The sequence below is a fragment of the Kitasatospora sp. NPDC097691 genome, from assembly GCF_040302665.1.
Lineage (GTDB): Bacteria > Actinomycetota > Actinomycetes > Streptomycetales > Streptomycetaceae > Kitasatospora.
Genome location: NZ_JBEORY010000043.1, coordinates 1 through 57,671, shown reverse-complemented (window position 1 = coordinate 57,671; position 57,671 = coordinate 1). Strand labels below are relative to the sequence as shown.

Annotated in this window: 47 protein-coding genes, 2 tRNA genes and 1 pseudogene (1 of these 50 running past the window's edge); 37 read left to right on the top strand and 13 right to left on the bottom strand. The window is 72.7% G+C overall.

Annotated features, from left to right (window positions below):
- The 6 genes from ABTY56_RS26220 to ABTY56_RS26195 form a co-directional block, all read left to right on the top strand.
- Positions 1–289, top strand: the end of a protein-coding gene (locus tag ABTY56_RS26220) for an ATP-grasp domain-containing protein (protein ID WP_350631628.1). 629 nt of this gene lie to the left of the window's left edge; 289 of the gene's 918 nt are visible here — the last part of the coding sequence; its start codon lies beyond the left edge, outside the window; it ends in the stop codon at positions 287–289.
- A complete protein-coding gene (locus ABTY56_RS26215) occupies positions 286–1,140 on the top strand; it encodes an ATP-grasp domain-containing protein (protein WP_350631627.1) in 855 nt (284 codons plus the stop codon). The genes ABTY56_RS26220 and ABTY56_RS26215 overlap by 4 nt, the downstream gene beginning before the upstream one ends.
- 156 nt (positions 1,141–1,296) lie before the next feature.
- Positions 1,297–2,136, top strand: coding sequence for a putative RNA methyltransferase (locus ABTY56_RS26210; protein ID WP_350631626.1), 840 nt, complete (start codon positions 1,297–1,299; stop codon positions 2,134–2,136).
- A 225-nt stretch (positions 2,137–2,361) separates the two neighbouring features.
- Entirely contained in the window at positions 2,362–3,819 is a 1,458-nt protein-coding gene (locus tag ABTY56_RS26205) for an AAA family ATPase (RefSeq protein WP_350631625.1), read from the top strand.
- Positions 3,816–4,211: a nucleotide pyrophosphohydrolase gene (locus ABTY56_RS26200; protein WP_350631624.1), complete on the top strand. Its 396-nt coding sequence runs from the start codon at positions 3,816–3,818 to the stop codon at positions 4,209–4,211. Before ABTY56_RS26205 ends, ABTY56_RS26200 begins: the two co-directional genes overlap by 4 nt.
- Before the next feature lie 154 nt (positions 4,212–4,365).
- Entirely contained in the window at positions 4,366–5,046 is a 681-nt protein-coding gene (locus tag ABTY56_RS26195) for a DUF6099 family protein (protein WP_350631623.1), read from the top strand.
- Here the strand turns inward: ABTY56_RS26195 and ABTY56_RS26190 are convergent.
- Complete coding sequence (locus ABTY56_RS26190; protein WP_350631622.1) at positions 4,992–5,228, bottom strand: hypothetical protein; 237 nt, start codon at positions 5,226–5,228, stop codon at positions 4,992–4,994. The genes ABTY56_RS26195 and ABTY56_RS26190 overlap by 55 nt on opposite strands.
- A 490-nt stretch (positions 5,229–5,718) precedes the next feature.
- On the opposite strand from ABTY56_RS26190, the gene helR reads away from it, so the two are divergent.
- The gene (helR, locus tag ABTY56_RS26185) at positions 5,719–7,878 is read left to right on the top strand and encodes an RNA polymerase recycling motor ATPase HelR (protein WP_350631621.1); all 2,160 of its coding nucleotides are present in this window, start codon (positions 5,719–5,721) and stop codon (positions 7,876–7,878) included.
- Between the two features lie 142 nt (positions 7,879–8,020).
- Entirely contained in the window at positions 8,021–8,332 is a 312-nt protein-coding gene (locus ABTY56_RS26180) for a DUF6087 family protein (protein ID WP_350631620.1), read from the top strand.
- Between the two features lie 181 nt (positions 8,333–8,513).
- Here ABTY56_RS26180 and dapD read toward each other — a convergent pair whose 3' ends face one another.
- On the bottom strand, positions 8,514–9,518 hold the full coding sequence (gene dapD, locus ABTY56_RS26175) for a 2,3,4,5-tetrahydropyridine-2,6-dicarboxylate N-succinyltransferase (RefSeq protein WP_350631619.1): 1,005 nt from the start codon (positions 9,516–9,518) through the stop codon (positions 8,514–8,516).
- A 140-nt stretch (positions 9,519–9,658) separates the two neighbouring features.
- Here dapD and ABTY56_RS26170 point away from each other — a divergent pair, with 140 nt between their 5' ends.
- From ABTY56_RS26170 to argF, 3 genes are all read left to right on the top strand, one after another.
- Positions 9,659–11,377 carry a 3' terminal RNA ribose 2'-O-methyltransferase Hen1 gene (locus ABTY56_RS26170; RefSeq protein WP_350631618.1) on the top strand — a complete coding sequence of 573 codons (1,719 nt, stop codon included), beginning with the start codon at positions 9,659–9,661 and terminating at the stop codon, positions 11,375–11,377.
- The gene (locus ABTY56_RS26165; RefSeq protein WP_350631617.1) at positions 11,374–13,998 is read left to right on the top strand and encodes a polynucleotide kinase-phosphatase; all 2,625 of its coding nucleotides are present in this window, start codon (positions 11,374–11,376) and stop codon (positions 13,996–13,998) included. The genes ABTY56_RS26170 and ABTY56_RS26165 overlap by 4 nt, the downstream gene beginning before the upstream one ends.
- Positions 13,999–14,146: 148 nt before the next feature.
- Complete coding sequence (gene argF / locus ABTY56_RS26160; RefSeq protein WP_350631616.1) at positions 14,147–15,148, top strand: ornithine carbamoyltransferase; 1,002 nt, start codon at positions 14,147–14,149, stop codon at positions 15,146–15,148.
- A 108-nt stretch (positions 15,149–15,256) separates the two neighbouring features.
- Here the strand turns inward: argF and ABTY56_RS26155 are convergent, their stop codons facing one another.
- The 3 genes from ABTY56_RS26155 to ABTY56_RS26145 all read right to left on the bottom strand — a co-directional run bounded on the left by ABTY56_RS26155 (position 15,257) and on the right by ABTY56_RS26145 (position 16,919).
- Positions 15,257–15,793 carry a superoxide dismutase family protein gene (locus ABTY56_RS26155; RefSeq protein ID WP_350631615.1) on the bottom strand — a complete coding sequence of 179 codons (537 nt, stop codon included), beginning with the start codon at positions 15,791–15,793 and terminating at the stop codon, positions 15,257–15,259.
- A gap of 142 nt (positions 15,794–15,935) precedes the next feature.
- Positions 15,936–16,343 (bottom strand): type II toxin-antitoxin system VapC family toxin, encoded by a 408-nt coding sequence (locus ABTY56_RS26150; RefSeq protein WP_350631614.1) that lies wholly within the window; start codon positions 16,341–16,343, stop codon positions 15,936–15,938.
- Between the two features lie 228 nt (positions 16,344–16,571).
- Complete coding sequence (locus ABTY56_RS26145; RefSeq protein ID WP_350631613.1) at positions 16,572–16,919, bottom strand: hypothetical protein; 348 nt, start codon at positions 16,917–16,919, stop codon at positions 16,572–16,574.
- Between the two features lie 29 nt (positions 16,920–16,948).
- Here ABTY56_RS26145 and ABTY56_RS26140 point away from each other — a divergent pair, with 29 nt between their 5' ends.
- The 4 genes and pseudogenes from ABTY56_RS26140 to ABTY56_RS26125 form a co-directional block, all read left to right on the top strand.
- On the top strand, positions 16,949–18,022 hold the full coding sequence (locus ABTY56_RS26140; RefSeq protein ID WP_350631612.1) for a hypothetical protein: 1,074 nt from the start codon (positions 16,949–16,951) through the stop codon (positions 18,020–18,022).
- Positions 18,019–18,174, top strand: coding sequence for a hypothetical protein (locus ABTY56_RS26135; RefSeq protein WP_350526073.1), 156 nt, complete (start codon positions 18,019–18,021; stop codon positions 18,172–18,174). The genes ABTY56_RS26140 and ABTY56_RS26135 overlap by 4 nt, the downstream gene beginning before the upstream one ends.
- 183 nt (positions 18,175–18,357) lie before the next feature.
- The gene (gene acnA, locus ABTY56_RS26130) at positions 18,358–21,003 is read left to right on the top strand and encodes an aconitate hydratase AcnA (RefSeq protein ID WP_350631611.1); all 2,646 of its coding nucleotides are present in this window, start codon (positions 18,358–18,360) and stop codon (positions 21,001–21,003) included.
- Positions 21,004–21,116: 113 nt separating this feature from the next.
- A pseudogene (locus tag ABTY56_RS26125) lies at positions 21,117–21,485 on the top strand (RNA-guided endonuclease TnpB family protein); the annotation flags it as partial.
- 248 nt (positions 21,486–21,733) lie between these two features.
- Here the strand turns inward: ABTY56_RS26125 and pepN are convergent.
- Positions 21,734–24,298, bottom strand: a complete 2,565-nt coding sequence (gene pepN / locus ABTY56_RS26120; protein ID WP_350631610.1) for an aminopeptidase N — start codon at positions 24,296–24,298, stop codon at positions 21,734–21,736.
- Between the two features lie 223 nt (positions 24,299–24,521).
- Here pepN and ABTY56_RS26115 point away from each other — a divergent pair, with 223 nt between their 5' ends.
- Positions 24,522–25,154, top strand: a complete 633-nt coding sequence (locus ABTY56_RS26115) for a mycothiol-dependent nitroreductase Rv2466c family protein (RefSeq protein WP_350631608.1) — start codon at positions 24,522–24,524, stop codon at positions 25,152–25,154.
- A 76-nt stretch (positions 25,155–25,230) separates the two neighbouring features.
- Here ABTY56_RS26115 and ABTY56_RS26110 read toward each other — a convergent pair whose 3' ends face one another.
- On the bottom strand, positions 25,231–26,643 hold the full coding sequence (locus tag ABTY56_RS26110) for an amino acid permease (protein WP_350631607.1): 1,413 nt from the start codon (positions 26,641–26,643) through the stop codon (positions 25,231–25,233).
- Positions 26,644–26,909: 266 nt separating this feature from the next.
- Between ABTY56_RS26110 and ABTY56_RS26105 the strand changes: the two genes are divergently transcribed.
- The 4 genes from ABTY56_RS26105 to ABTY56_RS26090 all read left to right on the top strand — a co-directional run bounded on the left by ABTY56_RS26105 (position 26,910) and on the right by ABTY56_RS26090 (position 30,310).
- The gene (locus tag ABTY56_RS26105) at positions 26,910–27,509 is read left to right on the top strand and encodes a biotin transporter BioY (protein ID WP_350631605.1); all 600 of its coding nucleotides are present in this window, start codon (positions 26,910–26,912) and stop codon (positions 27,507–27,509) included.
- Positions 27,510–27,556: 47 nt separating this feature from the next.
- Complete coding sequence (locus ABTY56_RS26100; RefSeq protein ID WP_350631604.1) at positions 27,557–28,042, top strand: ribose-5-phosphate isomerase; 486 nt, start codon at positions 27,557–27,559, stop codon at positions 28,040–28,042.
- Positions 28,043–28,349: 307 nt separating this feature from the next.
- Positions 28,350–29,576 carry a PP2C family protein-serine/threonine phosphatase gene (locus ABTY56_RS26095; RefSeq protein WP_350631603.1) on the top strand — a complete coding sequence of 409 codons (1,227 nt, stop codon included), beginning with the start codon at positions 28,350–28,352 and terminating at the stop codon, positions 29,574–29,576.
- A gap of 536 nt (positions 29,577–30,112) precedes the next feature.
- The gene (locus ABTY56_RS26090; protein WP_030058274.1) at positions 30,113–30,310 is read left to right on the top strand and encodes a hypothetical protein; all 198 of its coding nucleotides are present in this window, start codon (positions 30,113–30,115) and stop codon (positions 30,308–30,310) included.
- A gap of 33 nt (positions 30,311–30,343) precedes the next feature.
- Here the strand turns inward: ABTY56_RS26090 and ABTY56_RS26085 are convergent, their stop codons facing one another.
- A complete protein-coding gene (locus tag ABTY56_RS26085) occupies positions 30,344–31,138 on the bottom strand; it encodes a DUF6348 family protein (protein WP_350631602.1) in 795 nt (264 codons plus the stop codon).
- A 190-nt stretch (positions 31,139–31,328) separates the two neighbouring features.
- Between ABTY56_RS26085 and ABTY56_RS26080 the strand changes: the two genes are divergently transcribed.
- On the top strand, positions 31,329–31,898 hold the full coding sequence (locus ABTY56_RS26080; RefSeq protein ID WP_350631600.1) for a DUF6197 family protein: 570 nt from the start codon (positions 31,329–31,331) through the stop codon (positions 31,896–31,898).
- Between the two features lie 94 nt (positions 31,899–31,992).
- Here the strand turns inward: ABTY56_RS26080 and ABTY56_RS26075 are convergent.
- Positions 31,993–32,063: transfer RNA gene (locus tag ABTY56_RS26075), tRNA-Gly, on the bottom strand.
- Between the two features lie 196 nt (positions 32,064–32,259).
- On the opposite strand from ABTY56_RS26075, the gene ABTY56_RS26070 reads away from it, so the two are divergent.
- The 5 genes from ABTY56_RS26070 (at position 32,260) to clpX (ending at position 37,188) form a co-directional block, all read left to right on the top strand.
- Positions 32,260–32,333, top strand: a tRNA-Pro gene (locus tag ABTY56_RS26070).
- 293 nt (positions 32,334–32,626) lie between these two features.
- Positions 32,627–34,015: a trigger factor gene (gene tig / locus ABTY56_RS26065; protein WP_350631599.1), complete on the top strand. Its 1,389-nt coding sequence runs from the start codon at positions 32,627–32,629 to the stop codon at positions 34,013–34,015.
- 268 nt (positions 34,016–34,283) lie between these two features.
- The gene (locus ABTY56_RS26060; protein ID WP_046386806.1) at positions 34,284–34,901 is read left to right on the top strand and encodes an ATP-dependent Clp protease proteolytic subunit; all 618 of its coding nucleotides are present in this window, start codon (positions 34,284–34,286) and stop codon (positions 34,899–34,901) included.
- Between the two features lie 56 nt (positions 34,902–34,957).
- A complete protein-coding gene (locus ABTY56_RS26055; protein ID WP_218204740.1) occupies positions 34,958–35,620 on the top strand; it encodes an ATP-dependent Clp protease proteolytic subunit in 663 nt (220 codons plus the stop codon).
- A gap of 278 nt (positions 35,621–35,898) precedes the next feature.
- Complete coding sequence (gene clpX / locus ABTY56_RS26050) at positions 35,899–37,188, top strand: ATP-dependent Clp protease ATP-binding subunit ClpX (protein WP_045696864.1); 1,290 nt, start codon at positions 35,899–35,901, stop codon at positions 37,186–37,188.
- Between the two features lie 77 nt (positions 37,189–37,265).
- Here clpX and ABTY56_RS26045 read toward each other — a convergent pair whose 3' ends face one another.
- A complete protein-coding gene (locus tag ABTY56_RS26045; protein ID WP_350631598.1) occupies positions 37,266–38,099 on the bottom strand; it encodes a flagellar basal body-associated FliL family protein in 834 nt (277 codons plus the stop codon).
- Positions 38,100–38,317: 218 nt separating this feature from the next.
- On the opposite strand from ABTY56_RS26045, the gene ABTY56_RS26040 reads away from it, so the two are divergent.
- Both ABTY56_RS26040 and ABTY56_RS26035 read left to right on the top strand, forming a co-directional pair.
- Entirely contained in the window at positions 38,318–40,930 is a 2,613-nt protein-coding gene (locus ABTY56_RS26040) for a valine--tRNA ligase (RefSeq protein ID WP_350631635.1), read from the top strand.
- A gap of 331 nt (positions 40,931–41,261) precedes the next feature.
- Positions 41,262–41,786, top strand: a complete 525-nt coding sequence (locus ABTY56_RS26035) for a hypothetical protein (protein ID WP_350631597.1) — start codon at positions 41,262–41,264, stop codon at positions 41,784–41,786.
- 100 nt (positions 41,787–41,886) lie between these two features.
- On the opposite strand, the gene wecB is transcribed toward ABTY56_RS26035, so the two are convergent.
- Together wecB and ABTY56_RS26025 are read right to left on the bottom strand one after the other, a co-directional pair.
- The gene (wecB, locus tag ABTY56_RS26030; RefSeq protein ID WP_350631596.1) at positions 41,887–43,041 is read right to left on the bottom strand and encodes a non-hydrolyzing UDP-N-acetylglucosamine 2-epimerase; all 1,155 of its coding nucleotides are present in this window, start codon (positions 43,039–43,041) and stop codon (positions 41,887–41,889) included.
- A 47-nt stretch (positions 43,042–43,088) separates the two neighbouring features.
- Positions 43,089–44,432, bottom strand: coding sequence for an XrtP-associated glycosyltransferase (locus ABTY56_RS26025; RefSeq protein WP_502893187.1), 1,344 nt, complete (start codon positions 44,430–44,432; stop codon positions 43,089–43,091).
- A 287-nt stretch (positions 44,433–44,719) separates the two neighbouring features.
- Between ABTY56_RS26025 and folC the strand changes: the two genes are divergently transcribed.
- From folC to rodA, 8 genes are all read left to right on the top strand, one after another.
- A complete protein-coding gene (folC, locus tag ABTY56_RS26020) occupies positions 44,720–46,111 on the top strand; it encodes a bifunctional tetrahydrofolate synthase/dihydrofolate synthase (RefSeq protein ID WP_502893185.1) in 1,392 nt (463 codons plus the stop codon).
- 1 nt (position 46,112) lies between these two features.
- Positions 46,113–46,466, top strand: a complete 354-nt coding sequence (locus tag ABTY56_RS26015; RefSeq protein ID WP_350631594.1) for a DUF4233 domain-containing protein — start codon at positions 46,113–46,115, stop codon at positions 46,464–46,466.
- 107 nt (positions 46,467–46,573) lie between these two features.
- Positions 46,574–46,987: a nucleoside-diphosphate kinase gene (gene ndk, locus ABTY56_RS26010; RefSeq protein WP_030058261.1), complete on the top strand. Its 414-nt coding sequence runs from the start codon at positions 46,574–46,576 to the stop codon at positions 46,985–46,987.
- 321 nt (positions 46,988–47,308) lie between these two features.
- On the top strand, positions 47,309–48,334 hold the full coding sequence (locus tag ABTY56_RS26005) for a rod shape-determining protein (protein ID WP_030256393.1): 1,026 nt from the start codon (positions 47,309–47,311) through the stop codon (positions 48,332–48,334).
- 97 nt (positions 48,335–48,431) lie between these two features.
- Entirely contained in the window at positions 48,432–49,385 is a 954-nt protein-coding gene (mreC, locus tag ABTY56_RS26000) for a rod shape-determining protein MreC (RefSeq protein WP_350631593.1), read from the top strand.
- A 3-nt stretch (positions 49,386–49,388) separates the two neighbouring features.
- Positions 49,389–50,033, top strand: coding sequence for a rod shape-determining protein MreD (gene mreD / locus ABTY56_RS25995; RefSeq protein ID WP_350631592.1), 645 nt, complete (start codon positions 49,389–49,391; stop codon positions 50,031–50,033).
- A gap of 52 nt (positions 50,034–50,085) precedes the next feature.
- Entirely contained in the window at positions 50,086–52,503 is a 2,418-nt protein-coding gene (gene mrdA / locus ABTY56_RS25990; RefSeq protein WP_350631591.1) for a penicillin-binding protein 2, read from the top strand.
- Positions 52,500–53,699: a rod shape-determining protein RodA gene (rodA, locus tag ABTY56_RS25985; RefSeq protein WP_350631590.1), complete on the top strand. Its 1,200-nt coding sequence runs from the start codon at positions 52,500–52,502 to the stop codon at positions 53,697–53,699. The genes mrdA and rodA overlap by 4 nt, the downstream gene beginning before the upstream one ends.
- A gap of 144 nt (positions 53,700–53,843) precedes the next feature.
- Here the strand turns inward: rodA and ABTY56_RS25980 are convergent, their stop codons facing one another.
- Positions 53,844–55,145 carry a M14 family zinc carboxypeptidase gene (locus ABTY56_RS25980; protein ID WP_350631589.1) on the bottom strand — a complete coding sequence of 434 codons (1,302 nt, stop codon included), beginning with the start codon at positions 55,143–55,145 and terminating at the stop codon, positions 53,844–53,846.
- Between the two features lie 491 nt (positions 55,146–55,636).
- Here ABTY56_RS25980 and ABTY56_RS25975 point away from each other — a divergent pair, with 491 nt between their 5' ends.
- Entirely contained in the window at positions 55,637–57,565 is a 1,929-nt protein-coding gene (locus tag ABTY56_RS25975) for a TIGR03960 family B12-binding radical SAM protein (protein ID WP_350631588.1), read from the top strand.
- Positions 57,566–57,671 lie beyond the last annotated feature (106 nt).

Below are 57,671 nucleotides of genomic sequence, written 5' to 3'. Positions count from 1 at the left end.
CGTCGCGCGGATCGTGGCGCAGGTCGGGGAGGTCTTCGGGCTGGACCTGTACGGGGTCGACGTGCTGCTCGGGCCGGACGGGCCGGTGGTGGTCGACATCAACGACTTCCCGAGCTTCCGGCAGGTGCCGGACGCCGTGGCACGGGTCGCCCGGGCGGTGCTGCGGCTCGCGCGCAGCGGGACGGCCGTCTCGGTGCCCGGCGGACCCGCGGCCGCGCTGGTGTCGGCGGGCGGGGCACCGTACGGGCAACTGGGACAACTGGGCTTCGGCGAGGGGGACTTGCTGTGAGGATCGGGCTGATCACCGGGGATCCGGGGCACCCGGTGCTGGCGGCGACGGCCGCGCTGCTGGCGGAGCGGGGCCACGAGGTGGTGGCCGTTCCGCCGGCCGGGTCGGCGGGGGAGCTCGCGGTGGCGGGAGGGCGCGTGGTGGCAGGGGGGCTCGCTCCGACGGGGGAGCTCGCCGACGTCTACCTGCTCAAGGCCCGTACGCCCCGAGCGCTCGCGCTGGCAGCCGAGTTGGAGCGGCGGGGCGCGCCGGTGGTCAACTCGGCGGCGGCGACGGAACTCTGCCAGGACCGGGTGCGGATGGCCGACCTCGCGCGGGCCGCCGGACTGCCGTTCGCGGCCACGGCCGCCGCCGGGTTGCTGGGCGAACTCGTCGCGCCCGCCTACCCGTTCGTGCTCAAGAGCCGACACAGCCGGCGGCACGACCTGGTCGCGCGGGTCGACGGCCCGGCCCGGCTCCGCGAACTCGCCGAGCGTTGGGCCGAGGAGCCCGTCGTCACCCAGCCGTTCGTCCCCGGGACGGGGTGGGACCAGAAGCTGTGGGTGATCGACGGGCAGGTGTTCGCCGCCCGGCGGCGGTCCGAGCTCGCCTCCGAGCCGGGAGATCCGGGGCGGGCGGCGGACTGGGAGCCGCCCGCGGAGCGGGCCGCGCTCGCGCTGCGGGTGGGTGAGGTGTTCGGGCTCGACGTGTACGGGGTCGACCTGCTCGACGGGCCCGCCGAGCCCGTCATCGTGGACGTCAACGCCTTCCCGGGGGTCCGGGGCAGGCCCGGCGCGCCCGAGGCGCTCGCCGCGCTCGCGCTGCGGGTCGGGGCCGAGCGGGCGCGGCCACTGGCGGGGCGCGGGCGGTAGGTCGGGCGGTAGGTGAGGCGGGGCGGTGCCGGGCCGGCGCCGGGCCAGGCGTCGAGCCGCTTTGCGCGCAGGCGGGTCGGGGCAGCGGACGGCCCGGGTCGTTAGGCTGGCTGGCGCCCCGACCGGCCGGGGCGTACGGCGAGAGAAGACGGAACGTTGCTGCAGGACATCGAGCGCTACCTGGCCTGCCCCCTCTGCGCGCAGGCCCTCACCCGGCACGACCGCAGCCTGCGCTGCCCCGCCGGGCACAGCTTCGACCTCGCCAAGCAGGGCTACGCCAGCCTCCTCGCCGGTGACGCCCACACCGGCACCGGGGACACCGCCGAGATGGTCGCCGCCCGGGCGGACTTCCTCGCGGCCGGCCACTACCGGCCCATCGCGGACGCCCTCGCCGAGGCCGCCGCCGCGGCGCCCGCCGGTGAGCCCGACGGGCTGGTCGCCGACCTCGGCGCCGGCACCGGCCACTACCTGGCCCACGTCCTCGACGCCCTCCCCGACCGGGTCGGCGCCGCCCTCGACATCTCCAAGTACGCGCTGCGCCGTGCCGCCAAGGCGCACCCGCGGATCGGCGCCGTCGTCTGCGACGCCTGGCGCCCGCTGCCGCTGCGCGACGCCTCCGCCGAGCTGATGCTCAACGTCTTCGCCCCGCGCAACGGGCCGGAGATCCGCCGGGTGCTGCGCCCCGGAGGCACCCTGCTGCTGGTCTCGCCCACCGCCCGCCACCTGCGCGAACTCGTGGACGCGCTGGGGCTGCTGTCGGTGGACGAGGAGAAGCAGCGGCGGATCGACGAGAAGCTCGGCCCGTACCTGACCCCGGCGGGGCAGCGGGAGGTCGAGTTCACGCTGCGGCTCGACGCGCAGGACGTGCGCACCGTCGTCGGCATGGGGCCCAGTGCCTGGCACACCGACCCGGGGCGGCTCGGCGCCGCGCTCGCGGCGCTGCCGGACCCGGTCGAGGTGACCGCCTCGGTGACGGTGGCCGCCTACCGGCGCTGAGGGTGGCGGGGCGCGGTCCGGGGGCTTCCGGGGCTCAGGCCGCCCCGGGACCCGGATGGGCCGTGAGTGGGACCCGGGTGGGCCGCGGGCGGGGCGCGGACGGGCGGCCGTGGGCACGGCGCAGGCGGGACGCGCTGTCATCGCGTCGGGGTGAGGCGCCACGTTGGGATGAATCTGCTGAGCAGGCACGTTTCTGCCGGTCGGCCTGAGGCTAACGTCCGACAGGTGAACCGCGACGCCACCAGGCCCGCCGGGCCGGCCCACCTCCGACCGGACGCCCCGGGGCCCGACCGCTCGCCCGTGCCACGCCCCACCGTCGAGGAGCTCCGGCTCACCTCGTTCAAGTCCTACCGGCGCGCGGTCCTGCCCCTCGCACCCCTCACCGTGCTGCACGGCCCCGCCGGGGTCGGCAAGTCCAACGCCCTCGACGCGCTGGCGGTGCTGTCCCGGCTCGCGCTCGGCGAGGAGATCGCCGACTCGCTGGACGGGCTGCCCGACCGCACCGGTCCGCTCGCCCTGCCCGTCCGGGGCGGCCTGGACGGCTGCGTCCCGCACGGGCGGGACGCGATCATCCTCGGCTGCACCGTCCGCTCCCCGCACGGCCGGATCCGGCTCGACGTGGTGATCCGCACCGACGGTCCGGTCCGGATCGCCCGGGAGTCGCTCACCCTCGACGGCCGGACGCTCGTGGACACCGGCGAGCAGGACGTCCGCCACCGGCGGGTCAACGTCTGCTGGCACAACGACACCCGGCAGGGCGACATCCGGGCGCCCTTCCCCAGCGGCACCATGATCACCGCACAGCTGCCGCTACGGGTCGCCGGCTCTTCGGCCGGCGAGTGCCTGGTCCTGGCGGCCACCGAGGACCTGCTCACCGCGCTGCGCGAGGTGTTCCCGCTGCACCCCGTCCCCGCGCTGATGCGCGGCTGGGCCCGGGCCGACCCGCAGGCCCGGCTGCGCGGCAACGCCGCGAACATCTCCGCCGTCATCGCCCGGCTGGGCAACGAGTGCCCCCGCCGGTACGGGCAGCTGCTGCGCGTGGTGCAGTCCGCCGCACCGCACCCGCTGCTCGGGCTCACCGTGGCCGAGCGCGAGAGCGACGAGGGCGTGCGGCGCGTCCTGGCCGTCTTCGACGAGGGCGTCCTCGGGCGGACCGGAGCCGACCAGGCCTCCGACGGCATGCTGCGCCACCTCGCCTTCGCCGCGGTGCTGCTGACCGGGGCGGGGGTGCTCGACCTCGACGTGGCCGCCGAGGTGCCGTGGGCGCACCGGCAGCTGACCGTGCTGGCCGAGGACCTGGGGGCGGGGCTCGCCACCGAGCAGGCCGCCTCGCTGCTGCGGCTGGCGCGGGACATGGCTGAGCGCAGCCAGTTGCGGGTGGTGGCCGCGCTGCAGGAGCCGGCGGCGGTGCGGGAGGCGCTGGGCGGAGCGGGCGAGGCGCGGCCGGGCGAGGTGCGGCCGGGTGAGGTGCGCTCGGGGGACGCGCGGCCGGGCGCGGTGGCGGTGGTCGAGTGCCGGCGGGACCCGGACTCCGGGTTCACGGTGCTGCGGCCGGAGACGGCCCGGGTGCCCGTCCAAGGCGGACGAGGGGAGGTGGCCGACGGGGCCGCGGAGGGGGAGCGGCCGGGCGTGGAGGGGGCCGGGGCGGCGGCGGGCGGCGATGGGGTAGACCTGGAGGGGTGAGCGAACGAGTGACGGGACCGGGGGAGCCGGAGCCCACCCTGGAGTCCCTGCAGCAGCGGCTGGTGGACTTCGCGGCGGCCCGACGGTGGGAGCCCTTCCACACGTCGAAGAACCTGGCGGCGGCGCTGAGCGTGGAGGCGGGCGAGCTGCTGGAGATCTTCCAGTGGTTGACGCCCGAGCAGGCCGCCGAGGTGATGTCGGAGCCGGAGCGCGCGCACCGGGTGCGTGACGAGGTCGCGGACGTGCTGGCGTACCTGCTGCAGTTCTGCACGGCGGTCGGGGTGGATCCACTGGCGGCCCTCGCGGCCAAGATCGAGCGCAACGAGCACCGCTTCCCGGTGCCGGACGGAGCGGCCGACGTCAACCCGGACGTGGACGACCAACCCTTGTGAGGGACGGAAGTTATCCACAGCCCCGGAGTTGTCCACAGCTTCTGACAAGGCGGATGCGAGCCCGCGTCCTTCCTCGCACGCTGTCGCCATGACCACCCGGCCGCCGCTCGGCGGCCCCGGTCGACGGCGACAGCGAGCGAGAGGAGCGGTGGCCATGGAGGCGCTGCGACTGATCAGGACGGCCCGGCACGCCCTGGCCGAGGCCAGGCACGTACCGGATGTACTGGCCGAGGCGCGGCAGGCCGCGCTGCTCGCCGAGGCGATGGGCGCCCGGCTGGCGGAGTCGGAGGACGGGGAGCTGACCGGGCTGGGGCGGCAGCTCTCCGAGGCCGGGGCGCACGCGGCGGTCTGTCTGGACCGCTCGGTCGTCCGGGCCGCCCTGGTGAGCGGCGGCCGGGCGGCGCGGCTCACCGAACTCGGCGAGCTGGCACCGGCCTTGGGGGCACTGGACGGGCTGCTGCACGAGGTCGGGGAGACGCTCGTGGTGCTGGCCTGCGGGGCCGACACCGAGAGCCTCTACTGGACGTGCATCGACGGCGTCGACGCGATGTCGGAGTGCAAGGACCTGACCGGGCGGCTGCGGGAGGCGGCGGGCCGGGCCGACGGGCCGGCGTGCTCGGCGCTCGGCGGGGCCGTGCCGGAACGGGCCGCCTGCGGTTCGCCGTTACTCGTCCGGCTCGATCCGCCGGGCGGCGGAGGCGCACCGGACGGCGGAGGCGCACCGGACGATGTCGGCCCGCCGGGTGAGGCCGGGCCGACGGGGTCGGCGCGAACGGCCGGCTACCGGGCGCCCGGCGCGGCCGGGGTCCCGGAGGTGTCCGTGCCGGTCGGGTAGGCGGTGGGGTCGGTGCCCCGGGTGCCGGAGGACTGCAACGCGGCGAGATCCGCGGTGACCGCGGCGAGCAGTTCCTGCATCCGGTCCAGCAGGTTCTTGGCCGTGGTGGGCCCGGCCCAGGTGCCGTCGGCCGAGCCCGTCGGGCTGCTCGGGAGCTGCGGCGTGGCGGAGGGTTCGGACATGGCGGGACCTCTTCGGATCGGTGGTGCGGTGTGCAGCGGCCGACGCTGGCCCGGCCCGTACGGCCGGGGCGGCGGCCGCCCGGCCACCGGGGCGCACGTCCCCGCCGCAGCACCCAACGAACCGCTCCGGCGGCCGTCACCGGGCACCACTCGATGCGGTCCGACTCCGGGACGGCGTAAGCCTCCCGGGTGAGCCGGGGTTGCCGCCCCGGCGCGGGCTGGGCTAGGCGCGGCCGAATGTCGAGCTGGGCCTCGAGCGGGGCCTCGATCGGGTGCCGAGCGGGTACCGGGCGCCTGCGGAGCCCGCGCTGCCCGGGGCGGCAGCAGGGTGCCGCCCGCGAGAACGAAAGGAGGACCGGAAGTCGAGCCGGAAGAGACGGAAGGGGGAGTACCCACCCCTTGCCACTCTCAACGTATAGCGCACCGGGGGTCTTGCGGCAAGGCCCCCATGGTGGCGCACAATCGCAGGCCTCAGATCGGAGCTGATGCCATGACCCCCCTCACCACCAGCGCGTTCGACCTCCCAGACCGCCTCGCCGCCAAGGCCGACCCGGCACTGATCGGCGGCGACGAGCGGCACTTCGCGGCCGTCGCGCAGAGCCTGGAGCAGGCGATCGCCGAGCTGTCCGACCGCCTCGACACCCTGCGCCGGGCACCGGGTGGCCTCGGCCGGGAGGCGATGGACCGGGACATCGAGATCCACAAGCTGACCGGTCGGCTGCGCGCGCTGCGCCGCTTCGGTCTGGACCTGTGCCTCGGGCACGTCGTCGGCGCGGACGACCCCGAGCCGGTGTACATCGGGCGGCTCGGCCTCACCGACAGCGAGGGACGCCGGCTGCTGGTCGACTGGCGTTCGCCCGCGGCCGAGCCGTTCTTCGCGGCGACCCACGCCGACCCGATGGGGCTGACGAGCCGCCGCAGGTACCGCTGGACCGGCGGCCGGATCAGCGACTACTGGGACGAGGTGTTCACCGTCGCGGCTCTGGAGGGGCACGCTGCGCTGGACGACCAGTCCGCGTTCATCGCGAGCCTGGGCGGCAACCGTTCGGCCCGGATGCGGGACGTGCTGGCCACCATCCAGGCCGACCAGGACGCCGTCATCCGGGCCGGCTCCCGGGGCGCCCTCGTGGTCGACGGCGGCCCGGGCACCGGAAAGACCGTCGTCGCGCTGCACCGCTCCGCGTACCTGCTCTACTCCGACCCCCGGCTCGGCCACCGGCGCGGCGGCGTGCTGTTCGTCGGCCCGCACCAGCCGTACCTGGCCTACGTCGCGGACGTCCTGCCGAGCCTCGGCGAGGAGGGCGTGCGTACCTGCACCGTGCGGGACCTCGTCGCCGAGGGGGCGACGGCGGGGGCCGAGGCAGATCCGGAGGTGGTCCGGCTGAAGTCCTCGGTCGACATGGTGAAGGCGATCGAGAAGGCCGTCCGGTTCTACGAGGAGCCGCCGGCCGAGGGGATGGCGGTCACCACCCACTGGTCCGAGCTCTGGCTGAGCGCGCAGGACTGGGCGGACGCGTTCGACGCGCCGGACCCGGGCACCCCGCACAACGAGGCGCGCGAGCAGATCTGGGACGAGCTCGCCACGATCCTGCTGGACAAGCTGGACGCGGACGAGGAGGAGGTGTCGCCCGAGCAGTTCCGCCGGTCGCTGCGGCAGGACCGGGAGCTCGTGGAGACCCTCAACCGCGCGTGGCCGCTGCTCGAAGCGGCCGACCTGGTCGGCGACCTCTGGTCGGTGCCCGCCTACCTGCGGATGTGCGCGCCCTGGCTCGACCCGGAGGAGGTCCGCAAGCTGCGGCGCAAGGACGCGCCCCAGGCCTGGACGGTGTCGGACCTCCCGCTCCTGGACGCCGCCCGGCAGCGGCTCGGCGATCCGGAGGCGGCCCGGCGGCAGCGCCGACGCGAGGCCGCGGTCGCTGCCGAGCGCGCCCGCATGGCCGATGTCATCGGTGACCTGCTCCAGGCCGACGACGACGGCGAAGGCGCGGTGACGATGCTGCGCGGACGGGACCTCCAGGACACCCTGGTCGACGAGACCGCCCTGCCCGCCGCCGACCCGGAGCCGCTGGCCGGACCGTTCGCGCACATCGTCGTCGACGAGGCCCAGGAACTGACCGACGCGCAGTGGCAGATGCTGCTCCTGCGCTGCCCGTCCCGGAGCTTCACCATCGTCGGGGACCGCGCGCAGGCCCGGCACGGCTTCACCGAGTCCTGGCAGGAGCGGCTGGAGCGGATCGGGCTCGACCGCACCACCGTCGCCTCGCTGAGCATCAACTACCGCACACCGGAGGAGGTCATGGCCGAGGCCGAGCCCGCCATCCGGGCCGCGCTGCCGGACGCCAACGTGCCGACCTCCGTCCGCAGCAGCGGCATTCCCGTCACGCACGGGTCGGTGGCGGAGCTGGACGCGGTCCTGGACGGCTGGCTCGCGGAGCACGCGGAGGGGGTCGCCTGCGTGATCGGCGCACCGGACTTCCGGGCCCGGCCGCGGATCCGGTCGTTGACCCCGGAGCTGTCGAAGGGGCTGGAGTTCGACCTGGTCGTGCTCGTCGACCCGGAGGCGTTCGGCGGGGGAGTCGAGGGAGCCGTCGACCGCTACGTCGCGATGACCCGGGCCACCCAGCGGCTCGTGATCCTCAGGAGTTCATGAGACCGGAGGGACAGGAACCGGAGGGACAGGAGGGACAGGAGGGAAGCCGGGGGAGTGGGAGGAGACGAGGGGCCGGAACGCCCGTCGCCCGGTCGAGTGACACGGGTGTCGGCCGACGGCGTCCGGAGGCCAGACTGGGGCGATGGACGAGGAGGAGGAACCGCTGGCGTCGTGGGCGGCCAGGCGGGAGCAACGACTGCGGCCGGTCGGTCAGTTGCGGGCCGTACGGCTTGTGGACGAGCGGTCGCGGGGCGCCCATGTGGCGCCGGGCGAGCCGAGACTGATCGTACGCTGGGACGGTTACCAGTGGCTGCCGGAGACGGTGGCCGAGGACTACGCCGCCGCCCAGCGGATCCTGCACGGGATCGAGGGCGACGGCCTGGTGCGCCCCGCCCGCCGGGCCCAGCGGCCCGGGAAGTCGCCGGGGCGGCACCGCAAGCCCCGAGGGGTGTGAGGCGCCACCGCGCGTCCTGACCCCGCCAGCACCGTGGGAATGCGACGGGGACTCCTCGGGAACGGCAACCGGACCCCTCGGGAACGGCAACCGGGCCCCTCGGGAACACGACCGGCCCCCGGGAACGCGAGCGGGGCCCGGCGCCGCCTGGCGCCGGACCCCGACGGTCGCTGCCCGCAGGTCAGTTGTGGGCGTGCAGGTCCGCGTTCAGACCGCCCCAGGAGCCGGAGCGGGCGATGACCTCGACCGCGCCGGTCTGCGAGTTGCGGCGGAACAGCAGGTTGTCCTGGCCGGACAGCTCGACGGCCTTGGCCACCGTGCCGTCGGGCGTGGTGACCCGGGTGCCGGCGGTGACGTACAGGCCGGCCTCGACCACGCAGTCGCTGCCGAGCGAGATGCCGATGCCCGCGTTGGCGCCGAGCAGGCAGCGCTCGCCGACCGAGACGACCTGCTTGCCGCCGCCGGACAGGGTGCCCATGATCGAGGCGCCGCCGCCGATGTCGCTGTGGTCGCCCACGACGACGCCCGCGCTGATCCGGCCCTCGACCATGGAGGTGCCCAGCGTGCCGGCGTTGAAGTTGACGAAGCCCTCGTGCATCACGGTGGTGCCGACGGCCAGGTGCGCGCCGAGCCGGACGCGGTCGGCGTGGGCGATGCGCACACCGGTCGGGGCGACGTAGTCGGTCATCCGCGGGAACTTGTCGATCCCGTACACGGCCAGCTGGCCGCCCTGGGCGCGCACCGCGAGGCGGGTCTGCTCGACCTTGTCCACCGGGACGGGGCCGATGCTGGTCCACGCGACGTTGGCCAGCAGGCCGAAGATGCCGTCCAGGTTCTGGCCGTGCGGCTTGACCAGGCGGTGGCTGAGCAGGTGCAGGCGCAGGTACACGTCGTGCGTGTCGAGCGGCTTCTCGTCCAGGGAGGCGATGGTGGTGCGCACGGCGACCACCTCGACGCCGCGGCGAGCGTCGGCGCGCAGGGCCTCGGCGGCGCCGGCGCCGAGCTCGGCCTCGGCCTGCTCGGCGGTCAGGCGGACGGTGCCGGCCGGGCCGGCCTCGGCGGCCAGCGCGGGGGCGGGGTACCAGGTGTCGAGGACGGTGCCGTCGGCGGCGATGGTGGCCAGACCGGTGGCCACGGCGCCGGTCGCCGGGGAGGTGGATTCGAGCGAGGTGGATTCAGCAGTCACATCGTGCACGTTAGCCAATGCGGGGCCCCGGTGCCGAACACGCCCACCGTGCGGACGTGCCCGACGGACATCCCGGCCGCGGGGTCCCGGACGGGAAAACCCGGTGCTCAGGGCAGTGGTGCTGGGCAATACTTCGGCGGGTGTTCATGTCGATCTCCACCACCGGCAGCACCGAGAGCCCGGCGACGGATCTCGGGTTCCTGCTGCACAAGCATCCCGGCAAGGTCCAGCGGTTCACGACGTCGCACGGCGAGGCCCACGTCTTCTACCCGGAGGCGGGGGACGAGGTCTGCACGGCGGCGCTGCTGCTGGACATCGACCCGGTCGCACTGGTCCGCAAGGGCCGGGGCGACGGCAAGGGGCGCGGCGGGTCGCCCGACTTCGCGCTCGCCCAGTACGTCAACGACCGCCCGTACGCCGCGTCCTCGCTGCTCGCGGTGGCGCTGCGGACGGTGTTCCGGTCCGCGATGAAGGGCGCCTGCCCGGTCCGCCCCGACCTTCCGGGGCAGGCCCGCCCGCTGCGGATCGAGCTGCCCGCCGTGCCCGCGAACGGCGCGGGCGAGGGCGGCGGTCCGGGGATGGTGGCCCGGCTGTTCGAGCCGCTGGGCTGGCGGGTCGAGGCGGCGGCGATCCCGCTGGACGAGGCGTTCCCGGAGTGGGGCGACTCCCGGTACGTGCGGATCGCGCTCTCCTCCGACACCGTGCGGCTCGCCGACGCGCTCCAGCAGCTCTACGTGCTGCTGCCGGTGCTGGACGGCGCCAAGCACTACTGGGTCGCCCCGGACGAGGTGGACAAGCTGCTCGCCGCCGGCGAGGGCTGGCTGGCCGTCCACCCGGAGCGCGCCCTGATCACCCGCCGCTACCTGGCCCGGCGCTGGTCGCTGACCAGGGCCGCGATGGAGCGTCTGGAGCTGGCCCGGCTGGCGGAGGCGGACGACCGTGAGGTCGAGGAGATCGACAACGCGGTCGACGACCGGCCCGCGGAGGAGACCGGCCGGGATCACGGCGACGAGCACGCCGCGGAGCACAGCCGGGAGCACTGTGCGGACCACGCGGAGCCGGTGCAGCCCCGCCCGCCGTCCCTCGCCGAGCAGCGCCGCACCGCGATCCTCGACGCCCTGCGCGAGACGGGCGCCGCCCGCGTCGCCGACCTCGGTTGCGGCCAGGGCGAGCTGATCGGCGAACTGCTGAAGGACGCCCGCTTCACCGAGATCCTCGGCGTGGACGTGTCCGTGCGGGCGCTGCAGGCGGCGAACCGCAAGCTGCGCCTGGAACGGCTGCCGGAGCGGCAGGCGGCCCGGGTGAAGCTGGCGCAGGGTGCGCTGACGTACACCGACGCCCGGCTGAAGGGCTACGACGCGGCGGTGCTGTGCGAGGTGATCGAGCACCTGGACCTGCCGCGGCTGCCCGCCCTGGAGTACACCGTCTTCGGTGCCGCCCGCCCGAGGGCCGTCGTGGTCACCACGCCGAACGCCGAGTACAACGTCCGCTGGGAGACCCTGCCGGCAGGCAGCGTCCGGCACGCCGACCACCGGTTCGAGTGGACCCGCGCGGAGTTCCGCGCCTGGGCCGGGAAGGTCGCGGCCGCCTACGGGTACACCGTGGTGCTGCGCCCGGTCGGCCCCCAGGACGAGGAGGTCGGTGCACCGACCCAGCTCGCCCTGTTCACCACCGCCACGGAAACGTCCGCCGCCACGGAAAGGTCCGCCGCCACGGAAAGGTCCGCCGCCACGGAAAGGTCCGCCGCCACGGAACCGTCCGCGACCACGGAACCGTCCGCGACCACGGAACCGTCCGCGACCACCGACCCGCCCGCGACCACCGACCCGACGACGCCCGAAGGAGGCGAACCCCGATGACCGACGCCGCAGTCGACGGAACCACCGAGAGCACGAACCCCCGCCGCCTCCCCGTCACCGACGTCTCCCTCGTCGTCCTGATCGGCACCAGCGGTGCGGGCAAGTCCACCTTCGCCCGCCGTCACTTCCTGCCCACCCAGGTCGTCTCCTCCGACTTCTGCCGCGGCCTGGTCGCGGACGACGAGAACGACCAGTCCGCCTCCGCCGAGGCCTTCGACCTCCTGCACTACATCGTCGGCAAGCGCCTGGCGGCCGGCCGGCTGACGGTCGTGGACGCCACCAACGTCCAGCCCGAGGCACGCCGCCAGCTGGTGCGGATCGCCCGCGAGCACGACGTGCTGCCGATCGCGATCGTCCTGGACGTGCCGCCGGGGGTGTGCGCCGAGCGCAACCGCTCCCGCCCGGACCGTCAGCTGCCCGCCCACGTGATCCCGCGGCAGAACCGCGAGCTGCGCCGCTCCCTGCGCGGCCTGGAGCGCGAGGGCTTCCGCAAGGTGCACATCCTGCGCGGCGAGGCCGAGGTGGCGTCGGCCGAGATCGAGCTGGAGAAGCGCTACAACGACCTGCGGCACCTCACCGGCCCGTTCGACATCGTGGGTGACATCCACGGCTGCCGCTCGGAGCTGGAGACCCTGCTCACCCGCCTCGGCTACGCCCTCACCCGGGACGCGCAGGGCCGCCCGGTGGACGCCGCGCACCCCGCGGGCCGGACCGCCGTCTTCGTCGGCGACCTGGTCGACCGCGGACCCGACACCCCGGGCGTGCTGCGCCTGGTGATGGGCATGGTGGCGGCCGGCCACGCCGTCTGCGTGCCCGGGAACCACGAGAACAAGCTCGGCCGGGCGATGGACGGCAAGAAGGTCACCGTCTCGCACGGCCTGCAGGAGTCGCTGGACCAGCTGGCGGGCGAGTCCGAGGAGTTCAAGGCCGAGGTGCGCGCCTTCATGCGCGGCCTGGTCAGCCACTACCTGCTGGACGGCGGCGCCCTGGTGGTCTGCCACGCCGGTCTGCCGGAGAAGTACCACGGCCGCAACTCCGGCCGGGTCCGCTCGCACGCGCTGTACGGGGAGACCACCGGCGAGACCGACGAGTACGGCCTGCCGGTGCGCTACCCGTGGGCGGAGGAGTACCGCGGCCGGGCCCTGGTGGTCTACGGCCACACCCCGGTGCCGACCGCGAGCTTCGTCAACAACACCATCTGCCTGGACACCGGCTGCGTCTTCGGCGGCAGCCTGACCGCGCTGCGCTACCCGGAGCGCGAGCTGGTGAGCGTCGAGGCCGAGCGCGAGTGGTACGCCCCGGTGCGTCCGATGATCACCGACGCGCCGGGTGCCCGCGAGGGCCGTCCGCTGGACCTCGCCGACGTGGCCGGTCGCCGGATCGTGGAGACCGCCCTGCACGGGCGGGTCGCCGTCCGGGAGGAGAACGCGGCGGCCGCGCTGGAGGTGATGAGCCGCTTCGCGCTGGACCCGCGACTGCTCGCCTACCTGCCGCCGACCATGGCGCCGAGCGCGACCTCCCGCCGGGACGGCTACCTGGAGCACCCGGAGGAGGCCTTCTTCGCCTACCGTGCGGACGGTGTGCGGCACCTGGTGTGCGAGGAGAAGCACATGGGCTCGCGCGCGGTGCTGCTGGTCGCCCGGGACGGCGCCGCGCTGGAGCGCCGCTTCGGTGTGGCCGGCCCCGGCGCGATCTGGACCCGCACCGGCCGCGCCTTCCTCCAGGACGACGGGCTGACCGCCGCCGTGCTCGACCGGGTGCGGGAAGCCGCCGAGCGCGCCGGCCTCTTCGAGGAGCTGGGCACCGGCTGGCTGCTGCTGGACGCCGAGCTGATGCCGTGGTCGCTGAAGGCGGTGGAGCTGCTCCGTCGTCAGTACGCCGCGGTGGGTGCGGCGGCGGGTGCCGCCCTGCCGGAGGTGCTGTCCGCGCTGGAGCGGGCGGCCGGGCGCGGTCTGGACCTGGCCGACCTGACCGCCCGCCAGCGGCAGCGCTCCGCCGACGCGAGCGCGTTCACCGAGGCGTACCGGCGCTACTGCTGGCCGACCGAGGGCCTGTCGGGCATCCGGCTGGCGCCGTTCCAGCTGCTGGCCGCCGAGGGGGCGAACCTCGCGGTGCGCCCGCACGACGAGCACCTGGCCTGGATCGACCGCCTGGTGGCCGCGGATGCCGACGCCGCCGGTGCCACCGACGGGAAGGAGCCGGTGCTGCACCGCACCGGCCGGATCCTGGTGGACACCGAGGACGAGGCCTCGACGGCCGCCGCCACCGCCTGGTGGGAGGAGCTGACCGGGGCGGGCGGCGAGGGCATGGTGGTCAAGCCGCTGGCGTCGCTGGTGCGGACCTCGCGCGGCGAGGGCCGTCCGGGCGGCTTGGTGCAGCCCGGGGTGAAGGTCCGCGGTCGGGAGTACCTGCGGATCATCTACGGCCCGGACTACACCGAGCACCTGGACCGGCTGCGGCAGCGCGCGCTGGGCCACAAGCGCTCGCTGGCGCTGCGCGAGTACGCGCTGGGCCTGGAAGCGCTGGACCGGCTGGCGGCCGGGGAGCCGTTGTGGCGGGTGCACGAGCCGGTGTTCGCGGTCCTGGCGCTGGAGTCCGAGCCGGTCGACCCGCGCCTGTAGCGGTGCCGTGACCCCGCAGGGGGAGCACGGGTGAGGGGAGTCCCGGAGAACGGGACTCCCCTCACCCGCCCTGTTCCTGTATAGAAATTCCGAACATCGTATACACTTGCCAGCCTTCCCCCTCGTCCCGTCACCCCAGGAGCCCGGCATGGCCTTCAACCTCCGGAACAGGCACTTCCTCAAGGAGCTCGACTTCACGCCCCAGGAGTTCCGCTTCCTGGTGGACCTCGCCGCCGGGCTCAAGGCGGCGAAGTACGCGGGCACCGAGCAGCCCCGGCTGCGCGGCAAGAACATCGCGCTGATCTTCGAGAAGACCTCCACCCGCACCCGCTGCGCCTTCGAGGTCGCCGCCCACGACCAGGGCGCCACCACCACCTACCTGGACCCGTCGGCCTCCCAGATCGGCCACAAGGAGTCCATCAAGGACACCGCCCGGGTGCTCGGCCGGATGTTCGACGGCATCGAGTACCGCGGTCACGGCCAGGAGGTCGTCGAGGAGCTCGCCGCGCACGCCGGCGTCCCGGTCTGGAACGGCCTCACCGACGAGTGGCACCCCACCCAGATGCTGGCCGACGTGCTCACCGTCACCGAGCACACCGTCAAGCCGCTGACCGACGTCGCCCTCGCCTACCTCGGCGACGCCCGTTCCAACATGGGCAACTCGCTGCTGGTCACCGGCGCGCTGCTCGGCATGGACATCCGGATCGTCGCCCCGCGCGCGCTCTGGCCGACCGAGGACGTGCAGAAGTCGGCGCAGGCCCTGGCCGAGTCGACCGGCGCCCGGATCACCCTGACGGAGGACGTGGCCGAGGGCGTGGCCGGCGTCGACTTCCTCTACACCGACGTCTGGGTCTCGATGGGCGAGCCCAAGGAGGTCTGGGCCGAGCGGATCGAGCTGCTCAAGCCCTACCAGGTCTCCATGGACACCGTCCGGGCCACCGGCAATCCGGCCGTGAAGTTCCTGCACTGCCTGCCCGCGTTCCACGACCTCGGCACGGTGGTCGGACGGCAGATGTACGAGGCGACCGGCATGACCGAGCTGGAGTGCACCGACGAGCTGTTCGAGTCGCCGCACTCCATCGTGTTCGACCAGGCCGAGAACCGCCTGCACACCATCAAGGCGGTCCTGGTCGCCACCCTCGGCTCCTGAAGCCTGAAGCCTGAAGCCCGCAGCCCGAAGCCTCCGGCGTCCAGGCCCTGGGCTCCTGAGGCCCTGGGCTTTCGTAGCGCTCGGTGCTCGGTGCTCGGTGCTCAGTGCTCAGTGCTCCAGCTTGACGCAGGCCACCCGGTCGCCCGCCCCGTGCCGGCCGGCGACCGGGGTGCCCGCGTGCAGCACCAGCGAGCGCGCCTCCCCGGGCCGCGGCTGCCAGTCCACCGCAGTGGTGGCGGTGCCCTCGCCGCGCTCGTCGGTGCGCAGCACCAGTCGCAGCTCGTTGCGCTCGTTGGCGTACGCCGGGTCGGTGGACGGCTGCACCGGGTCCCGCAGGTCCTGGTAGTGCGGCCCGGAGGACGCCGGGTCGGCCCCGCAGCCGCCGGTGTGCAGGTGCGCCGGGAACTCGTGGTCGGGGGCGAGCCCGGACGCGGTCAGGGTGAGCACCGTCCGCCCGGGCACCGAGCGGTCGGTGACGACCACGGCGTGCGAGCCGTACGGCACCAGGTCCGCCGCGTAGCTGACGGCGGACGGCGGGACGAAGGCGGTGGCGGGGTCGAAGTCGGCCTCGACGACGGAGACCGGCGAGGCGGCGGGGGCGAGCAGGGCCAGCGGCAGCAGGGCGGCGGCGAGCGGAGCGGTCATCGGTCGGGCCTTCCACGGGCAGGGCGACGGTCACCCTGCTAACGGCGCCGGCCCGCGGAGGACACCGCGGGGCAGGACACCGCGGGGAAGGACACCGAGGGGAAGGGCACGGGGCGGGACGCCGAGGGGAAGGGCGTTGTCCTCAGGCCGGTTCGCGCCGGATCCCCCGGATCTCGCAGCGCGGCCCGCTGGCCCGCATCAGCCGCAGGTCGGCCGTGACCAGCGGCGCCCCGTACCGCTCGGCGACCGCGACGTACGCGGCGTCGTCCGGGGTCAAGTTGTCCTTGAGCTCCCAGATCCGGCCGAGCAGCGGCGCCACCTCGACCTTGCGGATCGCCACCGCGGCCAGCTCGCCGGTGAGTTCGGCGACCCGCGCGGCGGTCAGCTCCTTGGCGAGGTAGAGGCCGCGCAGCGACTGCATCACCTCGACCACGATGTGCTCGGGCGCCAACCACTCGCTGTCGGAGGCGAGTTCGGCCCGGGCGGCGGCCCCGCGCGGGCCCTCGTCGGCCAGCGCCAGCACCAGCGCGGACGCGTCCACCACGATCATCGGAGGCCCCCTCTGCCTGTCACGTCACGGGCCACCGTACCGGCCCGGGGCCGGGCCCACGGAGAAGGACGGGGCGCTGGCCCACGGAGCCGGACGGGGCGCGGGCCCACGGAGGAGGACGGGGCGCTGGCCCACGGAGCCGAACGGGGCGCGGGCCCACGGAGCCGGACGGGGCGCGGGCCCACGGGGACGGACCGGGCGCGGGCCCGCTCGGCGGGCGCCGGCGGATCAGCCTCCGAGCAGGAATCCGGCGAGCACCGAGGCGGCGTTGGCGGTGGCGGAGGCGGCCCAGGGCAGTGCGGTGCGCGGCGGCAGCCCGGCGAGGGGGACGAGCAGGGCACCCTCGACCAGGCAGACGCCGGCCTCGCCGAGGCCGAACGCGGTCCAGTACGCTGCGGCGGGCCCGGCGGCGTACGGCCGCAGGGACCACCAGAGCAGCGGGTGCGTCAGCAGGTTGACCAGGACGGCGGCACCGGCGGCCCGGGACGGCCGCAGCCCGCCCGCCCGGGTGAGCGCGACGATGTAGACGGGGACCTCGACCAGCAGGGTGAGGGCCAGAGCGAGGGCATAGGGCACGGCGGGGATCGTGCCACGGGGAGGGGACCATGGCCACCGGGGTCGTACCCGCACCGGCGTCGGCGGCCGCGCCGGTCTGGCCCGGGCCCGGCCCGGCCACCCGGCTGGGTGCCGCGCCGTTCGTGGGGTTCGCGCTGTCGGCCGCCCTGGCGCTGGTGGTGGCCCTGCGGGCGCCGACCGGCCTGGCGGTGCTGGGCCTGGCCGCCTTCGGTGTGCTGCACAACGTGCTGGAGCTGCGCTACGTGGCGGGCCGGTTCGCGGTCGTCCTGGCCGGCCCGCTGCTGCGGCTGCTGCTGGCGCTGGTGACCGGCATCGTGCTGTGTCGCCTGCTGCCGCCTTCCCGGGCCGCCCAGACGGCGGAGATCCTGCTCGCGTACGGCCTGCTGGCGGCGGCTTGCCGGTACGGGCTGCGCGGTCGGCCGCGGGCGCTGGCCGGGAGCGCGGTGTTGCTGGTCGGGGCCGGGGCGGCCTCGCTGGCCTTCCCCGCGTACCACTTCGTGGTGCTGGCCCATCTGCACAACGTGGTGCCGCTGCTGTTCCTGGCCGAGTGGTCGCGCCGGTTGCCGCGGGGGCGGTGGGCGTTCCTGGCTGTGCAGTCCGGCTGGGTGCTGCTGGTGCCGGCCCTGCTGCTGAGCGGGCTGCTGGACGGGTTGCTGTCCCAGCGGCCCGGCGGCTGGACGGATCGGCTGGCGGCGGCCTACACCCCGCCGGCCCTGCTGACGCCGGAGGCGGGGCTGCGCTTCCTCGCGGTGTTCGCCTTCCTGCAGACGATGCACTACGTCGTCTGGGTCTGGTTCCTGCCCCGGTACGCGCCGGAGGCGGCGGAGCGTTTCGACGCCCGGGTGCCGGCGCTGCGCGGCGGCCGGGCGTGGGCGCTGGGCGTGGGGGCCGGCGCGCTGCTGGCGCTGCTGTTCGCGGTGGACTACGCCCAGGGCCGGTCGCTGTACGCGGCGCTGGCCGGTTACCACGCCTACCTGGAGTTCCCGGTGCTGCTGATGCTGGTGCTGGGCCTCGGTGCGGACCGGGTCGCGGACCGGCCGTGGGCCGGGGGACCGGCGGGTGGACCGGAGGAGAACGCACAGGGAGGGGAGGTGAAGACATGAGGACGATCCTGCTGGCCGACATCGCCCCCTCGCCGACCGACGGTTCCGGTGGTGAGCTTGTGGTGGTGCTGCTGATGGCGGCGGCCGTGGTGGCGGGAGCGGTCTGGCTGATCAGGCTGGAGCGCAAGCGGCGCGGCCCGGACGACCAGTGAGTCACGGCATGCACTATGGTTTATCTCGACATCGAGATAACTGCCCCTTACGATATATCTCGACATCAAGATACTTGCCGAGAGGCGCTCACCGGCGATGCGGGCAAGGCAAGCCTAACTAAGGCTGACCTTACCACCGCGTGGCGGCCGGATATCGCACGAAGCACCCAGAAGGAGTCAGTCGTGTCCGCGAACAGCTTCGACGCCCGCAGCTCGCTGCAGGTGGGCGACGAGTCGTACGAGATCTTCAAGCTCTCCGCCGTCGAGGGTTCCGAGCGGCTGCCGTACAGCCTCAAGGTGCTGCTGGAGAACCTGCTCCGCACGGAGGACGGCGCGAACATCACCGCCGACCACATCCGGGCCCTCGGCGGCTGGGACGAGAACGCCCAGCCGAGCCAGGAGATCCAGTTCACCCCGGCCCGCGTGATCATGCAGGACTTCACCGGTGTGCCGTGCGTGGTCGACCTCGCCACCATGCGTGAGGCCGTCAAGGAGCTGGGCGGCGACCCGGCCAAGATCAACCCGCTGGCCCCGGCCGAGCTGGTCATCGACCACTCGGTCATCGCCGACAAGTTCGGCACCAAGGACGCGTTCACCCAGAACGTCGAGATCGAGTACGGCCGCAACAAGGAGCGCTACCAGTTCCTGCGCTGGGGCCAGACCGCCTTCGACGAGTTCAAGGTCGTCCCGCCGGGCACCGGCATCGTCCACCAGGTGAACATCGAGCACCTGGCCCGCACCATCATGGTCCGCGGCGGCCAGGCGTACCCCGACACCTGCGTCGGCACCGACTCGCACACCACCATGGTCAACGGCCTGGGCGTGCTGGGCTGGGGCGTCGGCGGCATCGAGGCCGAGGCCGCGATGCTCGGCCAGCCGGTCTCCATGCTGATCCCGCGCGTGGTCGGCTTCAAGCTGACCGGCGAGCTGCCGGCCGGCACCACCGCCACCGACCTGGTGCTCACCATCACCGAGATGCTGCGCAAGCACGGTGTGGTCGGCAAGTTCGTCGAGTTCTACGGCGACGGCATCGGCTCCATCCCGCTGGCCAACCGCGCCACCATCGGCAACATGTCGCCGGAGTTCGGCTCGACCTGCGCGATCTTCCCGATCGACGCCGAGACCATCAACTACCTGCGTCTGACCGGCCGCGACGAGCAGCAGCTCGCCCTGGTCGAGGCCTACGCCAAGGAGCAGGGCCTCTGGCACGACCCGTCGGTCGAGCCGGTCTACTCCGAGTACCTGGAGCTGGACGTCTCCACCGTCGTCCCGTCGATCTCCGGCCCGAAGCGCCCGCAGGACCGCGTGATCCTGGCCGAGGCTGCCGAGAAGTTCGCCGAGGCGCTGCCGACCTACTCCGCCGAGGCCTCGAAGCCGACCGCCGTCACGGCCCCCGACGGCTCGACCTACGAGATCGACAACGGCGCGGTCGTGATCGCCTCGATCACCTCCTGCACCAACACCTCCAACCCCTCCGTCATGCTGGGCGCCGCCCTGCTGGCGAAGAAGGCCGTGGAGAAGGGCCTGCACGTCAAGCCCTGGGTCAAGACCACCCTGGCGCCCGGCTCCAAGGTCGTCATGGACTACTACGAGAAGGCCGGCCTGCTCCCGTACATGGAGAAGCTGGGCTTCAACCTGGTCGGCTACGGCTGCGTCACCTGCATCGGCAACTCGGGCCCGCTGCCCGAGGAGGTCTCGGCCGCCGTCAACGAGTCCGACCTCGCGGTCGTCTCGGTGCTCTCCGGCAACCGCAACTTCGAGGGCCGGATCAACCCCGACGTCAAGATGAACTACCTGGCCTCCCCGCCGCTGGTGGTCGCCTACGCCCTCGCCGGCAACATGAACATCGACATCACCAAGGACGCCCTGGGCCAGGACGCCGACGGCAACGACGTCTTCCTCGCCGACATCTGGCCGTCCGAGCAGGAGGTCGCCGACACCGTCGCCGGCTCCATCGACGAGGCCATGTTCGACAAGGGCTACCAGGACGTCTTCGCCGGCGACCACCGCTGGCAGTCGCTCCCGGTCCCGACCGGCAACACCTTCGAGTGGGACGCCGAGTCCACCTACGTCCGCAAGCCCCCGTACTTCGAGGGCATGGCCAAGACCCCGAGCCCGGTGACCGACATCGCCGGCGCCCGCGTCCTGGCCAAGCTGGGCGACTCGGTCACCACCGACCACATCTCCCCGGCCGGCAACATCAAGCCGGGCACCCCGGCGGCGCAGTACCTGACCGCCAACGGTGTGGAGAAGCGCGACTTCAACTCCTACGGTTCCCGTCGTGGCAACCACGAGGTGATGATCCGCGGCACCTTCGCCAACATCCGCCTGCGCAACCAGATCGCGCCGGGCACCGAGGGCGGCTACACCCGCGACTTCACCCAGGCCGACGCGCCGGTGTCGTTCATCTACGACGCCTCGCAGAACTACCAGGCCGCCGGTACCCCGCTGGTCGTCCTGGCCGGCAAGGAGTACGGCTCCGGCTCGTCCCGCGACTGGGCCGCCAAGGGCACCGCGCTGCTCGGCGTCAAGGCCGTCATCGCCGAGTCCTACGAGCGCATCCACCGCTCGAACCTGATCGGCATGGGCGTCCTGCCGCTGCAGTTCCCGGAGGGCGAGAACGCCGACTCCCTCGGCCTGACCGGCGAGGAGACCTTCTCCTTCACCGGCGTGACCGAGCTCAACGAGGGCCGCACCCCGAAGACCGTCAAGGTCAAGGCGGGTGACAAGGAGTTCGACGCGGTCGTCCGCATCGACACCCCCGGTGAGGCGGACTACTACCGCAACGGCGGCATCCTGCAGTACGTGCTGCGCTCGCTGATCGGCTGAGCCGACCTGCACAGCGCCTGAAGGGGCCGGACCGTACCCGCGGTCCGGCCCCTTTCATGGCTCTTGCCCTGCGAATATCGACGTTCGTCCCAATGGTGACGTAGGGCGACGGTATGATCACGGCCGTGAAGATCGTGGCGCAGGTGAAGCTCCTGCCGACGCCCGAGCAGGCGTCGGCGCTGGAGTTCACCCTGCGGACCGTCAACGACGCGGCGAACTGGGTGGCCGGCATCGCATTCGAGCGCGGTGTTCCGCGTGAGTACGAGCTTCGCTAGCACGCCTACCCGGAGCTGAAGTCCCGTGGGTTGGGGGCACAGGCAGCACAGCACACGATCAAGAAGGTCCGGGACGCCTACACCTCGTTGAAGGCGAACATCCAGGCCGGGAACCTCGGCAAGCCGGGATCGAAGCGCCGGACCAAGGCCGAGTCCAATCCCGTCGCCTTCCGACCCGAAGCGGCACAGCCGTTCGATGACCGCTGCAGCGGGGCGTCAGTCATGCGTCCCAGAGCCAGCCTGACGGCAGCTCTCAGATGTGGGAGGCCACGCGCCAGCCAGTCGCGCCCTACTCGCAAGCTCGGACCCTCAGGGCCGGCCAAGTTGACAGAACAGGTCCGGTACGAGACGACGACCGGGGCAGCGCGATCGCCGCCCTCTACCGCGGCCTGCACCGCGACTGACACGCGGAAGGGGGCCCACCGCACCGGTGGGCCCCCTTCACCCGAGGACGGTCAGGCCCGGTCGCAGGCCTGCGCCCGCAGCGCGCGGGCCAGGTCGTCGCGGCGCTCCACCACCAGGCGGCGCAGCGCCGGCGCGGCCTGCGGGTGCCCGTCCAGCCAGGCGTCGGCCTCGGCCAGGGTCTGCTCGCCGGTCTGGGCGCTCGGGAAGAACCCGCTGACGAAGCGCATCGCGATCTCGATGGTCCGGTCGGCCCAGATCTTCTCCAGCAGCTTGAAGTACGGGGCCGCGTAGAGGGCGGTCAGGTCGCGGTGGGCGGGCAGCGCGAAGCCCGCGATCTCGGCCTCGACCAGGGCGTTCGGCAGCTCGTCCGAGTCGACCACGGCCGACCAGGCGGCGGCCTTGGCCTCCGGGGTGGGCCGGGCGGCCAGGCACTGGGTGTACTGGCGCTTGCCGCTCGCGGTGTTGTCGGCGGCCAGCTCGGCGGCCAGCTCCTCGTCGGTGGCCTGGCCGGCGGCGGCCAGGGCCAGCCACAGCGACCAGCGCAGCTCCTGGTCGACGTCCAGGCCGTCGATCCGGGCGCTGCCGGCCAGCAGGCCGCGGACCAGGCCGAGGTGCTCGGCGCCGCCCGCGGTCTGGGCGAGGAAGCGGGCCCAGGCCAGCTGGTGGTCGCTGCCGGGGACGGCGTCGCGCAGCTCGCGCAGGGCGCCGTCGGCGAGCAGCCGGCCGCCCTCGCCGCGCCAGGCCGGGTCGGCGTACAGGTCGACGGCGGTCTTGGCCTGGGCGTGCAGCGACTGCAGCACGCCGATGTTGCCCTCCTGGCCGGCGAAGCGCAGCACCAGGGCGACGTAGTCGCGGGCCGGCATCAGGCCGTCCCGGGTGAGGTTCCAGACGGCGGACCAGGCCAGCGCGCGGGCCAGCTGGTCGTCGATGTCGCCGAGGCCGGTGCGCAGGGTCTCCAGGGAGTCCTCGTCGAAGCGGATCTTGCAGTAGGTCAGGTCGTCGTCGTTGAGCAGGACGAGCGCCGGACGGGGCTTGCCGGCCGCCGCGGTGACGACGGTGCGGGCGCCGGTGACGTCCAGCTCGATCCGGTCGGTGCGCACCAGGGCGCCGTCGGCGTCCCGGTCGTACAGCCCGACCGCGATCCGGTGCGGGCGCAGGACCTCCCCGTCCTGCAGGACGGCCAGTTCGGTGATCCGGCCCTCGGCGTCGCTGGTGACCTGCGGGGTGAGCGCGTTGACGCCGGCGGTCTGCAGCCAGGCGGCGGCCCAGGCCTTGAGGTCGCGGCCGCTGGTCTCCTCCAGGACGTCCAGCAGGTCGGTGAGTTCGGTGTTGCCGAAGGCGTGGCGCTTGAAGTAGCGGCGGGCGCCCTCGAAGAAGGCATCCGAACCGACGTACGCCACCAGCTGCTTGAGGACGGAGGCGCCCTTGGCGTAGGTGATGCCGTCGAAGTTGAGCTTGGCGTCCTCCAGGTCCCGGATGTCCGCGGTGATCGGGTGCGTGGTGGGGAACTGGTCCTGCCGGTAGGCCCAGGCCTTGCGCTGGTTGGCGAAGGTGACCCAGGCGGAGGAGTAGCGGGTGCGGGCGCCGATCAGGCCGTAGGAGCCCATGAAGTCGGCGAAGGACTCCTTCAGCCACAGGTCGTCCCACCAGCGCATGGTGACCAGGTCGCCGAACCACATGTGCGCCATCTCGTGCAGGATGACGTTGGCCCGGCCCTCGTAGGCGGCGTCGGTGACCTTCGAGCGGAAGACGAACTCCTCGCGGAAGGTGACGCAGCCGGGGTTCTCCATGGCACCGATGTTGTACTCGGGCACGAAGGCCTGGTCGTACTTGCCGAAGGGGTACGGGTAGTCGAACTCCTCGTGGAAGAAGTCGAGTCCGAGCTTGGTGATGCCGAGGATCTCGTCCGCGTCGAAGTACGGGGCGAGGGACTTGCGGCACATCGCGGAGAGCGGGATCTCCAGGGTGGTGCCGTCGGCGAGCTCGCGGCTGTAGTGGTCGCGGACGACGTGGTACGGGCCGGTGACGACCGCGGTGAGGTAGGTGGAGATCGGCTTGGTCGGCGCGAACTCCCAGGTGCGGGCGCCGTCCTCGGCGGTGACGGACTCGTGCGGGGCGTTGGACCACACGTCCCAGGCGGCCGGGGCGGTCACCGTGAAGGTGAACGGGGCCTTCAGGTCGGGCTGTTCGAAGGTCGCGAACACCCGGCGGGCGTCGGCCGGCTCGTAGTGGGTGTAGAGGTAGGTCTCGCCGTCCACCGGGTCGACGAAGCGGTGCAGGCCCTCGCCGGTGCGGCTGTAGGCGCAGTCCGCCTCGACGGTCAGCACGTTCTCGGCGGCGAGGCCCTCGACGTGCACCCGGGCGCCGTCGTAGGCGGTGGCCGGGTCGAGGGTGCGCCCGTTGAGGGTGACCGAGCGGACGGCCGGGGCGAGCAGGTCGAGGAAGGTGGCCGCGCCGGGCTCGGAGCAGCGGAAGGAGATCGTGGTGGTGGAGCGGAACGTCGCGGCCTCGCGGTCCGGGGCCGAGGTCACGTCCAGCCGGACCCGGTAGCCGTCCACGGCCAGGATGCTGGCCCGCTGCTGGGCTTCGTCGCGGCTGAGGTTCTTGCCCGGCACGGCGGTACTCCTTTGTCCGGCTCGCACGGTGGTGCGCGTGTGGGTGGTGCGGTCTCGGTGCGCGGTGTCCTCCGTGCACGCGGGACCATCCTGTCACGCCCCGGGCCGCCGGTACCATTGCACAGACCGACGCGTCCGTACCGGAATCAGCGGCGTCCGGCGGGTGTTGGGGCCTGTGGGGGAACCACCCCTGCCCGGATCACCTCACGAAGGACGACACGCAGTGACTGCTGCCGCTGAGCGCAAGACCGCCGACTTCTGGTTCGACCCGGCCTGCCCGTGGGCGTGGATGACCTCCCGCTGGCTGATCGAGGTTCAGCAGCTGCGCCCGGTCGACGTGCGCTGGCACGTGATGAGCCTGTCGGTGCTGAACGAGCACCGGGACCTCCCGGACAACTACCGCGAGCTCCTGAACAACGCCTGGGGCGCGGTGCGGGTGTGCATCGCCGCCGCGGAGAAGCACGGCGAGGAGGTGCTCGGCCGGCTCTACACCGAGCTGGGCGTGCGCTTCCACAACCAGGGCCTGCCGCAGGACCGGGAGACCATAGCAGCCGCCCTGGTGGCCGCGGGCCTGCCCGTCGAGCTGGCCGACGCGGCCGACACGGACATCCACGACGAGGCCCTGCGCGCCTCCCACAAGGAGGGCATCACCCTGGTCGGCGAGGACGTCGGCACCCCGGTGATCGCCGTCGAGGGCGCGGACGGCGAGCGGGTCGCCTTCTTCGGCCCGGTGGTCACCCCCGCCCCGAAGGGCGAGGCCGCGGCCCGGCTGTGGGACGGCACCCTGCTGGTGGCCTCCACCCCCGGCTTCTACGAGATCAAGCGCACCCGGACGGCCGGCCCGTCCTTCGAGTAGCCCCCCGCCGCCGATGACGGCGGCGACGCGAAGGGCCCGGTACCGGCAGCGGTACCGGGCCCTTCGGCGTCCGGGCTCAGCGGGCGGCGGCGTCCCGGCGCTGCTTGAGCAGTCCGGCGCCGATCAGCGCGGCGACCAGCACCCCGGCCGCGTACAACTGCTCCCGGTTGCCCTCGGTGGTGGTCATCAGCGCGAGGATGCCGGCCACGGCGGCCATCGCGACCCACGTCAGGTACGGGTAGCCCCACATCTTCACGGTGAGCAGCTCGGGCGCCTCGCGCTCCAGCCGGCGGCGCATCCGCAGCTGGACCACGCAGATGAACAGCCAGACCACCAGGATCGCCACACCGGTGGTGTTCATCAGCCAGGTGAACACCGTCTCCGGCCAGAACTTGGCGGCCAGCACGGCGCCGAAGCCGAACAGGCAGGAGGCCAGCACGGCCCGGCGCGGCACCCCGCCGCCGATCTTGGCCAGCGCCTTGGGGCCCTGGCCGCGGCCGACCAGCGAGTACGCCATCCGGGAGGCGCCGTAGATGTTGGCGTTCATCGCCGACAGCAGCGCGATCAGCACCACGACCTGCATGATCGCCCCGGCGCCGGGCACGCCGAGGTGGCGCAGCACGGTGACGTACGGACCGTCGGTGACGACCGCCGGGTCCTTCCAGGAGACCAGGGTGACCACCAGGGCCATCGAGCCGATGTAGAAGATCGCGATCCGCCACACCGCGGTGCGCACGGCGTTGGCGACGTTCTTCTTGGGGTCGTCGGACTCGGCGGCGGCGATGGTGACGGTCTCGAGGCCGCCGTACGCGAAGACCGAGGCGAGCAGGCCGACGATCAGTCCGCTGACACCGGTGGGCAGGAAGCCGCCGTGGCCGGTGAGGTTCTCTGCGCCGGGGGCGCCGGGGCCGATCACCCCGGCGATGCCGAGCCCGCCGAGGACCAGGAAGGCGATGATCGCGGCGACCTTGATGGTGGCGAACCAGAACTCGAACTCGCCGAAGTTCTTCACCGCGGTGAGGTTGCTCGCGCAGAAGAAGACCATGAACAGGGCGACCCAGACCCAGGAGGAGACGCCCGGTATCCAGCCGTTGACGATCTTCCCGGCGGCGGTGGCCTCGGCGGCGACGCCGCAGCAGAGCATCACCCAGTACATCCAGCCCGCGGTGATCCCGGCCCAGGGGCCGATCTCCTTCTCGGCGTGCACCGAGAACGAGCCCGAGGCGGGGCGGGCCGCGGACATCTCGCCGAGCATCCGCATGATCAGCATGACCAGCAGGCCGGAGAGCACGAAGGCCAGGATGATCGCCGGGCCGGCTGCCGCGATGCCCGCGCCGGAGCCGACGAAGAGGCCCGCGCCGATCACCCCGCCGAGGGCGATCATCGACAGGTGACGCTGCTTCAGCCCGTGCGAGAGCTGCTGGCTTCCCGGCGCCGACTCGGTGGCGTCGGTGGTCCCGGGCGCCGTGGGCGCGGAGGTGGGGGCCATAGGTGCGGTTCCAGACTGTGCGGTATGCGACATGAGCTGTCCAATATCCGGGGACACCTCCGCCCGTGCCAAGAATGTCCGGCGCGGGCCCACATTGCGGACCGGGCGGTCGCGTCGGGTGTCCGACCCGTCACTGCCGGTCATTTCGGGCCGGAACCGACAACGCCCGAGGGCGGGGCTTTGTCCGAAACCGTGCAGCTCGCGCAGTGGATCACCGCGTAGGTTCACAGGTGTTCACTCACCTGGACCCCACGGAGGATCCCCCGATGGCCACCGCCACCACCCCGATACCGCGCCGCGCCGTCCTCGCCGACCTGCTGCCCGCCGCCTCCACCCGCCTCGGCGGCCAGGTCCGCGACCTGGCCCTGGTGGCCGGCGGCGCCGCGCTGACCGGCGTGGCCGCCCAGCTGTCGGTGAACGTCCCCGGCTCGCCGGTGCCGGTCACCGGCCAGACCTTCGCCGCCCTGCTGGTCGGTACCGCGCTCGGTGCCCGCCGCGGCGCCGCCTCGCTCGCCCTCTACCTGCTCGCCGGCATGGCCGGCCTGCCCTGGTTCGCCGAGGGCACCTCCGGCTGGGCGATGCCCTCGCTCGGCTACGTGCTCGGCTTCGTCCTCGCCGCCGCCCTGACCGGCGCGCTGGCCCGCCGCGGCGCCGACCGCACCCCGGTGAACACCGTCGTCACCATGGCCCTCGGCAGCCTCGCCGTCTACGCGGTCGGCGTCCCGTACCTGGCCCTCTCGCTGCACGTCCCGCTCGCCCGCGCCGCCGAGCTCGGCCTCTACCCGTACCTGGTCGGCGACGCGCTCAAGGCCGCCTTCGCCGCCGGTGCCCTGCCGCTGGCCTGGAAGCTCCTCGGCCGCCGCTGAAGCCCCCGTTGTCGGGCCCGGGCGCACGCGCATGCCACACTCATGGCATGCGCGTGTACCTGGGCTCCGACCATGCCGGATACGAACTGAAGAACCACCTCGTGGAGTGGCTGAAGGGGGCCGGCCACGAGCCGGTCGACTGCGGGCCGCACATCTACGACGCCGAGGACGACTACCCGCCGTTCTGCCTGCGCGCCGCCGAGCGCACCGCCGCCGACTCCGAGGCCCTGGGCATCGTGATCGGCGGCTCGGGCAACGGCGAGGCGATCGCCGCCAACAAGGTCAAGGGCGTCCGGGCCGCGCTGGCCTGGAGCACCCAGACCGCCGAGCTCGGCCGCCAGCACAACAACGCCAACGTGATCTCCATCGGCGGCCGCATGCACACGCCGGAGGAGGCCACCGAGTTCGTCGAGATCTTCCTCAACACCCCCTACAGCGGCGAGCCGCGGCACACCCGCCGGATCGAGATGCTGAGCGAGTACGAGACCACCGGCGAGCTCCCGCCGATCCCGGCCCACCACCCCCAGGGCTGATCCCCCCACCCGTCCTCCCACGGCCGGCCGCGCACTCCCGCGCGGCCGGCCGCCGCCGTCCCGGGCACCCCCGCCGGAGCCGTCCGCCCTGTGGGATCGGCCACAGGACCCGGCGCGCGGACGATCCCGCGCGCGGGGTGCACACGCCACCCGCCCGTTCCGTACATCCAACCGGTGCAGGCCTCCTGACGGCGCGCCCGCAACCGTTCCGATCGGCCGAAAGCCGCTGAGCGCCCCGCGCACCGGCGCACCCGCCCGCGTCCGGGCCGTCGACGCAGGGCCGTGCCCGTGGATAGGGTCGGGCCCCATGGCTGGCAGACCGCCGGGCGCACCGCCCCAGACGACTGCGACGAGGCCCGGCGCCACCCCCGCGTCCGAGCCCGTGACGGCCCGGTTGCGCAAGAGGCTCCGCCGGGTCCGCCGAAGGCTGCGCACGGCCGGTGTGGACTACTTCCGCGGCGGCGCCGCCGACTGGCCGGTGCTCTGCGCGCTCGCCCTGCTCCTCCCCCTGCTGATCCTGCTCAACATCTGGATCCCCGACTGGGCGCCGCCCACCTCCCTGGTCCTGCCGATCCTGGCCGGCGCCCTGCTGCTGCGCCCCGGCAGCCTGGTGGTGCTCTACGCCCTGGCCGCGCTCGGCCTGTCCGCCGAGTCCGTGATCCACACCGGCCAGCGGGTCGCCAGCGACAACCCGGAGGCCTACGTCTACGGCGTCACCCCCGGTGCGGCCCTGGTGGTCGGCGCCGCCGGGGTGGGCGGCCTGCTGCTGGCCCAGTTCCGGGCCCGGGTCGGCGTGCCCTGGTGGGGCGGCTCCACCATGCTCTTCGACCTGCGCGAGCGGCTGCGGGTGCAGAGCCGGGTGCCCGCGCTCCCGGCTGGCTGGCACGCGGACATGGCGCTGCGCCCGGCCGGCGGCCAGTCCTTCTCCGGGGACTTCGTGGTCGCCGCCCGCACCGGCCCCGGCCGGCGCCTGCTGGAGGTGGTGCTCGCGGACGTCTCCGGCAAGGGGATGGACGCCGGCTCCCGCGCGCTGCTGCTCTCCGGTGCCTTCGGCGGCCTGGTCGGCTCGCTGCCCGCGCACGACTTCCTGCCCGCCGCCAACGGGTACCTGCTGCGCCAGTCCTGGGAGGAGGGCTTCGCCACCGCCGTCCACCTGGTGCTGGACCTGGACACCGGCGAGTACGAGCTGCTGTCGGCCGGGCACCTGCCGGGCATGCAGCGCCTCGCGGGCGCCGGCCGCTGGGAGGTCAAGGAGGCCGAGGGACCCCTGCTGGGGATCTACGACGGTGCCAAGTTCGAGGGCGTGCGGGGCCGGCTGAACCGGGGCGACGTCCTGATGCTGTGCACCGACGGCATGGTGGAGGCGCCGGGCCGGGACCTCACCGAGGGCATGGACCGGCTGATGGGGGAGGCCGACCGGCTGGTGCCGGGGGGCGGCACGGGAGCGGGCGCCGGTGCCGCCGCCGCGCTGATCGAGACGGTCGCGCGGGACATCAACGACGACCGCGCGGTGCTGCTGCTCTGGCGCGACTAGCGCCACCGCGTGGCCGGGGTGGGCCGTGCGCGCGGCGCTAGCCCTCGACGGCCCGTCCCACGGGTGGGGCGGCGGCACATGCCGGGGGCAGCAACTGTCAAGCCTGGCAGCTGATCTTCGGCCAAATCGGACGGCCCGTCGGCGGACCGGACCAGCGGCTTCCGTTAACCGCCCCCGACCGTTTCCCGGCCGCTCAGCACGGCCCCGCCGACGATTCGTCAGGACGACTCGGCTATCGTCCCGGTCGGCGGAAACTCGTCCCGCAGCGCAGGATATCGGCGTTGGGCCGACTGTCAGACCTTTACGCAATCGGCACGGTCGACCACACTGAGTCCGGGCGGGACTGTTCAGGATTCGGGGGATAGGGGGCGTCACGTGCGGCACGACAGACAGCGGTCGATCGTGGGCTCCCTCACCGGCGGTGCGTCGGACGGTCCGCGATTCCGCCTCGGGACCGTCGGACATGCCGGGGTCCGGCTTTCGCTGGTGTCGCCGGGTGGTGGCACCCCGCTATGAAAACGAGGAAGTGAGTCCGGGTGGCACTCTCCGTCTCCGCGCTGGTCCTGTTCGCGATCCTGAGCATCATCTTCATCCGCAACAAGCAGATGAAGATCCCGCACGCGATCGTCGCCGCCCTGTTCGGCTTCATGCTGCACGAGACCACGGTCGCGACCTCGATCAACTCCCTGCTGGCCAACCTCGCGCACAGCATCTCCAGCATCACCGGAGGCTGATCAGCCCGGGCCGTCCGCACCCCCGCCCGGGGGTCACCGGCCGGCCCGCCTGGCCTGCCGCCAGCGAGCGAACAAACCCCGGGGCCGCGCCGCCGCCGGGGCCGGAACGCGCATCGGTGCGGGTGCCACGGCACCCGCCGGTGCGGCGGCCTGCTCCGGGTCCTCCCGTTCGGCCGTCAGCAGGACGAACAGCCGCGCCCAGCACAGCCGTTCGCCCCGTGGCCAGTCCAGCGCGCGCAGCGCCGCCGAGGCCGCCTCGGACACCTCGCCGCCCACCCGGACCTCGGCGACGTCGTCCCCCGCCTTCCCGCCCAGGAAGAGCTTCACCCCGACCGGGCCCGGCCCGGACAGCTCCGACCGCAGCGCGGGCGCCAGCGCCGACAGCACCCGGTTCTCGGCGAGCCAGCCCGCCAGGTGCTCGTTGCCGAAGCCGAACACCGCCGCCGGCCCCTGGACCGCGCGCCAGCCCGGGAGTTCGGGCAGGTCCGGGTGGTCGGCGTGCACCCCGCGGCCCTCCGCCAGCTCGACCAGCACCGAGGCGGTGGTGGTCGCCCACATCTTCACCGCGTTGGCGAGCTTCTCCTCCTCGGTCTTGCCGAGGCCGGCCGCGCAGTCCCACACCACCGGCGCGTCCGCCCGGCCGAGCTGCAGCACGAAGCCGAGGTCCACGTGCCCGGCGCCGTCGTCCCCCGGGTGCTCACGCACCGCCACCGCCGTGGTGCCCGGGCCGCGTACGACCTCGCCGTCCAGGCGGAACACCTGGCCCAGCCGCGCCATCTCCCGCACCACGCAGTGCTGTATGACGGCCAGTCGCTCCTGCGGACGCACCGGGACTCCTCCACCTCGGGAGCGCGGCCGCTGAGCTCGCGCTCGAACTGCGCTCGAACGGGCCCGAGGCTATCGGCCCGGCACCCAACCGGGAAACCATCCGGACCGCCCGGCCCTCCGGTCGCGAAAATGTCCTGAATGCCCCACTTTGGGCAGCGGAACCCGAACGACTTCCGCCCGGAGAGCCCGCATGCCCCGCACCACCGACCTGACGACCCCTCCGCCCCCGCTCCGACCGGTCCGGCTCCGGCCGCTGCCGCCCGGCCCGGACGGCTCCGCCCTGGTCGCCGAGATCGAGGCGTACCTCGCCTCGCTGCCCGCCCCCGCACGCACCCCCGCGCCGTACGTCTGCCCGTACGGCAGCACCCCGCGCCCCTGGCAGGCCGGCCACCCGGTGCCCCGCGCCACCCTGCTCGACCGGGCGCTGCGCCGCCCCGCCCGGCCCGTCCCGGTCACCGCGGCCGACCACCTCCGGCTCGCCTCCCGCTACATCGGCGCCCACGGCTGGCTGCAGGGCGCGATGTGGGACGAGGCCGGCCGGGTCTGCCTGCTCGGCGCCCAGGCCGCCGTGCTGGCGCACGGCTACGGCACCCCGGCGACCGTCCGCACCGCGCGGGTCCAGCTGATGGAGGTGCTGCACGGCACCGGCCGCCCGGTGCGTTCCCCGGACGAGTTCAACGACCGCGCCACCACCCGGGAGGGCGACGTCCACCTGCTGCTCGACCGGGCCGCCGCCCGGGCCGCCCGCCTCGGGCTCTGAGTGGCGCGGGGAGTCCCCGGGGCCCCGGGCCGGTGCGGCCCCCGGAAACGCAGCCGGCCCCGGCGCGCTGAATGCGCACCGGGGCCGGGCGGAGAGCGGGCGACGAGAATCGAACTCGCGTGACTAGTTTGGAAGACTAGGGCTCTACCATTGAGCTACGCCCGCATGATCCCCCAGCCGTGACGGCCGGAAGTTCGGGGAACAGCGTACCTGGTCCGGCCGCCCGTGTGCACACCGCATTCCGCACACCCCGTTTCCGCCCCCCGCGCCCGCGCGGGATCCGGCGCCGTCGCGCCCGCGCCCGCGCCCGAATAGGCGGCGAGCCGAACAGGCCCGCCGTGTACGCTTCCTCTCGGCACCACGGGGTGTGGCGCAGTTTGGTAGCGCGTCCGCTTTGGGAGCGGAAGGCCGTCGGTTCGAATCCGGTCACCCCGACAGTGCGGCAGGGTCTCGCCCACCGGGGCGGGGCCCTGTTCTGTTCGGCCGGTACGGTGGCGCCTGGCGTCCGCCTTTCGTGGTACCGGTAGGATGGGGCGCTGGCGGTAGTCCCTGTGGCGTCCACCCAGGTCAACCGCACGAGGGCGAGGAGTCAAGCTCACCGTCCACCCCACGGGAGATGCAGCTCCAACCGCCCATCGCCCGTCTCGTCCGACCCACCCGTACGGCTCCGGCCGGACGGCGGGGACGGGCGGAGACAACCTGACCGCAAGCCCCTAGGAGACCTAACCGTGAAGAGCGCCGTCGAGACTCTGAACCCGACCCGGGTTCGACTCACCGTCGAGGTGCCCTTCGAGGAGCTCAAGCCCAGCCTCGACGCGGCGTACAAGAAGATCAACCAGCAGGTCACGGTTCCGGGCTTCCGCAAGGGCAAGATCCCGGCTCGCGTCATCGACCAGCGCTTCGGCCGTGGTGCCGTGCTGGAGGAGGCCGTCAACGACGCCCTGCCGCGCTTCTACACGCAGGCCGTCGACGAGGGCAAGATCGAGGTCCTCGGCCAGCCCGACATCACCAACATCGAGGGTGTCGAGACGATCGCCGACGGTGGTGACCTGAAGTTCACCGCCGAGGTCGACGTTCGTCCCGAGGTCACCCTGCCGGAGTTCTCCTCCATCGAGGTGACGGTCGACCCGATCGCCGTCTCCGACGAGGACATCGAGAAGTCCCTGGAGCAGCTGCGCGAGCGCTTCTCCTCGGTCAAGGACGTCGAGCGCGCCGCCGCCGCCGGTGACATCGTGGTCGTCGACCTCGTCGCCAAGGTCGACGGCGAGGTGCCGGACGACGGCACCGCCACCGGCGTCAGCTACGAGATCGGCTCGGGCCGCCTGATCGACGGCATCGACGAGGCCGTCATCGGCCTGTCCGCCGGCGAGGAGAAGACCTTCGAGACCGAGCTCAAGGGTGGCACCCAGGCGGGCAAGACCTCCGAGGTCACCGTCACCGTCACCGCCGTCCAGGAGAAGGAGCTGCCCGAGCTGGACGACGAGTTCGCCCAGCTGGCCAGCGAGTTCGACACCCTGGAGGAGCTGCGCGGCGACTCCCGCAAGCGCCTGGAGCGCATGAAGGAGTACGACCAGGCCACCCAGGCCCAGGAGAAGGTGCTGGACGCCCTGCTCACGCTGGTCGAGATCGAGTACCCGGAGAAGCTCCTCAAGGACGAGATCGAGACCCGCAAGCACAACGTCGAGCACCACCAGCTGGAGCCGATGGGCCTGAACATCGACACCTACCTGGAGACCCAGGGCAAGTCCCGCGAGGAGTGGGACGCGGAGATCGAGGAGCAGGCGAAGAAGGGCATCAAGACCCAGTTCGTCCTGGACCAGATCGTCGCCAACGAGGAGCTGGGTGTTAACCAGGAGGAGCTGACCGAGCACCTCATCCGCCGCGCCGCCGGCTCGGGTCTCACCCCCGACCAGTTCGCGCAGCAGGTCGTCCAGGGCGGCCAGGTGCCGATGCTGGTCGGCGAGGTCGCCCGCGGCAAGGCGCTGGCCACCGTGGTCGAGGCCGCCAAGGTCGTCGACACCGAGGGCAACGAGATCAACTTCGACGACGAGGACGAGACGGGCGAGACCGTCGAGGCCGCCGCCGAGGAGACCTCCGAGGAGAAGACCGAGGCCTGAGCCCCGGCAGCCCCCTGAGGCACGCAGCGGGCCCGGACGCCGTCATGGTGTCCGGGCCCGCTGTCTTCCCGCCCGCGGGACGCCACGACCCTGCGCTCACAGCGAACAGTTCTGCGTGAGGGATTCTGCGGCCGGGCGTGCGCGTTAGGGTCCTTGGACAGCAACAATCACGACGTGATACCCGGAAGCTGTGCGACATCGTGAGAGCCGCGGAACGGCCCTCCAAATCGACTGAGCAGGTGGCTAAGTGACGTTCCCGCAGATGCAGATGCCTGGCCCGATGGCGCCGCACGCCGCCGCTGGTGACGTGCTCGGCGGCCTTGGCGACCAGGTCTACAACCGGCTGCTCAACGAGCGGATCATCTTCCTCGGCCAGCAGGTCGACGACGACATCGCCAACAAGATCACCGCCCAGCTGCTGCTGCTGGCCGCGGACCCGGAAAAGGACATCTTCCTCTACATCAACTCCCCGGGCGGCTCGATCTCGGCCGGCATGGCGATCTACGACACCATGCAGTACATCAAGAACGACGTCGTCACCATCGCGATGGGCATGGCCGCCTCGATGGGCCAGTTCCTGCTGACCGCCGGTGCCAAGGGCAAGCGCTTCTCGCTGCCGAACGCCAACATCCTCATGCACCAGCCCTCCGCGGGCCTCGGCGGCTCCGCCACCGACATCCGCATCCAGGCCGAGCAGCTGCTCCGCACCAAGAAGCGGATGTCCGAGCTGATCGCGTTCCACAGCGGCCAGTCCTTCGAGCAGATCACCCGGGACTCCGACCGCGACCGCTGGTTCACGCCGGAGGAGGCCCTGGAGTACGGCCTGATCGACGCGATCATGCACAGCGCCGCGGACGTTCCCGGCGGCGGCGGCACGGGCGCCTGAGCCTCGGCCCGGCCAACGAGACCACTGCCCCAACGCCCCGGAGGACAAGAATCCCCATGAACATCCCCAGCCTGTCGGCCGCCCAGGCCCGCGTCGAGGACATGCGCGCCGAGGGCCGCTACATCGTCCCGCGCTTCGTCGAGCGCACCACGCAGGGCATCCGCGAGTACGACCCGTACGCCAAGCTGTTCGAGGAGCGCATCATCTTCCTCGGCTCGCAGGTCGACGACGTCTCGGCGAACGACATCATGGCGCAGCTGCTGTGCCTGGAGTCGATGGACCCGGACCGCGAGATCCAGATGTACATCAACTCGCCCGGCGGCTCGTTCACGGCGCTGACGGCCATCTACGACACGATGCAGTACGTGAAGCCGGACATCACCACGGTCTGCATGGGCCAGGCGGCCTCCGCCGCGGCAGTGCTGCTCGCCGCCGGCACCCCCGGCAAGCGGATGGCGCTGCCGAACGCCCGGATCCTGATCCACCAGCCGTACACCGAGACCGGCCGCGGTCAGGTGTCCGACCTGGAGATCCAGGCCAAGGAGATCTTCCGGATGCGCGAGCAGCTGGAGGAGATGCTCTCCAAGCACTCCAACAAGTCGGTGGAGCAGGTGCGCGAGGACATCGAGCGCGACAAGATCCTCACCGCCGAGGAGGCCGCGGAGTACGGCCTGATCGACCAGATCATCTCCACCCGCAAGACCTCGCTGACCTCCTGAGGTCGGCTCCCTCCGCGCCCCGAGGGGCGGGAGGGCCCCGTCGGGGCGGGACGCGCACCCCTGGTGCGCGTCCCGCCCCAACCCATCGGCGGGCCCGTGCCACGGCATCTGTTCGGTATCAATTCGCCCAGGGCGTAGGGCAGACCTGGCGAAGAGGACGGAATCAAGGGCCCGGCAGAGTACCGTCGGATAGCGAGACCGAGCGCCGTCGGCGTTGGCGGTCCACAGCACCAGGCCCCGGAACCCCTGCGGGGCCCCTGGCGAAGGGGAAGCACCTCGTGGCACGCATCGGAGACGGTGGCGACCTGCTCAAGTGCTCGTTCTGCGGCAAGTCGCAGAAGCAGGTGAAGAAGCTGATCGCCGGCCCAGGCGTGTACATCTGCGACGAGTGCATCGACCTGTGCAACGAGATCATCGAGGAGGAACTCGCCGAGACCTCCGAGGTGCGCTTCGAGGAGCTCCCGAAGCCCCGCGAGATCTACGAGTTCCTGGACCAGTACGTGGTCGGCCAGGACCTCGCCAAGAAGGCGCTGTCGGTAGCCGTCTACAACCACTACAAGCGCGTCCAGGCCGGCGAGGCGGGCCGCAGCGGCGGCAACGGCCGCGAGGACGCCATCGAGCTGGCCAAGTCCAACATCCTGCTGCTGGGCCCCACCGGCTCCGGCAAGACGCTGCTGGCGCAGACCCTGGCCCGGATGCTCAACGTGCCGTTCGCGATCGCGGACGCCACCGCGCTGACCGAGGCCGGCTACGTCGGCGAGGACGTCGAGAACATCCTGCTCAAGCTGATCCAGGCGGCCGACTACGACGTCAAGAAGGCCGAGACCGGGATCATCTACATCGACGAGATCGACAAGGTCGCGCGCAAGAGCGAGAACCCGTCGATCACCCGGGACGTCTCCGGCGAGGGCGTGCAGCAGGCCCTGCTGAAGATCCTGGAGGGCACCACCGCCTCGGTGCCGCCGCAGGGCGGGCGCAAGCACCCGCACCAGGAGTTCATCCAGATCGACACCACCAACGTGCTGTTCATCGTCGGCGGTGCGTTCGCCGGCCTGGAGCGGATCATCGAGGGCCGCGCGGGTGCCAAGGGCATCGGCTTCGGCGCCAACATCCGCTCCAAGCGGGAGTCGGACGCCAGCGACCACTTCCGCCAGGTGATGCCCGAGGACCTGGTGAAGTTCGGCATGATCCCCGAGTTCATCGGCCGCCTGCCGGTGATCACCAGCGTCCACAACCTGGACCGCGAGGCGCTGCTTCAGATCCTCACCGAGCCGCGCAACGCGCTGGTCAAGCAGTACCGCAAGCTCTTCGAACTCGACGGCGTGGAGCTGGAGTTCTCCCGGGACGCGCTGGAGGCAATCGCCGACCAGGCGATCCTGCGCGGCACCGGCGCGCGCGGGCTGCGGGCCATCATGGAGGAGGTGCTGATGTCCGTGATGTACGAGGTCCCCTCGCGCCAGGACGTCGCCCGCGTGGTGGTCACCGGGGACGTGGTCTCCAAGCACGCCATCCCCACCCTCGTCCCGCGCGACATGATCAAGCGCGAGCGCCGCGAGAAGAGCGCCTGACCCGAGGCCGTCACACGAAGGGGCCCCGCACCGGATCCGGTGCGGGGCCCCTTCGCGTGGCGGCGTGGCGGCGGACGCTACTTGGCGACCTTCATGGCGTCGCGGATCGCCCGGGTCTTGTCGGCGGCCTGGGAGGGGGTGAGGGCCGAGCCGCCGGTGCCCCCGGTCGCGCTGAGGCTGACCTTGGTGAAGGTCACGCGGGCGTAGGTCGACTTGTCCGCCCAGATGCAGACCGCGGACTGGGTCTTGCCGGCCAGCAGCGAGTAGACGCCGCAGGCCAGCCGGCCCGAGGAGCTGTGGCTGTCCTGTGCCGGGAAGTCGGCCAGCGGCGTGGTCCAGGTGAGGCCGGTGCCGCCCTTCTTGGAGTCCTCGATGATCTGGTCGGGGTCGTTGATGGTCCCGTACAGGCCGGCCACCGAGAGGCCGTCCGTCGCGTCGCCGCCCTTGCTGTAGCTGGCGACCACGACGGTGAGGTCGCTGCCGTACTTGCCGGCGTCCTTCGCGTCGGGCTTGGACGGGTCGACCGCCTCCTCCTTGGCCGACTTCTGGGTGTAGCCGTCCGGGAGGCTCTGCGGGGTGGAGATCTTGTAGCTGCCGCCCGAGTCGCTGCCGCCGAGGAACTTCCACGCGGCGAAGCCGCCGCCGCCCAGCACCAGGGCGCCGATCACCAGGCCGATCACGAGGCCGCCCTTGCCCTTCGACGGCGGGGCCGCCGGGTAGCCCGGCTGGCCGTACGGGGCCTGCTGTGGTGCGCCGTACGGCTGCTGCGGCGCGCCGTAGGGCTGCTGCTGCGGGTAGCCGTACTGGGGCTGCGGGGCGCCGTACGGCTGCTGCGGCGGCTGGCCGTACGGCGGCTGGCCCCCGTAAGGCTGCGGCTGTCCCTGCGGATACTGCTGTCCCTGGCCGTACATCTGCGTCTGTGCTCCCCCGCCGCACCCGCGGCCTGTCTCGGTGTGGAGTCGTTCCGTGCACGTCCGGTCAACCGGACGAGTGCCCGGGCACGCTACCGCACGGTGCCGGACGCGGGCCCGTTCGGGCGTGGCGCGTCCGCGGACCGAAAGCGGTTCGTAACCCGCCCCCCCGGTTACGTAAACTGTGCGTCGTGACCGACACGACGAACCAGCGCCCCGTGAGCACCTCCGCCGGGGACGAAGCAGCAACCCTCCCGACGACCTACACCCCCGCGGACGTAGAGGGCGAGCTGTACGAGCGCTGGGTGGAGCGTGGGTACTTCAGCGCCGACGCGAAGAGTGACAAGCCGCCGTTCACCATCGTCATCCCCCCGCCGAACGTCACCGGCAGCCTGCACCTGGGCCACGCCTTCGAGCACACGCTGATCGACGCCCTGGTCCGCCGCAAGCGCATGCAGGGCTACGAGGCGCTGTGGCAGCCCGGCATGGACCACGCCGGCATCGCCACCCAGAACGTGGTCGAGCGCGAGCTCGCCAAGGAGGGCAAGTCCCGCCACGACCTGGGCCGCGAGGCCTTCGTCGAGCGCGTCTGGAAGTGGAAGGCGGAGTCCGGCGGCCAGATCTCCGGCCAGATGCGGCGCCTGGGCGACGGCGTCGACTGGTCCCGTGAGCGCTTCACGATGGACGAGGGCCTGTCCCAGGCCGTCCAGACCATCTTCAAGAAGCTCTTCGACGACGAGCTGATCTACCGCGCCGAGCGCATCATCAACTGGTGCCCGCGCTGCCTGACCGCCATCTCCGACATCGAGGTGGAGTACCAGGACGACGACGGCGAGCTGGTCTCGATCCGCTACGGCGAGGGCGAGAACTCCATCGTCGTCGCCACCACGCGCGCCGAGACGATGCTGGGTGACACCGCGGTCGCCGTCCACCCGGAGGACGAGCGCTACAAGCACCTGGTCGGCACCGAGATCGAGCTGCCGCTGACCGGCCGTCGGATCCCGATCGTCGCCGACGCCCACGTCGACCCGGAGTTCGGCACCGGCGCCGTCAAGGTGACGCCCGCGCACGACCCGAACGACTTCGAGATCGGCCAGCGCCACGGCCTGCCGAACATCGCGGTCATGGACGAGCACGCCGTCATCACCGCGCACGGCCCCTTCCTCGGACTGGACCGCCTGGAGGCCCGCTCGGCGATCGTCGCCGCGCTGCGCGCCGAGGGCCGGATCGTCGCCGAGAAGCGCCCGTACGTCCACTCGGTGGGCCACTGCTCGCGTTGCAAGACCACCATCGAGCCGCGGCTGTCCATGCAGTGGTGGGTCAAGGTCGGCCCGCTGGCCGAGGCCGCCGGCGACGCGGTCCGCGACGGCAAGGTCAAGATCCACCCGCAGGAGATGGAGAAGCGGTACTTCGACTGGGTCGACAACCTGCACGACTGGTGCATCTCGCGCCAGCTGTGGTGGGGCCACCGCATCCCGGTCTGGTACGGCCCGAACGGCGAGGTCGTCTGCGTCGGCCCCGACGAGCAGCCGCCCACCGGCGAGGGCTGGCACCAGGACACCGACGTCCTGGACACCTGGTTCTCCTCCGGCCTCTGGCCGTTCTCCACGCTCGGCTGGCCGGAGCAGACCGACAGCCTCGCGAAGTTCTACCCGAACTCCGTCCTGGTCACCGGCTACGACATCCTGTTCTTCTGGGTCGCCCGGATGATGATGTTCGGCCTCTACGCGATGGACGGCACCCCGCCGTTCCACACCATCGCGCTGCACGGCATGGTCCGTGACCAGAACGGCAAGAAGATGTCGAAGTCCTTCGGCAACGTCGTCAACCCGCTGGACTGGATGGACAAGTACGGCTCCGACGCGCTGCGCTTCACGCTGGCGCGCGGTGCCAACCCGGGCGTCGACGTGCCGATCGGCGAGGACTGGGTCCAGGCGGCCCGCAACTTCGCCAACAAGATCTGGAACGCCACCCGCTTCGCGCTGATGAACGGCGCCACCGTCGAGGGCCCGCTGCCCGCGCCGGAGGAGCTGACCGCGGCCGACCGCTGGATCCTGTCGCGCCTCAACAGCACCGTCGCCGAGGTGGACGGGCTGTACGAGGACTACCAGTTCTCCAAGCTCTCCGAGGCGCTGTACCACTTCGCCTGGGACGAGGTCTTCGACTGGTATGTCGAGCTCTCCAAGACCACCCTGGCCAAGGGCGGCCCGCAGGCCGACGCCGCGCGCCGGGTGCTCGGCGAGGTCCTGGACGTCACGCTGCGCCTGCTGCACCCGATCGTGCCGTTCGTCACCGAGACCCTGTGGACCACGCTGACCGGCGCCGAGTCCGTGGTCATCGCGGACTGGCCGAAGGACAGCGGCTTCCGCGACGCCGCGGCCGAGGCGGAGATCGCCACGCTGCAGCAGGTCGTCACCGAGGTCCGCCGGTTCCGCACGGACCAGGGCCTCAAGCCGGGCCAGCGCGTCCCGGCCCGGCTGGAGCTGGCCGGCACCGCGCTGGCCGCCCACGAGGACGCGATCCGCTCGCTGCTGCGGCTGACCGCGCCCGAGGAGGGCTTCTCGGCCACCGCCTCGCTGCCGGTGGCCGGTGCCACCGTGGCGCTGGACCTCTCCGGCACCATCGATGTCGCGGCGGAGCGCAAGCGCCTCGCCAAGGACCTCGCGGCCGCCGAGAAGGAGAAGGCCCAGACCACCGCCAAGCTCGGCAACGAGGCGTTCCTCGCCAAGGCGCCGGACGAGGTGGTCGCCAAGATCAAGGGCCGCCAGGAGGCCGCGGACGCGGACATCGCCCGGATCACCGCCCAGCTCGCGGCGCTGCCGCAGGGCTGAGCCCGTACCGGCCCGGGAGGGGCCGCACTCCGCGACGCGCGGGGTGCGGCCCCTCGGCGTTTCGCGGGTTCCGCGGGTTCCGCGTCCGGCGCCGCGTCGGGGGCCGCTTTCATTACGCCTAATAGCGCAGCAACATTGCTCCCTTCCGGCGAATATTCATCCTGGACCGGGTGAGGTCCTATTCCGAGCGAATTGATTCCGGTCTTGCCCGCGCGCGTTCGCGGAAGTTTGCAGGTCGGATGTGTACGGTGTGCACGGAGTTTCCGAAGGGCGTTTCTGCTGAGCGTTCCTGCGGGGTGTTCCCGATGGGGCGACGACGGGAGGGCACGGCGTGGTGGTGACCGAGGAGTTGGCCGACGAACTGCCTGCCGAGGTGGTCGAGGAGGCCAAGGCCAGGGCGGCGACCCTGTTGCTCGCCTTTCGGCACGGCAACCAGCTCGCGTTCGACCACGAGCTCGAAATGCTGCTCGCGGAACAGTCCGAGCGCGAGGTGACCACCCTGCTCGCCTGGATCGCCGCCGAGGCCGTCCGCAAGGCCTACGCCCCCGAGGTGGGCGACCGGGTGCTGCGGTCGATGGCCCGGCGTGCTCCGGCCGACACCGGCGCGGTCGCGGTGGACGAGGAGAGCGCCGACGCCGCCCGGCTGATCGAGGCGGTGGCGGCCGGCGAGGTGGCCGAGGTTCGCGGGCTGGTCGCCTCGACGGCCGACACCACCTTCCTGCTGGGCGGTCTGCTGCAGGGCGTGGCGATGATGCTGCCGCTGCTGCCCGAGGGCGAACTCGCCGAGATCACCTCCGAGTTGCGCCGCCGGCACGGCGCCGCCGCCCTCGTTCCGGAGGCCCGGGCCGGGGTCTGACCCGGCGGTGCGGCCGGGGTGCCGACGGTGCACGCGGGCCTGGATCGGGTCAAGTCCCCTTTGCTGACGGAGACTTGACCCGATCCAGGCCGTCGGTGCCTCAGGCCGCCAGCAGCGCCGCCTCGGCCGCGGTGGACCCGGCGGCCCCGGCGAGCGCGGCGGTCAGCGCGGCGATCCGGGCGGAGGCCAGGCCGTCGCCGTACGGACTCGGGGTGGCCGCGAGCCGGGCGAGGCGCTCGGGGGTGTCGCGGAGCCAGGCGCGGGCCAGCTCGCCCAGTTCCTCACCGGGCTGCACCAGTGCGGCGAATCCGGCCGCCACCGCCTCCGGGCGCTCGGTGGAGCGGCGCACCACCAGCAACGGCCGGCCGAGCACGGTGCACTCCTCCTGCACGCCGCCGGAGTCGGAGACCAGCAGCGCCGCGTGGCTCGCCAGGCCCAGGAAGTCGCCGTAGCCGACCGGGCCGGTGACGGCCAGGCGCTCCAGCAGGCCGTCCAGGCCGAAGCGCTCGACGGCGGCGCGGGTGCGCGGGTGCATTGGGAACAGCACCGGGGTGCCGGCCCGGGCGATCCGGTCCAGCTCGGCGAGCACGGCGCCGAGCGCCTCGGCGGTGTCGGTGTTCTCCGGGCGGTGCACGGTGGCCAGCACGTACCCGTCCGGGCGCAGCCCGTGCGCGGCGAGCAGCGCGGCGCGGGCGGCGCTGTCCGGCAGCCGGCGGCGGACCACCTCGACGACGGTGTTTCCGGTGAGCTCGATCCGGTCCTCGGCCAGGGACTCGGCGCGCAGGTTGGCCACGTTGTCGTCGGTGGCGGCGCAGAGCAGGTCGGAGACGTGGTCGACCATCACCCGGTTGTGCTCCTCGGGCATCGCCCGGTCGAAGCTGCGCAGCCCGGCCTCGACGTGGACCAGCGGGATCTCCCGGGCGTTGGCGGCCAGCGCCCCGGCGAGGGTGGCGTTGGTGTCGCCCTGGACGACCACGGCGGCGGGGCGGTTCTCGGCGAAGGCGGCGTCCAGCTGGCCCAGGGACCGGGCGATCTGGCCGGCCCGGGGGCGGCCGCCGACGCCGGTGAGCAGCTCGGGCCGGGGCAGGCCCAGGTCGCGCAGGAACCGGCCGGACATCGCCTCGTCCCAGTGCTGGCCGGTGTGCACCAGCCGGGTGGCGTCGCCGAGTTCGTGGATCAGCGGGGCGAGCTTGACCAGCTCGGGGCGGGTCCCGAGGACGACGGCGACGCTGGACGGGGGCAGGCACGTGCTCATGCGGGGGCTCCGGGGGCGTGGGGAGGAAAGCGCGGGGGAGGGGCGGCTCAGGATTCGAGCGCGGTGGGGGCGCCGACGGCGACCTTCTCGGCGTTGCGGCGGGTCTTGGCCCAGCCGTTGCGGCCGAGCAGCAGCCGGACGGCGGCCCGGGCGGCGACCACGAAGAGGTGGTAGGCGTAGAGCCACACCAGGACGCCCCAGAGGAGTCCGGTGAGCCGGCTGCGGTCGGGGTGGACGGCCTTGCGGTAGGCGAGGCCCCAGAACACCATCGGCAGGGTGGCGAGCACGAAGACCAGCAGCATCCACGGGCCGAACCTGAGCTGGAAGTCGGCGGTCTCGGCGGGGAAGAGCACCAGTCCGGCGGCGGTGATCCCGAGCGAGAGCGGGAACAGCAGCACCAGCAGCACGCAGACCACGGGCTGCAGGAAGGTGTACATCACCTCGGCCTTGCCGGCCCGGGTGTAGTGCGGGGAGCGCAGGACCCGGCCGGTGTAGCGCAGGCACTGCATGTTGCCCTGGGCCCAGCGGGTGCGCTGGGTGAGGAAGCGGCGCGGCGAGACCAGGCCCTCCTGGGAGACCTGGGTCTCGGTGACGTGGGTGAGCCGCCAGCCGGCCAGGCGCAGGTCGAGGCCGGACTCGTAGTCCTCCAGCAGTGCGCGCTCGGGCCACGGGCGCCCGGCCCGGCCCTCCTCGGCGGTCAGCGAGTCGAGGGCGGTGAGCCGGACGAACTGGCCGTTGCCGCCGAGGCCGACGCTGCCGGTGCGGCGGCGCAGCAGCTGCATGCCGGCGTTGTTGGCCTGGAACTCGACGTCCTGCATCCGCACGAGCGCGCGGGCGAGGGCGTTGGCGGTGCGGCCGCGGCCGGGCAGCGGGCGTTCGTCGTCGGCGTTGCGCATCCGGACGCCGATCTGGACGGCGCCGGTGTCGGGGCGGCCGAGGGCCTTGTCGTTGCAGACCTGGGCGAGGGTGCCCGGGTCGAGCTGCCCGTCGGCGTCGACCACGCCGATCACCACGCGGGAGCGGTCGGTGTCCGCGGGGAGCCAGGCGGAGATCTCCCGGTAGGCGGCGTTGAGGGCGGCGCCCTTGCCGATCCGGGCGTGCGGGCGGCGACGCTGGACGAGGTGGACGCGCGGGTCGCGGGCGGCCGCGGCGAGCACGAGTTCGCGGGTGGCGTCCTCGCTGTCGTCGTCGATCACCCACAGGTGGGCCTCGGGCGCACTGGCCCGCAGGCCGTCCAGGGTCTGGGTGACCACGGCCTCCTCGTCGCGGCAGGGGATCACCAGGTGCCACCGGAAGGCGGCGGGGTCGCCGGGCTCGGCGGGCCGGTTGCGCAGGTACGCGTGGCGGGAGCCGGCCCAGTACACGAGGAAGCGTCCGAAGACGAGCGCCATGTAGCCCACGAGGGCCAGGGAGATCAGTCCGGCGACCCGGACGACGGCGTCCTGGCGAAGCGTGATCCAGTCGTGCAGGGCGTCGGGCATGGCGCAGTGCTCCTCGTGATCAAAGGTTGGCGGCTCCTATCGGCTGCGAATCGATGCTTCATTGCGGGTCGAACTCGCTAAATAGATAGTAAAGGGATCAAACTGGAAGCGGCAGGCAAAGCCGGGGCAAAGTGGTCGTTCTCACCACCGCCCTCACCCTGTGAGAACGCCCCGCCAGCGCTCCGTAGACTGTGGTCGTGAGCGACAAGGCCGACCCGAACCCGTACACCATCCGCCCCGCCGACGGCGGCACCGGCGACGCCCTGCGCGACGTCGAGATGGAACTCTCCGAGCGCTGGCCGGAGAACAAGCTGGAGCCCTCGCTCGACCGCATCGAGGCGCTGATGGACATCCTGGGCCAGCCCCAGCGGTCCTTCCCCTCCATCCACATCACCGGCACCAACGGCAAGACCTCCACCGCCCGGATGATCGAGCAACTGCTCAACACCTTCGAGCTGCGCACCGGCCGCTACACCAGCCCGCACGTGGAGTCCGTCACCGAGCGGATCAGTCTGGACGGCGCCCCGATCGCCCCCGAGCGCTTCGTCGAGGTCTACCGCGACATCGAGCCCTACGTGCGGATGGTCGACGCGGCGCAGCCGGTGCCGATGTCCTTCTTCGAGGTGCTGACCGGCATGGCCTACGCCGCCTTCGCCGACGCACCCGTGGACGTCGCCGTGGTCGAGGTCGGCATGGGCGGCTCCTGGGACGCCACCAACGTCATCGACGCCGCCGTCGCCGTGATCACCCCGATCGGCCTCGACCACACCGACAAGCTCGGCGAGACCACCGGCGAGATCGCCGTCGAGAAGTCCGGGATCATCAAGTCCGGTGCCGTCGCCGTCGTCGCCCAGCAGCAGCTGGACGCCGCCCAGACCATCCTGCGCCGCGCCGTCGAGGTCGACGCGACGGTCGCCCGCGAGGGCATGGAGTTCGGCGTGATCCGCCGCGAACTCGCCGTCGGCGGCCAGCTGGTGACGCTGCGCGGACTCGGCGGCGAGGAGTACGAGGACGTCTTCATCCCGCTGCACGGCGAGCACCAGGCGCACAACGCGGCGCTCGCGCTCGCCGCGGTCGAGGCCTTCTTCGGGGTCGGCGGCGCCCGCGGCGGCCGGCTCGACGTCGACAAGATCCGCCAGGGCTTCTCCGGCGTCTCCTCGCCGGGTCGTCTGGAGGTCGTCCGCCGCAGCCCCACGATCGTCCTGGACGCCGCGCACAACCCGCACGGCGCCCGCGCCACCGTCGCCGCGCTCACCGAGTCCTTCGGCTTCACCCGGCTCGTGGGCGTGATCGGCACCTCCGGGGACAAGGACGTGGCCGGCGTGCTGGAGGCCTTCGAGCCGATCCTGGCCGAGGTCGTCATCACCCAGAACTCCACGCACCGCGCGATGGACGTCGACGAGCTCGCCGCCCTCGCGGTCGAGGTCTTCGGCGAGGACCGCGTCCAGGTGGAGCCCCGCCTCGACGACGCGATCGCCGCCGCCGTCACCCTCGCCGAGGAGGAGGGCGACCTCGGCGGCGCCGGGGTGCTGGTCACCGGTTCGGTCATCACGGTGGGCGAGGCCCGCCTGCTGCTCGGGAGGAAGTGACATGAGGACGCTCTGCTCCTCGACCTTGATCGGCGAAGCGTTGCTGATCATGTTCGCGGCACTGGTCGCGATGCGGCTCACTGACGTCTCCAGCGGGGAGATCTGGACGGTCAGCGGCATCGCGATGGCCCTCTGCATCGCGCTCTGCGGCATGATCAACCGGCCCGGCGCGGTGCAGATCGGCTGGGTGCTGCAGGTCGGACTGATCGCCAGCGGCTTCATCCTGCCGACCATGTTCGGGCTCGGCGTGGTCTTCGCCGGACTGTGGTGGTGCTCGGTGCACTACGGCCGCAAGGTGGACGAGTTCAAGGCCGCCCGCACCGCCGCCACCGAGGCCGCCGCCGTACACGCCTAGCGGCGGGACTGGCGCACCGACACGCCGTGTACGCAAGGTAACCTCTGCCGTGTCGGCCCACGCGTCGACCCGACTGTCTGCCGAACCGATTCCCCAGGAGACGCACCGTGTCCCAGCGCACTCTCGTCCTGCTCAAGCCCGACGCCGTCCGCCGCGGCCTGGCGGGCGAGATCATCAGCCGCATCGAGCGCAAGGCCGGCTGGAAGCTCGCCGCCGTCGAGCTGCGCACCTTCGACCGGGCGACGCTGGAGCTGCACTACGCGGAGCACGTCGGCCGCCCGTTCTACGAGCCGCTGCTGGAGTTCATGACCTCCGGCCCGTCGATCGCGCTGATCGTCGAGGGCGAGGAGGTCGTGCCCGGCATCCGCATGCTGGCCGGCGCCACCAACCCGCTGGAGGCCGGGGCCGGCACCATCCGCGGCGACTACGCGACGATCACCCGCGAGAACCTGATCCACGCCTCCGACTCCCCGGAGTCCGCCGAGCGCGAGATCAAGATCTTCTTCCCGGCGCACGCCTGAGCCGGGCCGGGCGACACGCCCGGAGGACCTCGGGACTGCCCCGGTCGGGACCATTGGCCCGGCCGGGGCATTCTTATCGTGAAATAGGGAACTGGGGATGCCGACACGGCGTCCCAATCCTCGGAGAAGCGATCACGCTCCGGACAATGGACGCTATGCCCCACCTCGACGTCCGTACCGCGCGGCGTGACTACGATGGACGCGACTCACGGGCCCGGTAAGGCAGCTCAGCTGGTCTCCGCCCAAGCGTGGGCGCCCGCAGTCGTCCACCCACCATGAACTCCGAGCCCGGGAAGGCACCCACACCCCATGGCGAGCAACCTGTCGTTCATCGGCCGCGACTTGGCGATCGACCTCGGAACTGCCAACACGCTGGTGTACGTCAGGGGCAAGGGCATCGTCCTGAACGAGCCGTCGGTCGTCGCGGTGAACACCAACACCGGTGGCATCCTCGCCGTCGGCGCCGAGGCCAAGAAGATGATCGGCCGCACCCCCGGCAACATCGTCGCCATCCGCCCGCTCAAGGACGGCGTCATCGCCGACTTCGAGATCACCGAGCGGATGCTGCGGTACTTCATCCTCAAGATCCACCGCCGCCGCTACCTCGCCCGCCCGCGCGTCGTCGTCTGCGTGCCCTCCGGCATCACCGGCGTCGAGCGCCGCGCCGTCATCGAGGCCTCCTCGCAGGCCGGCGCCCGCCAGGTGCACATCATCGAGGAGCCGATGGCCGCCGCCATCGGCGCCGGCCTGCCCGTCCACGAGGCCACCGGCAACATGGTCGTCGACATCGGCGGCGGCACCACCGAGGTCGCCGTCATCTCCCTCGGCGGCATCGTCACCGCCCAGTCCATCCGAGTGGCCGGCGACGAACTGGACAACGCGATCGTCCAGCACATCAAGAAGGAGTACTCGCTCCTCCTCGGCGAGCGCAGCGCCGAGCAGATCAAGATGAGCATCGGCAGCGCCTTCGGCCTGGAGGGCGAGAAGGACGAGCACGCCGAGATCCGCGGCCGCGACCTCGTCAGCGGCCTGCCCAAGACCGTCGTCATCTCCGCCGCCGAGGTCCGCGAGGCCATCGACGAGCCGGTCAACTCGATCATCGACGCGGTCAAGACCACCCTCGACCAGTGCCCGCCCGAGCTGGCCGGCGACGTCATGGACCGCGGCATCGTGCTCACCGGCGGCGGCGCCCTGCTCCGCGGCCTCGACGAGCGACTGCGCCGCGAGACCGGCATGCCGATCCACATCGCCGAGAACCCGCTCGACTCGGTCGCGCTCGGCTCCGGCAAGTGCGTCGAGGAATTCGAGGCCCTCCAGCAGGTACTCGACGCGCAGCCGCGCCGTTAGCACCACGCAGCACGACATCCGACACGACTGAACGGGCAGCCGCCCGGGCCCCACAGCCCCGGGCGGCCGCCAGGTACGAAGGGGCAGTACCAGCACCGTGAGGGACACACGAGAGAGCCGGCTGCTGCTCATCCTGCTGGTGGCCGTCGCCTTCGCGCTGATCACCGTCGACATCAAGGGCGGTGAGGACTCCCCGCTCGGCCCGGCCCGGCACGCGGCCGCCGGCGTCCTCGGCCCCGTCGAACGCGGCGCCGCCACCGTCGTCGACCCCGTCGCCGACACCGTCCGGGCCTTCCGGGACGCCGCCACCAACAGCGGCCGCACCGACCAGCTCGCCCGCGAGAACACCGAACTGCGGCAGAAGCTCGCCTCCTCCGACATGGCCGCCGGACGCACCAAGCAACTCGACGACCTGCTGCGCACCGCCGGCGCCGGCGGATACACCGTCAAGGCCGCCCAGGTCATCGCCATCGGCCCGGCCCAGGGCTTCTCCTGGACCATCACCGTCGACGCCGGCAGCGACGACGGCCTCACCCGCGACATGACCGTGATCAACGGTCAGGGCCTGGTCGGCCGGATCACCACCGTCGGCCCGACCACCGCCACCGTGCTGCTCGCCTCCGACCCCGGCTTCTCGGCCGGCACCCGCCTGGAGGGCACCGGCGAGATCGGCTTCGCCTCCGGCGGCGGCGACAGCCCCATGAAGGTCTCCCTGCTCAACGGCAAGGCCCAGGTCAAGCCCGGCGACCGGCTGGTCACCTTCGGCTCGCAGAGCGGCCGCCCCTTCGTGCCCGGCGTCCCCGTCGGCAAGGTCACCGAGGTCCAGGCCAACGCCGGCCAGCTGACCAAGACCGTCCTGGTCGAGCCCTTCGTCCAGTTCACCCGGCTGGACCTGGTCGGCGTGGTGGTCGTGCCGCCGCGCGCCGACCCGCGCGACGCCGTCCTGCCGCCGGCCCCCGCCCCGGGCCAGGCCCCCGCCGCGCCCGCCCCGGGCCAGGCCCCGGCCACCGCGCCCGCCGCCCCGCCCGCCAAGCCCAATGGGGGGAACTGAGCCATGCGCCTCGCCCGCATCCCCGTCTCCGTCGGCCTGATCCTCTTCGGCCTGATCCTCCAGGTCAGCGTCTTCGGCCGGCTCCAGCTCCCGGGAGCCACCCCGGACATACTGCTGCTCGTCGTGGTCGGCCTCGCTATGGTCTACGGACCCACCGGCGGCTGCCTCGTCGGCTTCACGGGCGGCCTGCTGGCCGACCTCGCGCCGCCCTCCGACCACGCCATCGGCCGCTACGCACTGGTGCTCTGCCTGATGGGCTACGCCGCCGGACTGCTGCGCCCCGAGCACGGCCGCCAGCGCTCGGTCTCCAGCGCGCTCCTGGTGGTGGGCGCCGCCGCGGTCGCCTCCACCCTGCTGTACGCCCTGGTCGGCGCCCTCGTCGGCGACACCGCCGCCCGGCACGTCGGCCTCGGCGGCCTGGTGATCAGCGCCCTGCTCTACGACCTGCTGCTGGCGCCGTTCGTGGTGCCGCTGGTGATGCTGCTCGGCCGCCGCTTCGGTCGTGACCCGGTGGCCGCCGCCGACGACGACCAGGGCGGCCCGGGCCCGGGCCTGGGCTCGCTGGCCCGCTACCGCACCACCCGCGAGGTCTCGTCCGGCCCCTCCTACAAGAAGCGGCGCGTACCCGGCTTCGCCCGCCGCCCGTAACCGGTCCCGCCCCGACCTCCCGACCTCCCCCGCATCCTGGAGCGCACGAGACGTGAGCAACATCCCCGAGACCGGCCGCACCCGACGGGTGACGATCCGTCTGGTGGTGCTGCAGATCCTGGTGCTGTCGCTGCTCGCCACCCTCGGCGGACGGCTGTGGTACCTGCAGATCCGCAACGCCAAGGAGTACACCGCCAAGGCGACCGGCAACCACATCCGTGAGGTGGTCGAGCCGGCCGTCCGCGGCGAGATCCTGGACGCCTCCGGACGGGTGCTGGCCGGCAACGAGACCCGGCTGGTGGTCTCGGTCAGCCGCACCTCCCTGCTGCAGCAGAAGGACGGCGGCAAGGCGGTGCTGTCCCGGCTGGCCGAGGTCCTGGGGATGCCCGCCAAGGACGTGCAGGAGAAGGTCCGGCTCTGCGACGCCAAGACCCCGCAGCCCTGCTGGAACGGCTCGCCCTACCAGCCGATCCCGGTCACCAAGGAAGCGACCACTCAGCAGGCGATGCAGATAATGGAGCGCCGCGAGGACTTCCCCGGGATCACCGCGCAGCCCACCGCCGTGCGCCGCTACACCGGCGCCGAGGGCGCCAACATGGCCCAGGTGCTCGGCTACCTCTCGCCGGTCACCGACGAGGAGGTCAGCAAGACCGCCGACAAGAGCGGCCTGGACCGCTACCTGCCGGCCGACCAGATCGGCCGGGCAGGCCTGGAGTCGGTGTACGACCGCGACCTGCGCGGCACCGCCGGCATCACCAAGCTGGAGGTGGACAACCTCGGCCGGGTGATCGGCACCGCCGGCGCCGTCGCCCCGAAGACCGGCGACAACCTGGTCACCAGCATCGACGCCCGGGTGCAGAAGGTCGTCGAGGACAACCTGGCCCAGGCCATGTCGGACGCCCGGAACACCTTCGACAAGGTCACCAACCGCAACTACGAGGCCGACTCCGGCGCCGCCGTCGTGATGGACGTGCACACCGGTCGGATCATCGCGATGACGAGCGCCCCGACCTACGACCCGAACCTCTGGGTGGGCGGCATCAGCGGCAAGGACTACCAGTCGCTGACCAGCAAGGAGTCCAACTTCCCGCTGCTGAACCGCGCCATACAGGGTCAGTCCGCCCCCGGTTCGACCTTCAAGGTCGTCTCCACCACCGCCGCCGTGCAGGCCGGCTACTCGCTGGACGGCACCTACCCGTGCCCGAAGAGCATGACCATCGGCGGCCGCGAGTTCAAGAACTTCGAGAGCGAGAGCTTCGGCTCCATCACGCTGGAGAAGGCGCTCGAAGTCTCCTGCGACACCGTCTTCTACGGCCTCGCGAACGACCAGTGGCTGAAGGACGGCGGCATCAAGCCGAAGAAGGAGCCGGCCGACTGGTTCTTCAAGACCGCCCATGAGTTCGGCCTCGGCGCCAAGACCGGCATCGACCTGCCGTCCGAGGTGACCGGCCGGGTGCCGGACCGCCAGTGGAAGCAGTCCTTCTTCGACAACAACAAGGACGCCTGGTGCGCCCAGGCGAAGAAGGGCGGCAACAGCTTCTCCGACCAGATCGCGCGGGAGAACTGCGTCGACGGCTACCAGATGCGCGCCGGTGACGCCGTCAACTTCGCGATCGGCCAGGGCGACACCCTCGTCACCCCGGTCCAGATGGCCCGGATCTACTCGGCGCTGGCCAACGGCGGCACCTTCTACCGGCCGACCATCGCCAAGGCGGTGATAAGCCCGAGCGGTGAGCTCGTGCGCGAGATCGCCCCGCAGGCGGACGCCAAGTTCCCCGGCGACCAGAAGCTGCTCAGCTACATCGACCAGGCCACCGCCGGTGTCATCACCAGCGGTACCGCCGCCTGGAAGTTCGCAGGGGCCGGCTGGCCGCAGGACAAGATCGCGCTGCACGCCAAGACCGGCACCGCCGAGGTCGAGGGCAAGCAGACCACCTCCTGGCTGACCACGTACAGCAAGGACTACGCGGTCATCATGACGATAAGCCAGGGCGGCACCGGCTCCGGCGGCTCCGGCGACGCCGTCCGCCGGATCTACCAGGCGCTGTACGGCGTGGACGACAAGGGCAACGTCGACAACGGCAAGGCGCTGCTGCCCGCGCCGCAGACCGAGCTGCCGAAGTTCAACCCGGACGGCACCGCGATCATCAAGCCGGCCTCCTACACCGCCGGCTCGACCCCGGCCGGCGGTGCGTCGGGCCCTTCGGCCGCCGTGCCCGCCCAGGCTGCAGCCCAGCCCGCGGCGCCGACCGTGGTCCCGGCCCCGGCCCCGGCCCCGATCCCGGTCCCGGTTTCCGCCGCGGCCGCCGCATCGCTGCCGACGCCGACCACGCTGCTCGACCCGGCGCAGGCCGACCCGGCCCCGGCGGCCTACCTCGACCAGGCACCGCCGACCGACCGCCAGGCGTCGTACACCGCGGCCGACGCCGCGCTCGAACCCGGCCGCGGCCCGGGAAGGGGACGGGCATGACCTCCTACGGCTCCTACCGGCAGCTGCGGCTGGCGCCGCAGCGCAACGGGGTCTCCAAGGCCCTCGCCAAGGACTCCACGCTCTGGCGGCTGGACTGGATACTGCTGTTGGCCGCGCTGGCCCTCTCGGCCGGCAGCTCGCTGCTGGTCTGGTCGGCCACCCGCGGACGCGACTCGCTCACCCACGGGGACCCGCAGTACTTCCTGTACCGGCACCTGACGAACTTCGTGGTCGGGCTGGTGCTCTGCTCCGTGGTGATAGCGATAGGGAGTCGCCGCTTCCGCACCATCGTGCCGTTCCTGTACGTCGGCGTGATCGTGCTGCTGCTGGCGACGCTCAGCCCGCTGGGCTCGACCATCAACGGCGCGCACTCGTGGATCCAGCTCGGCGGCGGCTTCTCCATCCAGCCCGCCGAGTTCGCGAAGCTCGGGATCGTCCTGGCGATGGCGGTCGTGCTGTCGGACCAGGTCGACGCGGGGGAGCGGGAGTTCCCCTCGCACCGGGCCGTGTTCCGCGGCCTGCTCTGGGCCGGACTGCCGATGGGCATAGTGCTGCTGATGCCGGACGCCGGCTCGGTGATGGTGATGGCCGCGATCGTGCTGGGCATCCTGCTCGGCTCCGGCGCGGCGAACCGCTGGGTCCTCGGGCTGCTGGTGGCGGGCGCTGCCGGGTGCGTGGCGATCTGGAAGTTCGGGCTGCTGAGCAAGTACCAGATCGACCGCTTCGCCGCCTTCGCCAACCCGCAGCTGGACCCGAACGGCGTCGGCTACAACACCGCGCAGGCCCGGATCGCGATCGGCTCGGGCGGGCTGACCGGCAAGGGCCTGTTCCACGGGACGCAGACCACCGGGCAGTTCGTGCCGGAGCAGCAGACCGACTTCGTGTTCACCGTCGCCGGCGAGGAGCTGGGCTTCGTCGGGGCGCTGGCGATCATCCTGCTGGTCGGCGTGGTGCTGTGGCGGGCCTGCCGGATCGCCCGGCAGGCGACCGACCTGTACGGCACGATCGTGGCGGCCGGGATCATCGCCTGGCTGGCCTTCCAGGCCTTCGAGAACATCGGGATGTGCCTGGGCATCATGCCGGTCGCGGGCATCCCGCTGCCGTTCGTCTCGTACGGCGGGTCCTCGATGTTCGCGAACTGGATGGCCGTCGGGCTGCTCCAGGCGGTTCGCAGCCAACGGCCGATAGCGGCCTGAGCGGGTGCACGGCGGGGCCGGTCCGGGGACTCCCGGGCCGGCCCCTTCGTCTGCCCGCACGGCGGTCGGCGGCGGTCGACGGTCGACGGCGGCGGTCGGGGGCGATCGGCGGCGATGGGGGCAGTCGGGACGGTCGACGGCGCCTCAGGTCGTCTGGAGCAGGCAGTCGGCGGCGGTGAGGACGGCCCGCGTCTGGTGCGCCAGCTGCTCCTGGACCGGCACCCAGCGGGCGCCGAAGCGGTGGCGCAGCCCGTCCAGTCCGGCGGCGACGACGGCGCGGGCACGCTCGCGGGCCGCCTCCGCGCCCGGGCCCCGGGCGTCCGCGAGCAGGCGCAGCAGGATCGACGCCGCCCGCAACGGCAGCCGGGCCGCCACCAGCCCGGCGGTGGTCACCCGCGAGCAGGAAAGCGGCTCGGGGCGCCAGCGCTCCAGCCACTCCTGCGCCACCCGCGGCGCCACCGCCAGGCTGAACTCGGCGGTGCGCACCAGCGCGCCGTACGCCTCGTGGCCGTGCACGGGGACGTGGGCGAGCAGGGAGGTGAGCTCCTCGGCGCGCGCGGTGAGGTCGCGGGCGGCGGCGGTGAGGGCCTGCGGCCCGGCCGGGTGCGGGCGGGCGTCGCCGACCGCGTCCACGGCCCACATCGGGACCTCCAGGACGGCGGTGACCGCGCCGAGCCGGGCGGCGTAGGCCCAGGTGGAGAGCTCGGGCTCGTCCGGCAGCGCCCGGGAGACCCCGGTGCTGTCCGGGGTCGGCATCAGGTAGGTGCCGGGGGCGGGGCTGGCCCAGCCGATCGCGTCGTAGGAGTCCACGTCGAGCGGGAGTCCGGCCCGTTCGGCGGAGCGGGCGAAGCGCTCGGCCAGTCCGGGCACCGGGCCGGTGAGCTGGACGAAGGCGCCGCCGAAGTCCACCCCGTGCAGGGAGCACTGCAGGAACGGGCGCAACTCGTCGATGAGGTCGGTCAGCGCCAGGCTCTCCGGCATCGGCGGGCGGCCGGTGCCGGGGGCGGGCAGCAGTTCGGGCTGTTCCTCGAAGGCCGGACGGAAGAAGTGCTCGTAGTGGCGGCGCATGGTGAGCGGGCCGTCCAGCCAGCCGGCGTTGAGCGCGGCGCCGTCCGGGTCGAGGCAGAGCAGCAGGTGCCAGGAGATTCCCGGGCGCGCGGGGCGGTCCAGCAGCAGCTCGGCCAGCCGGACCGCCCCGGCGGTGCCGATCGGCTCGTTGGGGTGCGGACCGCCGACCACGAGCACGGCGCGCGGGCCGCGGTCGACCGAGAGCAGCAGCAGCGGGCGCCCGGCCCGGGAGCGGCCCACCTCGCGCAGCCGGCAGCGGTCCGGGTGGCGCAGGGCGAGCCGCCGGGCGGCGCACTCGGCCTGGGCCGGCGTGGGGTAGCGGGCCGGCCGGGTCTCGAGGGGCCGGAGGGGGCGGATCCGCCGACCGGTGTCGGTCATGGTTCTCCTTGCGCCGGTCGTACGGCTCGTACGGCCGCCGGGGCGCGGGAACGCCGGTGCGCCGCCGGGCACGGAGTGCGGGCGGGGGACGGGGCACCGCGGGCCGGGGACGGCGGCCGGGCGGACACGGGACGGGCCTGGTGAGGGTGGACTGGGCCGTGTGCGGGGGGAGGGAGAGGGCAGCGCCGGGGGAACTCCGACGAGGGCCGAGCGTACGACCCAACTCCCTTGTCCGGAAGGGGCACAGGGGTTCTTGGCGGGGCCCTGTCAGTACCGCACGGGCCGTCCGGGCGTGTCAACGGCGGACGGCGCGGGGCGGCGGGCGCGCACTGCGCGTACCGGAGCGGGTGCGCAACGGCCGGGTCGCGCCGGAGTGCGGAGGGCCCGCGCTCCGGGGCAGACGGGCCGATCCCCGGATTGGGCTACCCTTGAGGGTCACCCCTCCCATGCCGACTCGCGGCACCGAATCACGTCGTAAGGGTTCCTAGTACATGACTGTCGAATCGGTCTTCCCACGCCTGGAGGCCCTCCTCCCGCACGTCCAGAAGCCGATCCAGTACGTCGGCGGCGAGCTCAACTCGACCGTCAAGGACTGGGACGCCTGCGACGTCCGCTGGGCGCTGATGTACCCCGACGCCTACGAGGTCGGGCTCCCCAACCAGGGCGTCATGATCCTCTACGAGGTGCTGAACGAGCGCGAGGGCGTGCTCGCCGAGCGCACCTACAGCGTCTGGCCGGACCTCGAAGCGCTGATGCGCGAGCACGACGTCCCGCAGTTCACCGTGGACGCCCACCGCCCGGTGAAGGCCTTCGACGTGTTCGGCCTGTCGTTCTCCACGGAGCTCGGCTACACGAACATGCTCACCGCGCTCGACCTGGCCGGCATCCCGCTGGAGGCCAAGGACCGCACCGACGAGGACCCGATCGTCCTCGCCGGCGGCCACGCGGCCTTCAACCCGGAGCCGATCGCGGACTTCCTGGACGCGGCGGTGGTCGGCGACGGCGAGCAGGCCGTGCTCGACATCACCGAGATCATCCGCGCCTGGAAGGCCGAGGGCCGCCCGGGCGGGCGCGACGAGGTGCTGCTGCGGCTGGCCCGCACCGGCGGCGTGTACGTCCCGCGGTTCTACGACGTCGAGTACCTGGCCGACGGCCGGATCGGCCGCGTCGTGCCGAACGCCCCGGGCGTTCCGTGGCGGGTGTCCAAGCACACCGTGATGGACCTGGACGAGTGGCCGTACCCGAAGCAGCCGCTGGTCCCGCTCGCGGAGACGGTGCACGAGCGGATGTCCGTGGAGATCTTCCGCGGCTGCACCCGCGGCTGCCGCTTCTGCCAGGCCGGCATGATCACGCGCCCCGTGCGGGAGCGAAGCATCACCGGCATCGGCGAGATGGTCGAGCGCGGGCTGAAGGCGACCGGCTTCGAGGAGGTCGGCCTGCTGTCGCTGTCCAGCGCCGACCACACCGAGATCGGCGACATCGCCAAGGGTCTGGCGGACCGCTACACCGAGGACAAGATCGGCCTGTCGCTGCCGTCCACCCGCGTCGACGCCTTCAACATCGACCTCGCCAACGAGCTGTCCCGCAACGGGCGCCGCTCGGGCCTCACCTTCGCCCCCGAGGGCGGCAGCGAGCGCATGCGCAAGGTGATCAACAAGATGGTGTCGGAGGAGGACCTGATCCGCACCGTCGCCACCGCGTACGGCAACGGCTGGCGCCAGGTGAAGCTGTACTTCATGTGCGGCCTGCCGACCGAGACCGACGAGGACGTGCTCCAGATCGGCGAGATGGCGAAGAACGTCATCCAGAAGGGCCGCGAGGTCACCGGCCAGAACGACATCCGCTGCACCGTCTCCATCGGCGGGTTCGTGCCCAAGCCGCACACCCCGTTCCAGTGGGCCCCGCAGCTGTCCGCCGAGGCCACCGACGCCCGTCTGGCCAAGCTGCGCGACTCGATCCGCGGCGACCGCAAGTACGGCAAGAACATCGGCTACCGCTACCACGACGGCAAGCCGGGCATCGTCGAGGGCCTGCTCTCCCGTGGCGACCGCCGGATCGGCGCGGTCATCCGCGCGGTCTACGAGGACGGCGGCCGCTTCGACGGCTGGCGCGAGTACTTCTCGTACGACCGCTGGATGGCGTCCGCCGAGAAGGGCCTGGCCGGCACCGGCGTCGACGTCGACTGGTACACCACCCGCGAGCGCACCTACGAGGAGGTGCTGCCCTGGGACCACCTGGACAGCGGCCTCGACAAGGACTGGCTCTGGGAGGACTGGCAGGACGCGCTGGAGGAGGTCGAGGTCGACGACTGCCGCTGGACGCCGTGCTTCGACTGCGGCGTGTGCCCCCAGATGGACACCCACATCCAGATCGGCCCCACCGGCAAGAAGATGCTGCCGCTGACGGTCGTCAACAAGTAGCCGTCGGTCGGCGGCCGCGGCCGTCGGCGAGTGACGGTTCCCACACCTAAAAAAGATAGACCTTGACCATGACATGGTCACGGCGCTATGCTCCGCGACTCCCCAT

Bases quoted from the DNA above. Each gene is read 5' to 3' on its own strand.
- ABTY56_RS26195 (WP_350631623.1), top strand. From the start codon at position 4,366: ATGGAGGCGCTGCGACTGATCAGGACGGCCCGGCACGCCCTGGCCGAG.
- ABTY56_RS26190 (WP_350631622.1), bottom strand. From the start codon at position 5,228: ATGTCCGAACCCTCCGCCACGCCGCAGCTCCCGAGCAGCCCGACGGGC.
- helR (WP_350631621.1), top strand. From the start codon at position 5,719: ATGACCCCCCTCACCACCAGCGCGTTCGACCTCCCAGACCGCCTCGCC.
- ABTY56_RS26180 (WP_350631620.1), top strand. From the start codon at position 8,021: ATGGACGAGGAGGAGGAACCGCTGGCGTCGTGGGCGGCCAGGCGGGAG.
- ABTY56_RS26165 (WP_350631617.1), top strand. From the start codon at position 11,374: ATGACCGACGCCGCAGTCGACGGAACCACCGAGAGCACGAACCCCCGC.
- argF (WP_350631616.1), top strand. From the start codon at position 14,147: ATGGCCTTCAACCTCCGGAACAGGCACTTCCTCAAGGAGCTCGACTTC.
- ABTY56_RS26155 (WP_350631615.1), bottom strand. From the start codon at position 15,793: ATGACCGCTCCGCTCGCCGCCGCCCTGCTGCCGCTGGCCCTGCTCGCC.
- ABTY56_RS26150 (WP_350631614.1), bottom strand. From the start codon at position 16,343: ATGATCGTGGTGGACGCGTCCGCGCTGGTGCTGGCGCTGGCCGACGAG.
- ABTY56_RS26140 (WP_350631612.1), top strand. From the start codon at position 16,949: ATGGCCACCGGGGTCGTACCCGCACCGGCGTCGGCGGCCGCGCCGGTC.
- ABTY56_RS26135 (WP_350526073.1), top strand. From the start codon at position 18,019: ATGAGGACGATCCTGCTGGCCGACATCGCCCCCTCGCCGACCGACGGT.
- ABTY56_RS26110 (WP_350631607.1), bottom strand. From the start codon at position 26,643: ATGGCCCCCACCTCCGCGCCCACGGCGCCCGGGACCACCGACGCCACC.
- ABTY56_RS26105 (WP_350631605.1), top strand. From the start codon at position 26,910: ATGGCCACCGCCACCACCCCGATACCGCGCCGCGCCGTCCTCGCCGAC.
- ABTY56_RS26100 (WP_350631604.1), top strand. From the start codon at position 27,557: ATGCGCGTGTACCTGGGCTCCGACCATGCCGGATACGAACTGAAGAAC.
- ABTY56_RS26095 (WP_350631603.1), top strand. From the start codon at position 28,350: ATGGCTGGCAGACCGCCGGGCGCACCGCCCCAGACGACTGCGACGAGG.
- ABTY56_RS26080 (WP_350631600.1), top strand. From the start codon at position 31,329: ATGCCCCGCACCACCGACCTGACGACCCCTCCGCCCCCGCTCCGACCG.
- ABTY56_RS26060 (WP_046386806.1), top strand. From the start codon at position 34,284: ATGCCTGGCCCGATGGCGCCGCACGCCGCCGCTGGTGACGTGCTCGGC.
- ABTY56_RS26055 (WP_218204740.1), top strand. From the start codon at position 34,958: ATGAACATCCCCAGCCTGTCGGCCGCCCAGGCCCGCGTCGAGGACATG.
- ABTY56_RS26045 (WP_350631598.1), bottom strand. From the start codon at position 38,099: ATGTACGGCCAGGGACAGCAGTATCCGCAGGGACAGCCGCAGCCTTAC.
- wecB (WP_350631596.1), bottom strand. From the start codon at position 43,041: ATGAGCACGTGCCTGCCCCCGTCCAGCGTCGCCGTCGTCCTCGGGACC.
- ABTY56_RS26025 (WP_502893187.1), bottom strand. From the start codon at position 44,432: ATGGCGCTCGTCTTCGGACGCTTCCTCGTGTACTGGGCCGGCTCCCGC.
- ABTY56_RS26015 (WP_350631594.1), top strand. From the start codon at position 46,113: ATGAGGACGCTCTGCTCCTCGACCTTGATCGGCGAAGCGTTGCTGATC.
- mreD (WP_350631592.1), top strand. From the start codon at position 49,389: ATGCGCCTCGCCCGCATCCCCGTCTCCGTCGGCCTGATCCTCTTCGGC.
- rodA (WP_350631590.1), top strand. From the start codon at position 52,500: ATGACCTCCTACGGCTCCTACCGGCAGCTGCGGCTGGCGCCGCAGCGC.
- ABTY56_RS25980 (WP_350631589.1), bottom strand. From the start codon at position 55,145: ATGACCGACACCGGTCGGCGGATCCGCCCCCTCCGGCCCCTCGAGACC.
- ABTY56_RS25975 (WP_350631588.1), top strand. From the start codon at position 55,637: ATGACTGTCGAATCGGTCTTCCCACGCCTGGAGGCCCTCCTCCCGCAC.